Genomic DNA, 55,758 nt, shown 5'->3' with positions numbered 1-55,758 from the left:
TATGCTAACGAAAATAATTCAGGCCTTCAAGCAGCCAGCTGAACCCGGATCCCGATGGATTAATCGGCAAAATCGGCTTCAGCAACAAATAGATCAGACTCAGGTAACACAGAATATGTCCAATACAGAGCTGCGCCATGACTGGCGCCGTGAAGAGGTTGAAGCCCTCTTTGCCCTGCCTATGAATGATTTGTTGTTTCGTGCCCACAGCGTGCACAGAACCCATTTCAATCCCAATGAAGTTCAGGTCAGCCGTCTGTTGTCAATCAAGACGGGTGCCTGTCCGGAAGACTGCAAATATTGCCCCCAGAGCGCCCGCTACGACACAGGATTGGAAAAAGAGCGTCTGCTGGAGATGGAAAAGGTACTGACAGAGGCCAGAAGTGCCAAGGCCGCCGGTGCGACCCGCTTCTGCATGGGAGCCGCCTGGCGTAACCCGCATGAACGCGATATGCCTTATCTCAAGCAGATGGTGCAGGAGGTTAAATCCCTGGGGATGGAAACCTGTATGACCCTGGGTATGCTCAGCGAAAACCAGGCCAACGAGCTGGCCGAAGCCGGGCTGGATTACTACAACCATAACCTGGATACCTCGCCGGAATACTATGGTGACATCATCACCACCCGCACCTATCAGCAGCGGTTGGACACCCTGGCCAATGTACGCGCCGCCGGTATGAAGGTGTGCTCCGGCGGGATTGTCGGTATGGGCGAGCAGGCCACCGACAGGGCGGGGTTGCTGCAGCAGTTGGCTAATCTGGAACAACATCCCGACTCTGTGCCTATCAATATGTTGGTCAAGGTGGCCGGTACGCCGCTGGACAGCCTGGACGACCTGGATCCACTGGAGTTTGTGCGCACCATAGCCGTGGCCAGAATCATGATGCCTTTGTCGCGGGTACGCTTGTCGGCCGGGCGTGAAAATATGACAGATGAGCTGCAAGCCATGTGTTTCTTTGCCGGGGCCAACTCGATTTTTTATGGGTGCAAGCTGTTGACCACCGCCAACCCGGAAGAAAATGACGATATGAGCCTGTTCCGCCGTCTGGGATTGACCCCGGAGCAGGGTAAGGCTGCCACGGTCGAGGAAGAGGGCGCCGAAATAGCCCGCGCCGCGGCCAAGGCAGAGGCTATCAATAACAAGGCTCAGGGACAGTTTTACGACGCCGGAGCCCTGTAACTTGACCTCATTGCTGGACAAAATGGCCCGCCGCCGTGAAGAGCTTATGCGCGGCGGCTTGCTCAGGCAAAGACGCTGCTTTGCAGCAGCGTCCGGCCGTGAGCGACTATTGCATCCTGTTGCCCAAGCCCAAGCCACAGGCAAACCATTGTTGGATTTTGCCGCCAATGATTATCTGGGCCTGGCCCGTCATCCCAAGGTCATCTCTGCGCTTGCCAAGGGGGCAGAGATCTATGGCTGCGGCAGCGGCGCTTCACCTCTGGTTTCGGGTTACAGCGAGGCGCATCTCAAGCTGGAACAAGGTCTGTGCCGGGCACTCGGCGCAGAAGCGGCGTTATTGTTCAGCTGTGGTTTTGCCGCCAACACTGCGCTGATGAAAACCCTGTTTAGCGCTGAAGATACAGTGATTGCCGACAAATTGGTGCATGCCTCCATGATAGATGGCCTGCGCGACTCAAAGGCCAAAATACGGCGTTTTGCCCATAACGATATGGCGGCCGCCACAGCGCTTTTGGCCCGGCATCCCGGCAGCGCTGTACTCACTGAAACCGTGTTCAGCATGGATGGCGACAGGGCGCCGCTCGGTAAATTGAGCCACTTGTGCCAAGCGCACGGCAGCCCACTCATTCTCGATGATGCCCACGGCTTTGGCCTATTTGAGTCATCATCCCTGCCTGTATTTGCCCGTTTGGTGACCTTTGGCAAGGCGCTCGGTGGTCAGGGCGCGGCGATTGTGGGCTCGCAGGAATTGATAGACTATCTGGTGGCCAATGCCCGTGAATACATCTATTCCACCGCGCTGTCACCCGCCTGCTGTATGGGCGTGCTCGAGGCTCTGGAGCTGATCCAGCAAGAGCCCTTGCTCGAGCGCCTCAACGCCAATATCGCTTTGTTTCGCCGCAGCTGCCAAGTGGCGGGGATCTCCTTGATGCCATCTGAGTCGCCAATTCAACCTCTGTTGGTGGGTGAGAGTGACAGATGTATGGCACTGGCAGCAAGGCTTCTGGAACGCGGCTTCCTGGTGGGGGCGATTCGGCCCCCCACAGTCCCCAAAGGCAGTGCCAGATTGCGTATTACCCTGAGCGCCGAGCACAGGGAGCAGGATATACTGGCCTTGGCCTCGGCATTGGCGGAGCTGATGGCATGAGCAACATGAGTCATGAGCCTCTGGCCAGTCACTCAGGCCTGGTGCAATCCGTGCCGCTCGGGGATGTTGCCGGGCGCTTTTCCAAGGCGGCAACTGCTTATGAGCGCCACAATAGGGTGCAGCGTCTGACGGCCGAAGCCTTGCTTGACTGGGACGATTGCCCACACTCAGGAAAACTGCTGGATATAGGTGCAGGTCCGGGCACGGCTTTTGCCACGCTCTGGCCCCAAAGCGTGACTGCCCTGGATATCGCCAGCGGAATGCTCAAGCAGCTAAAGGGAAATTTCCCCGATTATCAGGCTGTTTGTGGCAATGCCGAGCAGCTTCCCTTTGGCGACAACAGCTTTGATGCGGTTTATTCCAATCTGGCGCTGCAGTGGTGCGGCGATATTCCGGCCGCCTTGGCAGAGATTTTTCGGGTCATGCGCCCAGGCGGTTCGGCGCGCCTAGCCATAGTGGCCCGGGGCAGTTTGCCCGAATTACAGACGCTGGGGCTGCGAGTCAAGGCATTTGCAGCCGAACATAAGTTGGAGCAAGCGCTGGCGCAGCATCCCTGGCAGAGCTTGCACACGCAAAGCCGCACCTTTCAGTGCCACTTTGCCAATCTCAGGGAATTGCTTTACTCCATCAAGGGGGTCGGCGCTTCAGTTGGCGCCGATAAAAACTCAGGTGCCGGGCTCAAGGGAAAGAGTTTTTGGCATACACTTAACGGGCAGGCCGAGGTCCTTAGAACGGACAAGGGAATGCCGCTGACATACAGGATAGTAATGGTTCAGGCCCGAAAATAACCATTGATGTTTTGGCTGTAGGGGTAGTTCAGCGATGATTTTTTTTGTAACAGGTACAGATACCGACAGTGGCAAGACTCAGGTCGGGGCCGCGCTGCTGCATAAGGCACGAGTCGAGCATGGCTTGAAAACCTTGGGGGTAAAACCCCTGGCCTCGGGTTGCCACAACACCCCTTACGGGCTGAGAAACCCGGACGCCCTGGCCTTGATGGATGAATCCACTCTGAAACTGCAGTACGACAAGGTGAATCCTTTCAGTTTTGAGCCGGCGATTGCCCCTCATATTGCTGCCGCCGATCTCGGCCTGGATATCAGCCCCGAGGCGGTACTGGCAGCGCTGGATTTTACCCAATATGCCATGGCCGATTTCTGCCTGATAGAAGGGGCCGGTGGTTGGCGTTTGCCTTTGGGGGAGGGGCGTTTCTTATCGGAAGCGGTGCAGGGACTGGCTCTGCCCGTGATTCTGGTGGTGGGAATGAAGCTTGGCTGCCTTAATCATGCCGTGTTGACCCAGGAAGTGATCCGCGCCGATGGGCTTGAAATCGCCGGTTGGGTGGCCAATCGCGCCGAAGCTGATATGAGTCGCTTCGATGAAAACCTGGCCAGCCTTAAAGACTTGATGCAGGCGCCGCTGTTGGGAGTGGTGCCGCATCTGGCTCATCCCAGTGCCGAGGCCATGTCTCAGCACCTGGATTTGAGCCCTCTGCTGGCCAAAGTGCCCGGTTGAGCCCTGGAGTTAAAAAGCAGCAAGGCAACGTAGGGCCGAGGTTTTTTAGCTCAATAGATTGGAAAGAACACTGCCTACAGGCACGGGGATTTCCTGCTCTACACCGCTGAACAGATAAGCTTCCTTATCTCCCAAAAGACTCAGTTTATTGTCCTGCAGCAACAGGGCGCTGCCTTCCTGGATGGCCAGTACCGGCGTCTTGGGATCGACACAGGTAAACTCAAGCAAGCGCTGGGCCCGGGTTTCACCATTGTGACCCGGCGCCTTGTAGTTGCTGTAATGCGGATTGATCTGCAGTGGCAGCAGGCCAAGGGCACTGAATGATGGCGGCTCTATAATAGGCATATCATTGGTGGTACGTATGCTGAGACCGGCAATATTTGAACCTGCACTCCAGCCGATATAGGGTTTGCCGGCAGCGACTTCCTCTTTGATCAGATGCAGCAGATCGTAGCGGTACAACTCATGCAACAGGTGGAAGGTATTGCCACCACCAACCAGAATGCCGTCAGCATCGCGAATAGCCTGCTTGGGATCGCCATGTTGATGGATAGAGGAGATATCCAGCCTCAATGGTGCCAGGCCATTAACCACGGCTTCCAGATAGTTGTCATAGCTCATGCTGACACCGGCATAAGGGATAAATATCCACTTGCGGGCCTTTTCTGTCATAGGCTCAATATAGGGCAGGGCATGTTCCAGGTAAGGGGTGTCGCCAGCGCGGGAGCTGCTGAGCAGCAGGGTATTTATCGTCATAATCGTCGCTGTCCTTCAGATTGATTTGCGTTGCTTGATGGTAACAAAAAGCCTTTACACTCAACAATCACCGCCGGTGTTTTTGGTCGCTTTAAAAAGCCGCACTCGGGCAATTGATTAAGTTTGATTTAATCAAGCCTGCCTAGACTGCTTCCTCTGCGTAACCGGGGCGTTTGGGCGAGAAAGCTAAACAATAATTTACCTTTTCCCACTTGAATTCCCGCCAAGTGGACATATTATGTCTGCAATGACGCAATTCCGGTACAAGGGTACCTTACAGGAGCTGATATGAAGCGTGTATTTCTATTGATTTTGACTAACCTTGCCATCCTGTTGGTGGCATCGATCGTCATGTCTATTTTGGGTGTCAATACTCAAACCATGGGTGGCTTGCTGGTGTTTGCGGCGATCTTCGGTTTTGGTGGCGCCTTTATCAGCTTGGCGATTTCCAAGTGGATGGCCAAGAAGACTATGGGCTGTGAGGTGATCACTCAGCCCCGAGATAACACAGAGCGTTGGTTGCTCGAGACCGTAGCCCGTCAGGCACAGCAGGCCGGGATCAAGATGCCGGAAGTGGCCATCTACCAATCGCCTGAACTGAACGCCTTTGCTACAGGCCCAAGCAAAAACAATTCTCTGGTGGCAGTGAGTACAGGTCTGCTTTACGGCATGAGTGCCGATGAAGTGGAAGCCGTACTGGCGCACGAAGTCAGCCATGTGGCCAACGGTGACATGGTGACTCTGACCCTGATCCAGGGCGTGGTGAACACCTTTGTTATCTTTGCTGCCCGTGTGGTTGCCGGTATCATCAACAACTTTGTTGCCAGCAACGATGAAGAGGGTGAAGGCCTGGGCACCATAGCTTATATGGCTGTGGTATTTGTGCTGGATATGCTGTTTGGTATTCTGGCGTCCATGGTGGTGGCTTACTTCTCCCGCATCCGTGAGTTCCGCGCCGATGAAGGTGCCGCTCGCCTTGCCGGCAAGAACAAGATGATTGCGGCGCTTGAACGTCTGCGCACCGGGCCGGAAACCGGTGCCATGCCGGCCAATATGTCGGCCTTCGGTATCAATGGCAAGCGCTCAATGACCGAACTCTTTATGAGTCACCCACCGCTTGAAAAGCGTATCGAAGCGCTGAGAAACCGCGGATAATTTAGCAGTACTTTCTCTTAAGGAGGCCGGTTGGCCTCCTTTTTTATGCTGTTGAAACGCTTATTGATACAGATGCTCATGTGTAAATTAAATGTAAAATTCCGTAATTAACCGATGGTTACATGATTCAGCGCACATTTTGCTTTTGCGCAAGTTGTTAAAGTGGCGGCGACTCAGAATTAGTTTGCCAATTGGCAAAAGCTTGGCTAAGTTAATCCAAGTCGTGCTATTTACTGATAGTGAGACAAAGGTCATACCTGACATAAGAACCTTTGCTCGACTGTCATCATCGGAGGATATTATTGTGAGCAAGAAACTCTTGAGTGTGTTGTTCGGTGCCGGTTTGGCCGCACTGGCCATGTCACCATCTGCTTTTGCAGAAGATCAGAAGCTGTCAGATTTCCACGCGGATATGGGGGGCTGTGAAAGCTGCCATGCCGATGGTTCACCTTCAGCTGACGGCGCCTATGAATTTGAACAGTGTCAGAGCTGTCACGGTTCGCTGGCAGAAATGGATGCGGTACACAAGCCACACGATGGTGCCTTGATGTGTGCTGATTGCCATGCTCCCCACGACATGAACGTAGGTCAAAAGCCTACCTGCGATAGCTGCCACGATGATGGCCGTACTTCAGATAGCGTACTGAAGTAAGAAGCGCATATCACACGAATGACAACGCCGGCTTGATGCCGGCGTTATTGTTTCTGAACATTCATTCAGAATGGAGTGTTGTTTTTCTGTTAATTGGATGCTCTACTTACCATAGAAGAAATATGGTAGAGGGAAAGGAATGGGACGCCTGGTTTTAAGTATTGTTGGAGCGCTTTTTCTGGTTACAGCCATAACCGGTTGTGCCCATAGAGCCCAAATCACACCAACTTTACCGCTAGCTAACTCAGATATATTTATCACGGGTACATATGCTCATCTAGTTCCAAGTGAACATGATTTCTTGCGGCTTTCCAATTCTCAAAAGCAGTCATTTCAGGACTTCTTATCCAATCCTGATATAGCCAAATTACCTAACTATTTGAAGTTATCTTTATATATTAATGGTCTAATGCAGGGTTTTAACTATGAGGGGAAGAATTTAATGGCTGCTGAGGCTATACGTCAAAGGCAAGGAAACTGCATGACGTTAGCTATGTTGACTTTTGCTTTGGCTAAAGAACTTAATGTTCCGGTTGGTTTTCAATTGGTTCATACCCCACCTATATTATTGGATGTGAGTCAGGGTGTTGCACTTTACTCTAATCATGTACGCTCATTTCTGTATGAGTCAACACCCGTCTATGGTCATTATGGAAGTCAGGGGCATCACGTTGTTGTTGACTACTTTCCTGATGGCAATGACAGGAGTGGGGCTTTTATTGATGAATCTACCTTCATAGGCATGTTTTATAGGAACTTAGCTGTGGATGCCTTACAAGCCCAAAAAACTGAGAAGGCATTTCTTTTGATTCAGGAAGGTTTAAAATTCTCTCCGGATTACGTCCCTTTAATCAATCTTATGGCAGTGATGCACAGAAGAGCTGGAGATTGGTTAGGTGCAGAGCGTTTTTATCGTTATGGATTAGCTCTGGATCAAGAAGAAATAACCCTTCTAACTAATTATCGAATATTGCTTGAGCGTGAGGGACGTATATCTGAGGCTAATGTTATAACTGAGCGTTTGCGACGTTTATCTTCTCCCCAACCTTATGACAACTACCTCTTGGGAATAGATGCTTTAGCACAAAATCAGTACGAGTTGGCTGAAGATCTTCTCGAGCGTTTTATAAGAGACAATGAGTACTTTCACCGGGCTTACCTGGCTTTGGCACGAAGCCAATTGGCTCAGGGAAAAACATCACTGGCAAAGCGGAATTTACAAAAGGCTCTAAATGCAGCCAGTGATAATAGCTATCGGAACATATATGCCGCCAAGCTGGCGGCATTAAAATCAAAATAGTCAGTCTTTATCCACCGGCGTTGTTGGCAGATATTTATTGCCGGAAAACATAGCAGAAATAATACCGGGCTGACGCTTACGCTCGGCGTGGATCACCGCGGCTATGTGCAGCAATACCAAGAGAAGCAACAGATATACGCTGTAGACATGTACTTTCCCTGCCAAGCCCTTGGCGCCCTTAATCGCTGCAGCCTTGTCTGGATTAACGCCTGTGTCATCATAGGGTTTGAGGCTGGCAGGCTCAACACCATCGGCGGCGATATATTCCTGAACCATGCCGCCCAGCGGTGGATAGAAGATGTCAGTACCGGCTCGCACCAAACCTGTCACCATGATCAGCGTCAGCAAACCCAATAAGGCGATGACCGCCAGTTTGCCCGCCGGATTATGGCCGAGATATTGTGGGTTTTCGCCTTTCTTGAGTGCTGCACGATAGCCTGCCAATTCCCCTTTTTTGGGGAGTAGTTTACCTAGACGCGCCTTGATAGGGCCGAATAATCCCCACAGTAATCTGAATGCCAGGTTGATGGCAAAGGCATAACCTATCCAGACGTGCAGTGTCTTCAGGCCGATTTTGGCGTCGAGACCACTGATCCCGAAGTCAGATTTGAACATCATTACCCCGCCGATGATCACCAGCAGCAGCACCAAAAGCAGGTTTATCCAATGAAAAAGGCGAGTGGGAAGATCCCATGCCTTATAGCGAGACAGGCGCACTTCGCCCGCAGTATTTGTTTCCATGTTTGATCCCCCAGATCTGTTTTACCCCTTTATGTTAACGCCTGTAGCGGCGCTTGTTCAGTTAACTCTTATTCATTTTGAGTTTTTGGTAAGGAATCTGTACTTCCATTTCAAGCAGTTGTCTGCTTTGATACTCATGTTGCAGCAATGTAAATTTTTATTTTTTAGCTGAGGGCAGCCTATGTTCAATGTGATGCACTGGCTGGTGGTTTCCAGATCCGCGCTGTTGACCGAGCTGATGGATAGCCGTTGGCCGCAGGAGTTTCTGGTACGCTTGTCCTGCTTATCTCCCGATAGATGGCACACAGATGCCTTGGGAACTGATGTCGACATGTTGTTGCTGGATTTGGCCACTGTGGAACCGGCCTTGGGCTATAAGATTCTTAAACAGGCCACCAGGAATCGCGGTTGCAAAGTGGTGTTACTGCATTATCCCAGAAGGGTGGAGTATGAATGCCTGTTGTTGCCGTCTGTGGTCAAGGCGGTTTTCTATCCCGAGGCGACCTTGGCACAGTTGGGCCGTGGCCTGGATATTGTGCAGAAGGGTGGCTGCGACATTCCTTTTGAGTTGCAATCTCGGCTGGCCAAGGGAGAGCTTAGTGGCGATGTACTGACTTTCAGGGAGCGGGAGGTGCTGCAGGCGCTACTGGCCGGGCTCAGTAATCAACAGATTGCCACTTCCCTTTATGTCAGTGAAAGTACGGTCAAGACCCATCTCTATCGGGTGTTTCGCAAACTGAATTTAAGCAACCGAGCCCAGGTGATGGCCTGGGCCCAGCGTCACTTGATGGCCGATGTGGCCGAGAGTCAAGGCTCAGGCAGTTAGGGAAGGTGCGAATAAGTCCTCGCGGCACTCTGGCTTACACAGCAATTGGCGTTCAAGGCATCTGACTGAAGGCATGCCGGGGCCTGTCGAAGTCGGATAACGTAGAGAGCCGGTTGCTGTGAAAGCCCCAAAGGGCGTGGCTTACAGGCTTGCCTGCTGTGTTATGCTTCTTGCAAAGGACTAGGGCCATTTGCTGCGAACCACGCCTTGCATCCAGGCCTGTAAGCCTACGCAGAGCACGCATGGGACTTGTTCGCACCTTCCTTAACCCAGCCAGGCCTTGGCTTTGGCTGGATCGGTGAGCTTGAGTGACACAGTATCTATTGCCGCCGGGTTGATAGGCAGTTGGCCTGTCATCAGTTCATCACGGCGGAAGAAGTGCAGCTCCAGACTATCGCCGGGCTCATATTGTTGCAGTTCATTTTCAAATTGAGCGCCGACCTGCAGACCATTGGCGGCAATCAGCAGATCCTGAGCCGCGAGCCCGGCGCTGTGAGCCGCGCTGCCATTGGTCACACTCACAATCCTTAACCCCAGGACTTCAGCCTTGTAGCGGGCTCCGAAGCCGATTTTTTGCCCCTCAACATCCCCGCCGCCCTGATCCTGAGCGCCTTGGGCACTGCGAAGTTGCATCTCGATTCCGAATTGCGCCAGCAGGGGCGCCAGTGGCAACTCTTGGGTATTATCCACAAAGGCAAATTCTGCGCTGGCATCCCGGCCAAGCAGCTCCTCGTAGAGGCGGCGATGGGAGTCATCTTCAGTGCCTATACCCTGACTGCCAAAGGCCTGCCACAGCTTCTGCATCAGGTTATCCAGTGTGTATTCTCCCTGGGTTTCCAGTCTCAGAGTCAAGTCCAGATACAGGGCAAACAAAGCTCCCTTGGTGTAATAGCTGACGATGGCGTTGGCGGCGTTTTCATCCTGTTTGTAGAACTTGGTCCAGGCATTGAAGCTCGAATCTGTCAGGCTCTGCAACTGCCTGCCCGGCATGCGATACACCCGGGTCATGGTCTGGGATAGCATCTCCAGATATTGCTCATTGGAAACCCTGTTGGCTCTGAGTGTCATCAGGTCATCATAGTAGGAAGTGATACCTTCATAAGCCCACAGCTGACGGGTGTAGCTCTCAGCCTCCAGCGCATAGGGAATGAAGCTGGCAGGCTTAATGCGTTTGACGTTCCAGCTGTGGAAGTATTCGTGACTGCAGAGCGACAGATAAGTGCGGTAATCCTTGTTGACCGGCATCTCCATACTCAGCGGCAGATCCTTACGGGAGCAGTGCAGGGCGGTGGAGGCTCTGTGTTCCAGTCCTCCAAAGCCATTGCCTAATACCTGGGTCATAAACAGGTAGCGCTCAAACGGCGCTTCACCGAAGAGGCGGATCTGGCTCTCGCAAATAGCCTTGAGATCGTCAAGCAGTCTGGGCATGTGGCAGCGGTGACGCCCGGTCAGTATCACATCATGGCGCACGCCACAGGCCTCAAAGCTGCCGTGGGTAAAGGTGCCCATCTCCACCGGATGGTCGATAAGCTCATCATAGTTGGCGGCGCTGAAACGGCCGAACTGCCACTCTTCACCCTCGATTCGACTCAGGGTTGTTGCCAGCTGCCAGTTGGCTTCCTCCTCCGGGGGCAGAATTTCCAGCTCCAGCGGCTCAAGCTCTTTGCCGGCCACCGCCAAAAAGACGCTGCTGCCGTTGAAAAAGCCGTGGGTCTGATCCAGGTGGGCGCTGCGCACCGACATATCCCAGGCATAAACCGAGTAGCGCAATTGCAGCGATTCGGCATTGGAATCTATCAGCCAGCGCTGCTTGTCAAGCTGAGTAATGCTGAGCGGACGCTCCAGCTCATCAAAGGCTTTAATATCTATGATATTGCGACAAAAATCGCGAACCATGTAGCTGCCCGGGATCCAGGATGGCAACCAAAGTTCCTGTTTCGGAGCCGGTGCCTGAATGGTGATTTTGACCTCGAACAGGTGAGCGTGGGGATCTATGGGGCAAATCTGATAACTGATCATCTGATATCCGTATGAATCGTTGGCGAGTGCCGGGAGCCAAATTGAGTGCTATCCGGCTGAGCATGGCGACAATGCTGCCAAAAAAGCCAGGCTGCGGCAATTGCTGCCGAGTTTTAAATGGCTTGAGGTTCAAATCGCCGTGGCCAATTACATCTCCGGGCCGAATGGTATTATACTGCCAAGAACACAGAGGTTTGGCCCTTGGGCCGAGCCTGAACCGATACACCGGAGAGTGGCAAAATGGCCGAAGAAACCATATTCAGCAAAATTATCCGCCGTGAAATTCCCACGGACATTCTGTATCAGGACGAACTGGTAACCGCCTTTCGGGATATCAATCCCAAGGCGCCCACCCATGTACTGATAGTGCCCAATCATCTGATCCCCACAGTCAATGACGCCAAGGCCTCGGATGAGCAGGCCATAGGCCGTATGGTGACTGTGGCTGCCAAGCTAGCCGCCGAGGCCGGGATCGCCGAGGACGGTTATCGTTTAATCATTAACTGTAATGAACATGGCGGCCAGGAAGTGTTTCATATCCACATGCATCTGCTTGGCGGTAAAGCCTTGGGGCCTATGGTGAGTTCAGCGTCATGAAAGTGAATCCGGAGTTTTTCCCGCTGACGACTCTGGCTACCCGTTTCGTCAACCAGTTGGCCCAGTGCCGCCGTCTCGGGCTCAAGGTGCATGAGGCCAGTGAGCACCATGTACTGATAGAGTTGCCTTACAGCACCGAGCTGGTGGGTTACCCTGAAACCGGAGTTATTCATGGTGGGGTTATCACCACATTGATGGATACTGCCAGTGGTTGCGCCGTGGTTTGTGCCATCAAGGACAAATATGGTTCGCTGGAGATCTCGCCAACTCTGGATCTGCGGGTCGACTATATGAAGCCTGCCGAGCCCCACAAGCCGGTGTATGGTTTTGCCGAGTGTTATAAGTTGTCATCCAGCGTCGCGTTCACCCGGGCCATCGCCTATCAGGACAGCATAGACGACCCCATCGCCCATGCGGTTGGCTCCTTTATGCGGATAAGTCCTGAAATGATAGGGGATACTTTCCGCAAGGCACTGATGGGTGAGGAAACAAAATGACAGATCCCAAGGCATCCATGGATGTAAAAAGCATAGTTGCTAAAGTGACAGAAACCAATGATTTCAGTCACTTGCTTGAGCATGTTCCCTATGCTCGCTTTATCGGCATGCAGGTGGACAGGTTTGGCGATGAACTGGTGTTTCGTCTGCCGGCCAAAGATGACAACATAGGTAACCCGGTACTGCCGGCCATTCACGGTGGCGTGATAGCCGGGTTTATGGAGATGTCGGCCATCATCCAGCTTATGGTGTTTATGCAAACCAGTAAGGTGCCCAAGGTGGTTGATTTTTCCATCGACTACTTACGCGCCGGTTATCATAAGGACAGTTTCGCCGAGTGCCGAATAACCCGTCAGGGGCGGCGAGTGGCCAATGTCAATATCGACTGCTGGCAAACCAACCGCAAACAGTTGATTGCAACGGCCAGGGCGCACTTTTTGATTGATTGAGAATAAGGGATTGGCAGATGAAAAAAGTCTTGGTAATAGCAGCAACCCTGCTGGCTCTGGCAGGCTGCGCCAACCATACGGCCGGGGTGTATGCCAGCTCGACCGGTGAAAGCCGCGCAGACAACAGCAGCTTTGCCCGCTCTGTGAGTGTGGGTGATCTTATGGCCAGAGGCGAGGGCGGCTTGCTCAGAGGCACAGCCACCATCAGCAGCAAGGTCGCTACCGATATGCGCATTCATTACAAGTTCACCTGGTATGATGCCAGCGGCTATACCCTGGATGATGAAGGTGTGTCCTGGAAGTCGGTCAAGCTGCATGGTAAACAGCAGTTGCAGGTGAGCGCCGTGGCGCCGAATCCGACCGCCAGCCGTTTTGAGATCTATGTGCGCGAGGCCTTTTCAAACTAATAGTTGAAACCTCGGCACCACTGCCGCCCGAGCCAATACTCCCGTTGAATGCTCAACACGGGAGTATTGGAATGGGCGGTTTTTTTATGCCCTCGGGTACAATTTGGCAACCTGGCTCACTTTTGTTGGTAACTCGTGTATACTGGCCCGCGCCAAGGGGTGTTTACCGCATTGCGGTTGACTGAGATGTCGTATGACGAACCCTTAGAACCTGATCCGGCTAGTACCGGCGTAGGAATGGGCCACAATTCGTGCACTTTCAACTCGCTTTCTTATTGCCGGATCTCAAACTGTGAATATTTGAGGTCCTATGTCCAAGTTTACCGTACCTACTCTGCTTGCCAGCACCATTCAGATGTTGCTGTGGGCACCCGTTCATGCCGCCGATAATCCCGGTGTTGAAAATCAAGATGAGCAACAAGCCATGGAAGTGATAGTCGTCAGCGGCGACTTTCGTGGCCTGACGCTGGAGAAGATGCCCTCCAGCGTGACTGTTATCGACGAGCAGCGCATTGAAGATCAAGGCGCCGAGCATTTCGAAGACATGCTGGGTAACGTCGCCAACTTCAACTGGTCAGGTGCCAGCTCCCGGCCAAGATACTTCCAGATCCGCGGCGTAGGTGAGCAGGAGCAATACCAGGGAGCGCCCAACTCCTCTGTGGGCTTTATTATCGATGATATCGATCTCTCCGGGCTGGGCAGCGTTTCCAGCCTGTACGACCTGCAGCAGTTTGAAGTGCTGCGCGGCCCCCAGGGTACCCGCTATGGCGCCAATGCCCTGGCCGGTCTTATCTATCTCAAGAGCAATGATCCCACAGACGTGTTCGAGCACGGCGCCGAAGTCTCGCTCGGTAATGATAATCTGCAAACCTTCAGCGGCTTCAGTTCCGGCCCAGTGACTGATTCCGGCAAGTTGCTCTATCGTGTGGCGCTGCAGCAACACAAGCAGAACGGTTATCGTGACAACCTGTATCTGGGCCGTGACGATACCAATGAGCGTGATGAATTCAGCGGCCGTATCAAGCTGCGCTGGTACGCCACCGACAAGTTGCAGGCGGACTTCACTCTACTGCACGCCGATTTTGACAATGGTTATGATGCCTGGACCCTGGACAATAACGGCTTCGATACCATTACCGATGCGCCGGGCGTCGACAAGCAGCGCACCACGGGCTCCAGTCTCAAGCTGAATTATACCGGCTTTGAGGCTTTTGAGCTGGTGTCCCTGTCAAGCTATGCCGCAACAGATCATCACCACGGTTACGACGGTGACTGGGCCAACCCGGATTACTGGGCCGGGAAAGAGTGCGGCGGCGCACCCTGTGAGTACGATTACACCTGGGATAAACGCGGCGAGCGCCGTACTCTGTCACAGGAGTTCAGATTCAGCTCCAACGAGGCCGGGCGGATTTTCGGCGGCAGCACAGACTGGCTGGCCGGGCTCTATTTTATGGATCTCGATGAGGACAATGATCTCTACTCTGAATACAACAGCTGGCCGGATGAAGTGCTGACTTCCCGCTACAGCGCCAGTAACTATGCGGTGTTTGCCCAGTTGGACTCAGATCTGGGAGCGGGTTACAGCCTGTCTATCGGTGCTCGTCTCGAGCGACGTGAGAGTGACTACAGCGACAGCAATGGTGATGCCTTTAGCCCATCGGAAAACATGTGGGGCGGCCATATTGCCCTGTCCAAGGCACTGGCTGAACACCATGAAGCCTATGTTCGGATAGCCAGGGGCTACAAGGCCGGTGGTTTCAATATGACGTTGCCCCAGGAGCTGGCCGACAAGAAAGAGTTCGATACCGAAATCCTCTACAACTATGAACTGGGGCTGAAATCCAGTTGGGCCGATGGCTTGCTGGATACTCGTCTGGCACTGTTCTTTATGGACAGGGAAGATCAGCAGGTAGCGGCCTCGCTGCAGGATCCTGTCGATCCCCAGCGCTTTATTCTGTTCACCGAAAACGCCGGCAGCTCCAATAACTATGGCGCCGAGCTGGAAGCCAACTGGTATCCCACAGATTCACTGCAGTTCTACACCAGTCTTGGGTATCTGCAGACAGAATACGGTGATTACCTGTATCAGGATAAATATGGCAACCCTGTGGATCTCAGCGGCCGGGAACTGGCCCACTCGCCGAGATGGACCTATAGTCTCGGCATGACCTGGCGCAATGACATGGGCTGGTTTGCCAACCTCAACAGCAGTGGCAAGAGTGCGTTCTACTATTCAGACAGCAATGACTCCCGCTCTGAAGACTATCAAGTGGTCAACGCCAAGCTGGGCTATGAGGCAGACAAGTGGTCGGTTTACCTCTGGGGCCGCAACCTGTTTGATGAAAAATACGGCGTGCGCGGTTTCTACTTCGGCAATGAGCCGGATCAGGACTGGGCCGAGAAACAATATATCCGCTACGGGGACCCACGCCAGATTGGTGTGACCTTCAAGGTCAAATTTATCTGATGGCATAAGCCGTTGTCGGCCGGGGCGTGTTGCAGCGCCCCGGTTCATTACAGGAGATGTAAAATGAAGTTAACTGCCGAAATCAGCATGTATCCGCTCCACGATGAGTATCTGGAGCCTATTCAATGGTTTATCAAGCGCCTGGACAGTTATGCCAACATAGAGAGAACCACCAATGCCATGGCGACTCAGGTGTGCGGTGATTATGCCGAGGTGATGGCCATGCTGGCCACTGAGATGCAGGCAGCGCACGAGAAATTTGGCAAGGCGGTGTTTGTCTGTAAATTTATCGGCGGTGAGCTGAACTTGGGCCACAGGGAATAACCCATGAGTGAATTCTGGCACTGGCTCGCCGAGGCCGGCTCTCAGGCCCAGGGCATGGGCGCCTGGGAAGCGGTAGCCGTGGTATTGGCCTTGGCCTATCTGCTGCTGGCCATGAAAGCCAATATCTGGTGTTGGGCGGCAGCCTTTGCCAGCACCGCCATCTACACTGTGCTGTTCTGGAAAGTCGCTCTGCTGATGGAGTCAGTGCTCAACGTCTATTACATGGCGATGGCGCTGTACGGATACTGGCTCTGGCGCCGGGGTGGGGAAAACCATCAAGGAGTGGCCGTGACCTCCTGGCCCTGGCAGCGGCACCTGGTACTGATTTTGTTGACTGGGTTGGTGTCTCTGTTTGTCGGTCATATGATGGCGACTTTCACTCAGGCAGCCTTTCCCTACCTGGATGCGGCAACCAGCTGTTTTGCTGTGATGACGACTTTTCTGGTGGCGCGCAAGGTGCTGGAAAACTGGCTCTATTGGGTGGTTATCGATCTGGTGTCCATCTATCTCTATTTAAGCAAGGGCTTGATGTTGACCTCACTCTTGTTTGTGCTCTACGTGGGGATGGCGGTAGCCGGATACTTTATCTGGCGCGCCAGAGCCCAGGAGTCCCGCGGTCGCGACTCCTCACAGCTTGAAAGCGGCGCCGCATGAAAGGCAAACCGCTGACAGAACTTGAGGCCAGTCTGGGCGAAGGTTTGAGCTGTGAGCTCAACGCCGCCCTCAAGCGGCTACAGTTGTGGCCGCTTGAGGGGGCCAAGCCGCTCACCCTTGGGCTAAGCAACCAAAACTGGCTCTTGCAGGCCGGTAGCGAGTCATTGGTGCTGAGAGCCAATTCCCCGGGCTCAGACCGTATCTGCGATAGAAACAACGAACTGGCATGTTGGCGGGTTGCCGAGAAGGCGAACCTGGCACCAGGACTGATTTGGGTCAGCGCTGACAAGGGGTTATATCTGAGCCGCTTTATCGAACAAGCGCCGCAAGCCAACTGGCAGCAGTTACTCGCGTCCAAAGGTGCGGCCGAGATCGCAAGCGCGGCTCAAAAAGCCTATGTTAGCTCAAAAAGCCTCTCTGGCCTGCCTGAGCGTAAACATGATTCTAAACATGAGCCTAGACATGAGCCTAAACATGAATTTGGCTCAGGCGCTGTATTGGGAGCCAAGCAAGGCAAATCACCTCAGGCCTTACTGCTGGAGTTGCTGCTGGGGCTGAGGGCCTTGCCGGCCCCCAAGCTCGAAATCAGTGTTGCCGAGCAGTGGCGCATCTATCTGGAGCGGCTCGATGGCATGGCACTGAGCCGGGTGCAGCCTTCAAGCTGGCAACAGCGGCTCATGCAACTTCACTCGGCCCAAGGGTTATTCGAGCAGTGCAACACTCGGCTGGAGGCCTGTCTGCTGAGGCCTCAGTATTGTCACAGGGATCTCAATCCTCATAACCTGTTGCTGGCCGAGGATGGACTCAAGTGCGTCGATTTCGAATACGCCTGCGCTTCCCATCCGCTGTTTGAGTTGGCCGGGGTGCTGTCATCCCATCAACTGAGCGCCGAGGGGCAACAGTGGCTCATCTATCACTATCTTGAGCAGCATCCGCATTTAACCGGCGATACCCACCTGGCGGTGGCTGCAGCCGTCGATGTCTACTGGCTGTTTGCCTGCTGCTGGGCCTTGCAGATGGCCTGGGACAATCAGCAGCAGTCTTATCTCGACTGGTTTGATGACTTCTGGCATCTTGTAAAGCATCAATGAGTCAGGCAGGGAAGCTGTCGCCTGGCCTAAGCCAACTTAAAGTATTTAATGGATGAAACGCATTGTTATTGCCCTGGCGTTGCTTATTGCGCTCAGTGCCTGCTCCACCAAGGTCAGCTATTATTTCCTCGATTGGGCCATAGAGTGGCAGCTGGAAGATTATGTCACTCTCGACCGGCAACAGGAGCAGGCGTTTGACGCCATTCTCGACCCTTTTCTCGCCTGGCATCGCAGCCAGGAGTTACCCAGATACAGTGCCCAGTTAAAAACGCTGCAAACCGAGCTTGCCGATGGCACTTTAACGCCACAGAGTTGGCGCCATCATGTGGATATGGCAAGAGATCACTGGTTTCGGCTGTTTGCCCAGGTGTTTGACGATCTTTTGCCCCTTATCGCTTCTTTGAGTGACAAGCAGGTCGCCCAGGTGATTGCCAAACTGGAGGCCGATGAGCAGGAGCTGGTGGATGAATACAAGGACAAGAACCAGGAACAACTGATTAAAGATGCGGATGAACGGCTGGAGGAGCTGTTTGCCGATTGGCTGGGGCGTTTGAGTGAGCAGCAAAAGGCCCTGATCCATGAGCACAACAGCCGCCGACTGGCGACCTTGGATATGTGGCTCGAGTATCGTCACGAGTGGCTCCGGCAGTTCAAACAAGCCTTGCTGCAACGCAGTGATTCTGACTTGTTGGCGCAGCGCTTGCGGCTGCTGATGACATCGCCCGATGAGCTCAAGTCAGACGTCCACAAGCAGAAATTGGCGCAGAACACGGAAAACTTCGGCATGCTGTTATTGCAACTGCACCAGAGTCTGAGTGAGCGCCAGCAAAAGCACTTCAAGCGTAAGCTGGGCAACTTGATTGACGATCTGGATGAACTGAGTCAGGCATCGCCTTGAGTTGGCACAGCCCTGAGCTTATGAGGCAGACATAGCCCTGAGCTTATGGGATCGTAAAGCGAGTCTTTGAGTTGTAGAACGGGCATGGGGCTTGTTCGCACCTTTCTAAACTAAAGACTGAAATAAAATCGCTTATTGCCGGGTCAACTGCAGCATGACAGGAATACTCCCCGAATAAGGACGCTTTCATGCAAGTCATCATTCAAACCTATGCGGCATTTTTGAAATCACTGCGCCACTTCGATGGCCTGGCACCGTTGGCATTGCGGCTCTATCTGGCGCCGGTGCTGGTGCAGGCCGGTTACAATAAACTCAGCCACTTCAGCGACACAGCGGCCTGGTTCGGTAATCCGGACTGGGGGCTGGGCTTGCCCATGCCTGAGGTGATGGTGGCGCTGGCGGCCGGGACCGAATTTTTTGGTGGCTTGTTGCTTCTGCTCGGGTTGGCCACTCGGCTGGTAGCTATCCCCATGAGTATTACCATGTTGGTGGCGGCCTTCAGTGTGCACTGGTCCAACGGCTGGCTGGCGATTGCCGATCCCTCATCCTGGCTCGCAAACGACAGGGTGATGGCTTCGGTGGAGAAGCTTGAGCGGGCCAAGGGGATACTGCAGCAGCACGGCAATTACGACTGGCTTACCAGTTCGGGTAACCTGGTGATCCTCAACAACGGCATTGAGTTTGCGGCCACCTATTTCATTATGCTGTTGGTATTGCTGTTTATGGGCGGCGGCCGTTACACCAGTGTGGACTATTTTATTGGCCGTAAATGGCTGCCCAAAACCGCTAACCTCGGCTGATTGTTGCTTAAAACAACTCGTCCGACTTTTTTGCCTCTGGCGATCCGGGGCGGATTTGGTATCCTGTGAAGTCATTGATATCTCAGCTGAGGATCGCGCATTGGACGCACTTACTCTTCTTCTTACCCGTCAATCATGTCCACGACTGCAGGCTCCGGCGCCGAATGAGGCGCAACTGAAAATTATCCTGGATGCCGCGGCCAGAGTACCGGATCACGGTGGCCTGGCGCCCTGGGAGTTTATTATTGCTACCGGCGAAGGGCTCAATCGCCTGGCGGATATTTTTGTGGCGGCCGCAACAGCAGATGGTGCCGACGAGGGCTTTATCAACAAGGCTGCCGGTATGCCGCTCAGGGCGCCTATGGTGATAACCGTGGTTGCCAAGACCAAAGATCATCCCAAGGTCCCTGAGTTGGAGCAGCAATTGGCAGCCGGCTGCGCCGTGATGGCGATGCAGCAGGCCGCATTTGCCCAGGGGCTGGGCGGAATATGGCGCACTGGTACCTTTGCCTTTGACTCTACGGTCAATACGGCGTTGGGGCTCGATGGCAGCGATCAGATAGTGGGCTTTCTCTATCTGGGCACTCCTGTGGTTGAAGCGCCGCTCAAAGCCACCAAAGAGGGCAGCGCCTTTGCCCGCTATCTCTGATAGCTGCCGAACACTCAATGGCGGAAAACTTGCCATGGGCTAAGCTCATGGCATCAAGCTATTTTACTCAGTTGCCTACCGCAACCCCCACTTCCAGGCGCTCGAACCAGTCGAGAAACTCAGGTATCTGCTCGCCCCTGAATATCCGCCCGTGCTGCGGACATAAATAGTCCAGCTCCAGCTCTCTCACTCTGGCTATCCAGTCCTGCTTGGCGCGGTTGGAGGGCATCCATCTTTGATGGAAAAAGCGCATCTTCTCGGTGTGACGGCCAAAGTCATCGACAAATAGCCCGGCATTCGTGTCTTCCAGTGCCGCACCTATATCGCCCGACATTAGCACTTTGCCGACAGGGTCGTAGACATGAAAATTGCCGGAAGCGTGCAGATAATGGGCCGGGATAAACTGCACCTCTACGCCATCGAGCGTCAGCTTGCCGCCTTGATCTTTAATGGCCTGGTATTGGATATGCTCCATCCCGAAATGGCGGATGAAACCTTCCCAAATCCAGGGCGCGTGCAGCTGGGCCCGCTCCAGAGTCTGATCCCACAGCCCCAGGGAGGAGATGATATCGGGATCCTGATGGGATGCGAATAGATGGGTGAGCTGCTCTATGGGAATGTGGCAAACCACATTGGCCAGCATGGGGGCAAATAGCTCTATGCCACCCGGGTCCATCAGCAGAGCCTGCTCGGCAGTGACCAACATATATTGATTGGTGTCTATGATGCCGTCGGGTTTGTCCGGATCCCGGCCAAAATAGATCCATTTGTGGCTATGGGTTTCCAACAAGAGTTGGCTCTTCATCCCTGTACTCCCTTATTGTTCAAGTAATTGAATCGCCTTATCTACCTGAGTGCGGATCGCCCCGGCAGCAGCATCGACCCGGTTGGCAACATGGTTGAAAGTGGCCTGGTCGGCGGGCTTTATCCGGCAGGCTTCGATGCGGCACAGCGAGGCCAGCACTTTAGCGGTTTTCAGCTGCTGGCAGAGCTCTTCCAGTTGCAATTCAATATCCAGGCTCAGGCGTTTGCACTGCTGCTCAAGGGCCGTAAAGTGTTGGCTGTTCTTCTCCAGCGCCGGCATGATGCTGTCGCCATAACGGGCTTTACGGGCTTTCTCCCTGGCGCGGGCAAATTGCAGCATCGCCTTGCGGACTCGGGTCTGCTCGCTGGTTAGGCGGCTGATGGTCTGTGCCAGATGATTGATTCTTGCGGCTGAGTGGGTGGTGAAATGCGCCAGTTCGTCGATGGAGTGGGTCAGCGCCTTAAAGCCCAGCGCCATGCTGCCGGCACGAATCGATGCCGCCTGGGCATTGCTGGCGATGATATTAATCTCTTTGCAATGGCCCTGAGTCTTTTCCAGTTCGGCGGCTATGATGGCGGCACGAACATAGAACTGACGCGTTGGTTGACGTTCTGATCCCATAATTCACTGTTTTACAGTCATAATCCTGTTTGAGAGTATAGAAGATAATTAACTTCCCCACAGGCGCGAGCCGATTTTTCCCATCAATGGATTCAAGCTACAACTCAAGCGCTTGAATTTGCACCCTGTTTAGCTTGAAGAGCCTCTTTGATAATATATGCTTAGTGTTGTAACTATATGAATTGAAAGTTTTATTTTGATTGTCAGCCCAAATCGAATGCTCTAGTATCCGCTGCTATCAGAATCGGCCCCCGCTTTATTCAAGTGGGGGCTTTTTAGGTTGTGGCTTTGTCAATAAGCAGGCAATAACAGCCGCAGCATTTCAGAGAGGATACCCATTTGGTTTCGCTGTTAAACGATGAACTATTGGACAGGATTGCCGATGCACTTACGGACAAGGGATACATAGTGCTTGAGGATGTGCTGCCGGAGACGTTGAGTAGCGCATTGCTGGATAAGGTTAACCACTCGCCGGTAGAGAGTTTTCGCTGGGCTGAAATCGGCCGTGGCAATGAGCGTGTTCGCGAACAGGAGATACGTTCAGACAGGATCCGCTGGTTGAATGAAGCACAACAACCGGATGCCGACTATTTGGAATACATGGCCTGCTTGCGTCATGGGCTTAACCGGCGCCTGTTTATGGGGCTATTCGATTATGAAAGCCATTACGCCTTTTATCGCCCTGGTACTTTTTACCGTAAACACCTGGATGCGCTGCGGGGCAGTCGCAACCGGATCTTGACCACGGTATTTTTCCTTAACCCCGACTGGCAACAGGGTGATGGTGGCGAGCTGATGCTCTATGAAGAGGACGACGCTCTGCTTGAGCAGATCCCGCCGAGAATGGGCACTCTGGTGATCTTCCTGAGCGAGCGTTTCCCCCATGAAGTACTGCCAACCCATAAAGATCGTGCCAGCATAGCCGGTTGGTTCCGGGTTGCCGGTAGTTATGAATTGTTGTAACTGGCACGATATTTGGCCGGGGTTAACCCGGCCAACGTTTTACTATTCTGAGCGGTTATATTGTTGGGGTTAATTCTGATGTATCAAACGGAATTGCTTGACATAAATTATGATGGCCGTTCATAAGGCCAGCGATAAACTTTTCCACAATACTAACATCAAAAAATACCGTATTTGACTCTTTCACCCTAAAAACCAAACGTTTATGTAATGGAATAAGCTCGAGTTTTTCCGGGCATATAGCTAGACGAGAAACAATAGGTGGTCGGTGGGGCTTTGGATTTTGAATAATTCTACTACGCTCAGTATCTATAACGTCAATGACATTCTTTATTGATACTATGTACCTTTCTGTAAGAAGTTCATTTTCAATGAGCAAACTTGCTGGATATATCTCCACACCATAAGGGTCAAATGACATTATTAGTTTAGCAACTTCTTTGGATACGAGCTTATCACCTTTTTCAACGATATCAGGAATCTCAGTACTATCTGATATCTCTGGATCCTCCCAAGTTATGGGTGAACGAGAAGAGCAAGGTATATATTCATTGGTGGCATAAAAGTAATTTCTCTCATCAACCTCTTTAAACATACAATCAGACTCGTCGAAGTCCTCGGATAGGGTCCCTAAATTAAAACATTTCTTACTCATCATTCTGCCTTCGACTGCAATTATTCAACTGTCATGACTCTATTACCGTCTCTCTATAGTGATTCAAGGGAAGCACGAATTCAACTTGGAAGTGCGACTCCGTCTATGTGATCAGAAGGTTCTTCAGGAGCACCACCTCAGGTTGCCTCAATTCAATCTATATAGGTAGCAGATGCGTGCTGCTCAACGGTTGATGCCTCAGTCCGTTCAACCATGCGCGTTGCACTTATTGACTGCAGCCCTGGCTGATATTCAGCGGGCCAAAAGGCCGGGTTTTCCCGTCAGATTGACAGAGTTCAGCTGGCTTGCTGCAGAAACCGTTTGTTAACATTTTCTCTGGTTTAATGATTTATTCATGTTAGTCTGGTAATCAAACAAGTGTTAAATCATCATCTTGCATTATTAGGGAGGCAAATCATGGGACTGGAAGCATGCTTGACCGGAGAACATGTGATCCTCGAACCTTTGAGTCAGGATCATCTGCCGGCGTTGTCGCTGGCGGTCGCCGATGGTGAGTTGTGGCGCTTGTGGTACACCAGCGTGCCGCATCCGGATGAGATGAAGGAGTATATCCAGCAGGCTTTGGATAGTGAGCAGCGCGGTGAAGCCTTGGCCTTTGCGGTACGTAGCCGAAGCAGCGGTGCAATTGTCGGTTGTACCCGCATTTGCAACTGGGATCAGGCCAACCGCCGGCTGGAGATAGGGTATACCTGGTATGCCAAGAGCGTGCAGCGCAGCGCCATCAATACCGAAACCAAGCTGTTGTTGCTGGAGTACGCCTTCGAGACCCTGGATGTGATGGCGGTGGAGTTCAGAACCCATTTTCACAACCAGGCTTCGCGGGAAGCCATCACCCGTCTGGGAGCCAAGCAAGATGGCATCTTACGCAATCACAGACTGCTCAAGGACGGCAGTGTCAGGGATACAGTGGTCTACTCCATCATTGACAGCGAATGGCCCGAGGTGAAACAAGGCCTCAAGGACAGGCTGGCATTTTATAGTGATCAGTACAATGCCGAACTCGCACAGTGAGTGAGCGCCACTTAGGACAATAGAATTGAAGGGAAATCATTCATGCTAAAGCAAGTTATTCGGGCACAGTCACAGGATGCCGAGATTATCTCACCGCTGTTTGATGAGTATCGCCGGTTTTATGGATATCCCAGCGAGCCCGAACTGGCGTTAAGCTTTATCAGCCAAAGGCTTAAGCGGGATGAATCCGTGATTTTTTATCTGCCGGACGAGCAAAACCAAGCCTTGGGGTTTGTGCAGCTCTATCCCGGCTTTTCTTCGCTGCAGGCGGCGCCGCTGCTTATCCTCAATGATATTTATGTCACTCAGCATGCCAGGTGTGTCGGCATAGGTCGTGCGCTGCTCGATGCCACGCTGAGTTACGCCAAAGCACAGGGCATTGATGAATTGATCCTCGAAACCCAGCGTAATAATGTCAGGGCTCAAGCTCTCTATGAGTCCATTGGTTTTGTCCGGGACAATGAATTTTTCCACTACAGTCTGACCCTAAAACCTTGAAATTCATCAGGCACTAAAGTAGCTTGCCTTCATTGATATCAAGAGGATCACCAAGATGTCCCATAAAACTGCTTTGTCTGTCTTTGCCGCCATCGGCTTGTTTTCCAGTGCCACAGCACTCGCCGGTTCTGCCGAGGAGGCCTTTAGCGCCGAGTTGCAGCAATGCGCCGCCTATTATCAGATAAGTTCTGAAGCCATAGCAGCAATGAATGCACCGCAGATGGCCGCCGTTGGAGATAGACTGAAACAATCTGCCAAGGATGCCGAGGCTTTGGCCGCCCAGTACAGTTCGGCACAGGATGCCGAGAAGGGCGTGGCTGCGGCCCGTGCCGAAATGCTGGAAACCATGGGTAACAGCAAGAGTTTGGGTGGTTTGATGAGTCAATACAAAGACAGCTGCAAAACCATCTTGGCCGAGCCGCAAAAGCGCCTCGACTACTGGATAATGGCCAACATGTGATGCAATAAAATGCGGCCGCAGCCTGTCTCTTTGTCCATGGGAGGGAGGCACTATGCTTTTGAGTCTGTTATTGGCTGCTTGTATCATCTTGTTCGCGCTGGTGATTGAGTTCTGGCCCAGGATCCGTTCCAAAGCCCGCGAACGCCGGCAAGGGGCAGCTTGGACGCAGGAAAACCATGGCCGCGCCAACAGGCTTGAACAGCAAGACTGCTTTGCGGATCTCAGTTTTGCGCCCTTCTTGCTTACTGCTGCTCTGGCCTTGATAGCCTGCGCATTTGAACTGATGCCGGCAACTTATGTGTTTGGTTTAATACTCTTTATTGTTCTCAACCTACTTCTCTTGATGGTCTGGCATCTCTATGCCAGACTGCTTGGCGGGCAAAAAAGTGGCCAGAGCCTGTTGCCGCCGCTGCTTTACGGCCTCGCGGCCCTGTTTGCCTGGATAGGGGCTATGCCATAAGTCAGCCCATAAGTCAGGCCCTAAGCCCGATTCCAAGGCAAGAATTCATGAGCCCGGCCCGAATTACACCAAGAGGCGTTGCATCGGCCTCAAGCTGTTTGAGGCATCACAGCATTGGTTCTCGGGCGCTGAAATGTCAGCTTACAATTAGCTTGCGGTCCGGCGCTGGAATTTGGCATTAAATAGGGAACTTGCGCCTTTATCCAAGGTTCAAAGCTGCAGACAATAACAAGGAGTGGTTGAGCGCCGGTCGCAATACCCACCAAGAGCAATGATAAAGCTTCAACAACTTTGCAAAACCTATCAGATGGGCGACGCTTGTGTGCGTGCGCTTGATGAAGTCAGTTTCGACATTCAAGCCAATGAATTTGTGGCCATCATGGGGCCATCGGGTTCAGGCAAGTCGACGCTGATGAATATCATCGGCTGCCTGGATAAACCCAGCAGCGGCAGTTACCTGCTCAATGGCGAAGAGGTGGGACAACTGGATGATGATGCCTTGTCTGCGGTGCGTAACCGCCAGATAGGTTTCGTGTTCCAGAGTTTTCACCTCTTGCCGAGACTCACGGCGCTGCAAAATGTAATGCTGCCGCTGAGATACAGTCCAGAAGGGCTGGGCGATGAAACCCACGCTATAGAGTTACTGAGGCGTGTCGGGCTGGGAGAGCGACTGGATCACAGGCCTAACCAACTCTCGGGTGGTCAGCGTCAGCGGGTGGCGATAGCCCGCTCCCTGGTCAATCGCCCGGCCATTTTGCTGGCCGATGAGCCCACCGGGGCGCTGGACAGCAAGACTTCGCTTGAGATCATGGCGCTGTTTACCGAGCTGCATGCCGCAGGGCAAACCATTATTCTGGTGACCCACGAAGAGGAAGTGGCCGCTTACGCCCAGCGGGTTATCCGCATGCGTGATGGTTGCCTGCAGAGTGACAGGAGGGCAGATGCGGCCTGATTCTCTTTTACTTTTGAGCCTGGCGGTCTCGGGCCTGACTTTTTCAAGCTTGGCTGTTTCAGAAATTGCTATACCGGCTACGGCCGCTGCCGGCTCACCCTCTTCTTCATTCGGGGCGACAGGGGTCAAGGTGACGGACGCCAAGTCGCAGCCCGCCGCGCAGCTGCTACTGACAGGTAAAGTCAGTTCCGCCAAGTCGCAGACTTTCAGCGTCCCCAAGGCCGGTGATGCCTGGCGCTATCAAATTCAGTGGATGTTACCCGAGGGCTCTTTGGTGTCCCCCGGGCAAGTGGTGGTGGTGTTTGACAAGAGTCAGGTAGCCAATCAGATAGAACAGTTGGAAGCCAGCATGCTCAGGGTATCGGCGCAGGAGCAGAGCCAGTCCATAGAGCTCAAGTCCAAGGTATTGCAAGCCAGATTTGAGCTGAAAAAGCAGTTACTGGAGCAGGAAAAGGCGCAACTGGTAGCGGCCGTGCCGGCGGATTTTATTGCTGCCAAGGAGTACGCCGACAATCAGTTCAAGCTGTTGCAGATAAACGCCGAGGTGACCAAGGCCAAGCAAGCACTGGCCGAAGCTCTGGATACCGAGAAGGCGACTCTGGCACAGCTGAAGATTGACAAGGAAAAGGCGGCGCTCGAGCTGGCCCAGGCATTCAAGGACTTGGACAGCCTGGAGCTGAAAGCCGAAATCGCCGGCCCCTTGCTGCTTGGACGGGACCCTTGGAGCAACAAAAAATTCGAGGTGGGGGATACGGTGCAAGTGGGGCGACAAATTGCCACTGTGCCAGCCATGGAAGATCTGGAGGTGATCGCCTGGGTCAATGAAGTGGACGTGGATCGCCTGAGAGCCGGGCAAGCCGTCACCATGAGTTTGGATGCGGAAATTGAGCGCGCCTTTCCCGGACAAATAGCCAGTATCGGTCGCCAGGCCATCAATTTACCTGCCTGGGGCCGCAGTAACTGGTTTGAAGTGGGGATCCGTTTCAAGGCGCCTGAGGATATTGCCATGATCCCCGGCATGAGTGTGCTGGTAGAAACCGGAGGCAAACATGAAGCGCTTTAGTTTGGCCTGGCTGGCACTGCTTGCGCTGAGTGCCTGCAGTGATGGGGTGAGCACTCAGGTGGTGCAAGGTCCCCTGAGTCAAAAAATAGAAGTCACCGGTGAGCTGGTGGCGGCCGATACCGTGTCTTTAATGCCGCCTGTGATGCGGCGCATCTGGCAATACCAGGTCAAGCAACTGGCGCCCGAAGGCAGCGAGGTGGAAAGCGGCGAGATGGTGGCTCAGTTGGATACCTCGGAACTGACCCAGAGGCTGTCGGTCAAATCGGCCGAGCTTGAGGCAACGGTGCAGGACTTGCAGACCTCCAAGCTGCGTAATGCCAAGAAGATGGAAGAGCTCAAGTTGCAACTGGCGGAGGCCAAAATGGAGTTGGACAAGGCCGAGCGTAAGTTTGCCCTCTCTGATGACACAGTTGCGGCGCTGGATAAAGAAAAGTACCAACGTGACGCGGTGATTGCCCGTGACAAGGTGGCTCTGGTGCAGCAGCAACTGGTACTTGAGGCCGAGAGCGCCCGGCAACGGGAAGCCATGCTCGACGGAGACAGGCAGAAGTTCGCTGCCGAAGTGGCGGCGCTGAAAAAGGGGATCGCCTCGATGACATTGGTGGCGCCCCGTGCCGGTATGGTGGTTTATGGCAACGATCCTCAGGGCAACAAGCTCAAGGAGGGCCAATCTGTGTTTGCCGGTGATGTGGTGTTGTCTATCCCGGATCTCGACAGCATGCAGGTCAATATGGCGATCCCTGAAGTAGAAGCCCGCAGAGTTAAACTGGGCCAGCAACTCAAGATCCGTCTGGATGCCAATCCTGATAAAGTATTTACAGGAAAAATCAAAGAGTTGGGCGCGGTTTTTCGTAACAAAAGCCAGGAGGTTCCTCTGGTGGTGTTCGATGCGGTTGCCAGCATAGACGAGCCGGATACCGAGCTGATGCGTCCGGGAATGACCGCCAAGATCAGCATAGAAATTGCCGATGACAGCCAGCGTACTCTGGTGGCTCAGGATGCGGTGCATTACGAGGCCGGTCATCCTTATGTGCTGCTGGACGGGCTCTTGGGGGCTCGCAAACAGTCGGTGCGGGTTGGTGCCATGGGTGGCGATCAGGTTGAAATACTCTCCGGTTTGCAGGTGGGCGATGAGGTATTGCTGCCATGAAGAATCATTCGCTAATCGCTTGTGCCTTGATAACGCAGGCCTTAATAGCTTTGGCCTTGAGTGGCTGCCAACCAAGCGGCAACGATGGTGTGCTCACCATGACAGTCAGCCGCGGCGAGTTTCAGGTCAATATCCCCGCCAGCGGTGAGCTGGAAGCGGCGCAGTCCACTCCCGTTGTGGTGCCCACGGGGTTACGTGGGCCTCAGTCCCTGGCCTGGATCCAGAACAACTTTACCCAGGTTAAGGCCGGGGATGTGGTGGCCAGGCTCGATGATACCCGTGAGTCGTTTCGCTTGCAGATGGAAGCCTTCGACTTTGAGCGCCTGGCTCAGGATGCACAGATCCAGACAGAGAAAGATCTCACCTTGAGCCAGAGTTTGACTCTGGGAAGCAAGGTTACAGGTAATGAGCGGGAGTTGGCCGAGCGCTTTTTCAGTGAAGATGAGCGGGTCTACACCAAAATCGACATCATAGATCAGATGCGCAACAAGGAATATCTGGATGCCAAGCTGGATTATTTTCAGTGGGGCGGCACTCAGCACCAGGCGCAGGCCGATGCCGAGCAGGCGCTTATCAAGCTGAAACAGAAAGGCCATCAGGCCAAGATGGACAGGTATCAGGGCAATCTATCACAGATGGAGATCATCGCGCCGCACGATGGGCTGTTTGTCTATCAGGCTGGCTGGGATGGCGCCTTTCCTGTGGTGGGTGACATGATCTGGTCCGGATTCCCCATAGGTATATTGCCGGATACTTCCGTGATGCAGGCAAGGGTCTATGTGCTTGAATCGGAAGCTGTGGGGCTCGCCATCGGCAAGCAGGCCACCGTGACTCTGGATGCCTATCCTGAGAGGCCTTTTAGCGGCACAGTGACCCAGGTCGATGCGCTGGCCAAGCCCAAAGACAGAGATAGCCCGGTAAACTATTTCCAGTTCACCATCAGCCTGGATCAAACTTTGCCGGCCATTATGCAGCCGGGAAGACAAGTGAACGCCAAGGTACAGGTGCTGGATCTCAATGATGTATTGACTGTACCCAATCAGGCCCTGTTTCAAAAAGATGGGCGCTACTGGGTGTTTCTCAAGCAGGGCGGCGGCTTTGTGCGCCGGGATGTGACTCCGGGGCACAGGTCCCTTAACCGCACCGAAATTACCGCCGGGCTCAATCCCGGTGATGTAATAGCCCTGACAACCCCACCCAAGAGGAGTCAGCTATGAGTCCGGTGATAGGGCTATGGCAAGGATTTGCCCAGGCGTTCGATGAGATGCGCCACCATAAGCTGCGTACCGCCTTGACGTTGCTGGGGATGATATTCGGTGTCGGCGCCGTTATAGCCATGCTCAGCGTCGGTGAGGGCGCCGAGCGTGAAGCCTTGAAGATGATTGAATCCATGGGGGTTCGCAATCTGGTGGTCAACAGCCGCAGCAATGACGGCGAGGCGCTGAAATCGATTCGTGAACACAGTGTCGGCCTGAGCCTGCGCGATATCGACAGTGCCAGGGACACCTTGCCTTTTATTCAGGAGTGGGGCGCCGCCAAGGAAGTAAAGGCCTTCAGCCTGTTTTCCGCCGAAGGGCGCAGCGATGCCAGTGTGATGGGAGTGACTCCCAGCTATTTTGGGCTGACGTCGCTCAAGCTCAGTGAAGGGCAGATTTTTACCGAGCAGGATCAAGTTTACTTTCGCCAGGTCGCCGTGTTGGGGCCAGAGGCGGCCCGCAGCCTGTTTCCCAAAGGCGATGCCCTTGGCAAGAACATCAAGGTTAACCATCAATGGTTTACCGTGGTGGGTATCTTGGCCGATGCCAATCGCGGCAAGTCCAAAATCCAGGGCGTCAAGCTTGGGGGCGAGCGCAATCAGGTGTTTATTCCACTGTCGAGCGCCCTGAAAAAGATGCAGTTCAAGGCGCTTGAGGATGAGCTGGACATGATTAAGCTGTCGCTCAGGGAAGAGGTTGAGCCTTCGCTGGCGGCCAAGAGCCTGAATCATCTGTTGCAGCGCCGTCATGGCGGTGAGAAGGACTATGACATAGTGGTGCCGGCCGACCTTCTGGCCCAACATCAGAAGACTCAACAGATCTTCAATATCGTCATGGCCTGTGTCGCCGGGATCTCGCTTCTGGTGGGCGGAATTGGCATTATGAACATTATGCTGGCCACCATTTTGGAGCGCACCGCCGAGATAGGTTTGCTGCGGGCGCTGGGAGCCAGGCGCAAGGATATCGCCCGGCAGTTTTTGATTGAAAGTATCGCCATTTCGGCTACCGGCGGTCTGTTTGGCATAGTCGTAGGGCTGGGACTGGCGCTGCTTATATCAACTGCGGCCGGTTGGCCTGTGGCTTGGTCTCCCTTTGCGATACTGCTGGCGCTTGGGGTTTGTATGAGTATTGGGGTCGGCTTTGGCCTCTATCCGGCGCAGAAGGCGGCCAAACTGGATCCCATTATTGCCTTGCAACGGGACTGACAGAGGGTTCTTTCGCCTCTGTCAGCGGCCTTGGCGCCATGGACGGCGCTCGCAAGGGCAGGCTGAACTGACGTGACAGCTTTTCCAGCACGCCTTCGGCTCGTAACGCTTCCAGAGTGGCTATCAGTTCGGTCTCTTTGATGGCGGCATCGCCCGCGAGCAGAATATGGTGGTCATAATGCTGCACCCTGAGGCCGGATATCATCAATTGCCGGCGTTTATTGGGATACTTGGCCAGGTAGCGCTCCAGCATGGAACGGGTCAGGGGGGCGATATCTGCCCGTCCTTTGAGGATCCCTTGCAATACCTCATGATTACTGCTGACATAACGCACTCTTTTAGGTGGGCCTCCGAGCTCCTGCCAGAGTCCGGGGTAATGATAACCTTCCACCAGTAACATCTGTTTGTTGTTCAATTGGTTAAAAAACTGCTCGTCGCGATTTTTCTCTGCCTTGGCGATATAGATCTCACTGTCTTCAAATGGCAGTGGGATGAAGTGTGGCTGTGGGTTGAGTTTGCTCCAGCCCCACTGTGGGTTTTCAAACAACATCATCTGGAAACGGCCACGACTGAAGGCGGCATATCTGTTGTGTATGCTGGTGGGAACAAACAGAAATCGATATTCGGGGTGTCTGGCGGCAATCGCATCGAGCAGCATGATACTCAAGCCCGAGGGCGGATGCTGATTGTGCAGCCGGATATAGGGCGGAAAATCATAACCGCCCACCAGGATAAGGGGCCTTGAGTCCCGAGACTCGGGCGTCTCAGTGACGGCCTGCACTTGCGTGGGCAGCAACAGACAAGCCTGAAAGAGGCAAGCCAACAGCCACTGCCAAACAGGGGCTTTTCTTGATATCTTCCCGGCATGGAAACGTCCGACACGCAAACCCTACCTCCAACTCTGCTGATCTGTTTGATCTTGTGATTAAATATAGGAACTTAATTCACTCAAGGAAAGCGGGCAGGTCATTTCATGGATGCTTTGCAACAACACAGAGCCCAGGCCAAGCAGCAACTTTATCTATGGCATTCGCAACATCTTGTCTCGGGGGCTGCGTGGCGCAACGCCTTGGGATTACTGCCATCACCTGGGGCCAAGCAGAGCCTGAGCTTTTTCAACCCTCTGCTGCTGGGGAGTGCTGCGCTCTGTTTTGCTTCGGCGCTTATCTGCTTTTTTGCCTACAACTGGGCCGCTTTGCCGCGCATGGGCAAGTTGGCGTTATTGGAAACCGGCTTGCTGGGCTGTTTGTTGCTGGCCTTTGCGTTGAGCCGATGGTTAAAGCCACCCCTTGCCGACAAGGCACTAGGCGCTTTGCCCTGGCTCTTGTTTTTGGCCTGTGTGTTTATCGGCGTCTTGCTGGCCTTTATCGGCCAGAGCTATCAGCAAGGGGCTGACAACTGGCAGTTGTTTGCCGTGTGGGCACTGCTTATTCTGCCCTGGGTGGTGTTTTTGAAACTGGAAGCCGGTTATCTGCTGCTTATCCTGCTGTTGAACCTGGCCCTGTGCTTGTTACTGCAGATAACCTCATTGCCGTTTGCAGACCTGTTTAGCTTGCTGGGGGATGACAGGCTCGCCATCCCTTGGTCACTGTTTGCGCTTAATTGGCTGCTGCATCAATGCCTGCTTCGTTTTGCGCTGACAGACAAGCACGGCATCCCCCTCAGCGAGGTAACAAGCGGGCTGCTGAGTTGGGGCTTTTTGTTGCTGGCGAGTTGTTGGACGCTGTTCGACTCCTTGAGCAAAGAGCAGATTATTGCTGTGGTTCTCTACGGGGTTGTTGCCGCAGCACTGATACGAGGCTATCACACAAGGCGTAAACTCTACGGCATGGCGCTTGGGCTTTTCGGCACGGCAGCGCTGTTTGATCTCTGGTTGCTGCGCTTGCTGTCTGAAGTGCTTGACGGTGATGCCGTGGTACTGTTGTTTGCCCTGATGACGCTTTGCGTGCTGCTCAGTGCCTCAGTCGCCGCCTTGTTGCTAAAGCGCTTGCAGGCTGACTATCTGGCCGCTGCACCAGAGCAACAGACCCAAAAACATAAAGATGCGACAGCCGACACAGAGCCCAGGGAGGATGAGCAAATCGTCCCTAATGCGGGCAGCCTTTTCTGGCAACGGCTGCAGCAGGCAGGCATTGTCTCGGGGGATGTGGCACAAGAGACACCAGAGTTGCAAAGTCCCTGGTATCTCAAGGCAATGCTTATCCTGTTTGGCTGGTTAGCCGGGATCTGTTTGCTGGGTTTCATCGGCACCAGCCTGGCGTTATTGTTGGACGATATTCAGCCTGGGTTGTTGCTGAGCCTGGCGCTGGCGGCATCTGCAGTGACCTTTGGTTTGAGCCGAGGTCAAAGTGGACTGTTTATCTCTCAGTTTGCCTTGAGCTTTGCCGTTGCCGCCTTGGTGCTCTATGGCATCGCCTTTGATGAGCTGCTGTTTGAAGTGGCTTCCTGGCGCTGGTGGTTGATGCTGGCTCTGGCGGCCTCGCTTCACTGGTATCTGCTGCCACCCTATTTGACCCGGTCCAGTTGCGCGCTGCTGGCATTATTGGCCTTGATTGCGCTGTTGCAGACTCTGGCATTATTACCCTTGGTGACGCCGGCACTGCTACTGGGCTTTGTGCTGCTTTGGCGCCATGAGGCCGACTGGGGCAAGGCGCCGCTTCGCTGGCGCTCCCTTGCCATGGCCATGACCTTGGCGCTGCTCTTTTGTCAGACGCCGCAATTGGTTTGGCTGGAAGGTGTCTGGGAGTTAAAGAGTTCCGGCGTGAGCCTTACTATGTTGCAAGGCGCGCAATGGTTACTTGAAGCTTTGCTGCTGTGGCAACTTTGGTGTCTTTTCGGCAATCAAATGAACGCAATCCGGCATCAATTGGATGGGCGTTCGCAGATGCTGTTGCTACTGGGACTGCTGTCGGCCTTGGTTTGGTTTTGGTGGATCCCCGGGCTTATCGCTGGTGCGTTGGTCGCGGTTTTCGGCTTTGTGCTGGCCGAGCGCTTGCTGCTCTGGCTCGGGGTCCTGGCTATGCCGGTTTACTGCGGTTATTACTATTACTCGTTGCAGCAAACTTTGTTGGAAAAATCCTTGCTGCTGATGCTGCTTGGTGTGAGCCTGCTAACGCTCTGGTTTGCGCTGAAGCCTTTGAGCGGCAGGCCTGAGTGGCTGGCGGCGCAGAATGGAGGAGAGCAGTAATGAAACCCAAATTGACGCCCAAAATAATGGGGTTGAGCCTCATCTGGGGGCTGCTTTGTTTGCTGGTCATCAACATTTCCGTGTGGCAGAAAGAGCAGCTCTGGCAGCACGGTGAGCCCATCTTGCTTGAGCTGGCACCTGTGGATCCCCGCTCGCTGATGCAGGGGGATTATATGCAACTCGATTATGAGTTGGCCCGGCAACTGGCCAATGAGCTGCGCGCAAAAGGGCAGTTTCAGGACAATATGCAGGGCTGGCTCAGAGTGAGTCTCGATGAGCAGCAGCGCGCTTCTTTTGTGGCGCTGGAGAGTGACCTTGAGGCTCATTTGTTGCAGCAGCAAAGACGCTTGCCGTTTAAAGTCCGTCAGGGAGAAGTGCAATTGGCGAGCCAGGCTTTTTTCTTTGAAGAGGGCCAGGCCGAGCATTTCAGCCAGGGACGTTATGGCGAGCTGAGATTGGGCGCTGACGGGGAACTGATGTTAGTGGGCCTGCGTGACAGCCAACTTAAGCCGCTTTGAACCTAAGAGTGGTAACGCCATGTTCTTAGAGCACTAGAGTTACTCAGGCGCTTTCAATTTTTGTCTCCAAGCTAACCCCTTGATAGGACTAATTAACTAACACTAAAGTTTGATAAATATTTTACATATTGCAACTTGATTGTAACCTGTGGCCTTTATAGTGGCTGCATCTCCGGATGCGGGGATGTGGAAATAACATTACTTATTGATAAATAAGAAAATCACTATAATCAGGATATATTTCAGGGGTCAATATGTTAACCAAGGCAAGTCTGCTTGCCCTGGCCGTGGGCAGTATTGCTGCCCAGGCTCAGGCGAGCGAGCAAGTGATCATTTCCGAATATGTTGAAGGCTCAGGCAATAACAAGGCCATCGAACTCTTTAACGCCGGCAGCCAAGCTGCCGATCTCAGCCAGTATCAGCTGGATATCTTCTTCAATGGCAGTAGCAGCGCAGGCAGCAGCATTGCCCTGAGCGGCATGCTGGCCGCCGGTGGCACTCATGTATTGGCCGACAATGATGCCGACGCTGCAATCCTGGCATTGGCGCAGCAAACCAGCAGCGCCAGTTTCTTCAACGGTGATGATGCCCTGGTGCTGAGCCGTAATGGTGAGGTGATCGACAGCCTGGGCCAGGTTGGGGTGGATCCCGGCTCCGAGTGGGGCAGTGGTGATGTTTCCACTCAAAACAATACTATAAGGCGTAAGCTGGACAACTTGAGTGCGGATCTCGACCCCTTCGATGCGGTTGACCTCAGTGGTTGGGACGGCTTTGCCATCGATAATATCGACGACCTGGGGGCCTTTGGCGGTAATGCCGGCGAGCCGGGTGAACCGACAGATCCCGGTAATGGCGCCTTGGTTTGCGGCGATGCGGCTACACCCATTCATGCATTGCAGGGTAGCGGCGAGGCCAGTCCATTGGCTGGTGAAACCCTGGAAGTGGAAGCAATAGTCACCAGCAACCAGGAAGCGGGTCTCAAGGGATTGTTCCTGCAGATGGCCGATGCCGAGGCGGATGCCGATCCTTTGACCTCGGAAGGGGTGTTCCTGTACACAGGCAATAGCGCCAGTGGCTATCAGGCAGGCGACCGAATTCGGGTGCGGGCTCAGGTCACTGAATATCAAGGCCTGACCGAACTGACCAATGTCAGTGCCAAGGCCTTGTGTGCCACATCACAACCTCTGCCGAGTGCAGCCAGAGTGAGCCTGCCGGTCAATGACAGCAGTGCACTTGAAGCCTTCGAAGGCATGTTGGTCAGCTTTGAGCAGCATCTTACGGTAAACGAAGTCTACAACCTTGGCCGTTATGGTGAGGTGTTGCTGGGTTCTAGCCGTCACTTTATCGGTACTCAGGTGGCCAATCCCGGCGCCGATGCCTTGGCGGTCACGGCAGCCAATGCCCTGGATTCCATAGTGCTTGACGATGGCCTGACAGCACAAAACCCGGATCCTGTTATCTATCCGGCCCCGGGTCTGAGCGCCGCTAACCCGCTCAGAGTCGGTGATACTGTCACAAACCTCACCGCGGTGATGCATTACGGTTTTGGCATTTACCGTTTGATGCCGGTCGATACCGTCAACTTTGTTGCCGCCAATCCCAGAGCGTCCGAGCCTGAGTTGAATCGTCTCGATGCCTTGACAGTTGCCAGTTTCAACGTGCTCAACTATTTCAACGGCGATGGCCAGGGCGGCGGTTTCCCCACGTCCCGTGGCGCCGATACTCAAGAGGAGTTTGAGCGCCAACGAGCCAAGATAATCGCGGCGATGAAAACTATTAACGCCGATGTCTTCGGTTTGATGGAAATCGAGAACGATGGTTTCGGCAGTAACTCGGCAATTGCCGATCTGGCCCGCGGTCTCAACGACGCCATTGGCACTGACAGCTATCGCTATCTGGCGCCACAGGTTAATCGTATTGGCAACGATGAGATCAGCGTCGGTATTCTGTATCGTCAGGACAGAGTCACCCCGGAAGGGGTTGCGGCGATTCTGGACAGCAGTAATTCGGCGCTGGATGACAATGGTCAGGTGCTGTTCAACGATGGCAAGAACCGTCCCATGCTGACCCAGAAGTTTGGCGTCAACGACAGTGAGGATAGCTTTGTGGTGGCGGTCAACCACCTCAAGTCCAAGGGCAGTGATTGTAATGCGCTGGGCGATCCCGACATGAACGACGGCCAGGGTAACTGTAATCTGACCCGAACCCGCGCAGCCATGGCGATAGGCCAGTTCCTGCAGGCAGAATATCAGGATGACAAGGTGCTGGTGATAGGGGATCTCAACGCCTACGCCAAGGAAGATCCGCTGACGATCCTGGCCAATGCCGGTTACGCCGAGCTGTTTGGCGAGCTTGGTAAGCCTTCAGCATACTCCTATGTGTTCTCCGGTGAGTCGGGACAGCTAGATCATGCACTGGCCAATGAAGCCATGCTGGCCAATGTTCGTGATGTGACCGAGTGGCATATCAATACCGATGAACCCAGGGTGCTGGACTATAACACTGAGTTCAAGACGCCGGAGCAATTGCAAAGTTTCTACAGCAACGATGCCTTCCGCTCATCGGATCATGACCCTGTGATCATCGCCCTGGACTTTGCCGCGGCCAATCAGGCACCGGTTGCCGAGTTCTCTGTGCAGCAAAATGGTGCCGCGGTGGCGCTCTCTAGCACTTCTAGTGATAGCGACGGTGAGTTGGTGAGCCAGGAGTGGGATCTGGGTGATGGTACTCAAGCCTTTGGCGAGCAAGTGAGCCATGAATACCAGCAAAGCGGTGTCTACCTCATCACTCTGACCGTGACTGACGACAAAGGTGCCCAGCACAGTGTCAGCCGTGAGGTAACCGTTGAGATAGCCCCTGAGCCGACCGAGCCTGTGGCGGTTATCCGCCATCTGGATCTCTGGCTGCTGCAGGTGTTTATCTCAGAGAGCTATGATCCTGACGGTTATATCAAAAAGCAGCAGTGGCGCTTCAACGATGGGCGTAGATTCAACGGCCCGGTTGCCATGCGTATTGGCGGCCGTGCCAATGAAGTAACACTGACAGTGACCGACAATGATAAGCAAAAGGCCAGCACCAGCCTGAGCTTCTAATCAAAAATACCCGAAAAGGTAAAACGCCCCCAATAGCTAAGGCAATTGGGGGCGTTTCTTTTGTGCATTTAATCAAGAGCAGCGTTTAACAGCGACTTTGATACTTGCTTGCACCTTGTTTAGAGCTCTATAACATCAAACTCAACGGCCGGATTAACGTCGGCATCATAGTCTATGCCTTCGATACCAAAGCCAAACAGCTTGAGGAATTCGGCCTTGTACTCACGGTAGTCGGTCAGCTCACTGAGGTTTTCTGTGGTGATTTGTGGCCAGAGATCGCGGCAATGCTGCTGGATATCTTCTCTCAGTTCCCAATCATCCAGGCGCAGGCGGTTGGCATCGTCTACTTCTGGCTTGCTGCCATCGGCCTTGTATAGGCGCTCGCTGAACATACGGTAAATCTGTTCCATGCAGCCTTCATGCAGGCCTTCTTCGCGCATCTTCTTGAAGACCATGGCGATATACAGTGGCATTACCGGAATAGCCGAACTGGCCTGAGTGATCACACTCTTGAGCACAGCGACATTGGCACTGCCACCCTTGGCGGCCAGTCTTTGGTTCAGTTCGCCGGCGGCGCGGTCGAGATCCATCTTGGCCTTACCCAGAGCGCCATGCCAGTAGATAGGCCAGGTCAGCTCTGTACCTATATAGCTGTAAGCTACTGTCTTGCAACCATCGGCCAGCACGCCGGCCTTGTCGAGGGCATCTAGCCACAGTTCCCAATCCTGACCCCCCATCACAGTAACAGTATCTTTGATTTCCTGCTCTGTCGCCGGCTCAACAGAGGCTTCAATGATGGTGTCTTTGTTGGTGTCCACCGCGGTAGAGCGATATGACTCGCCGATAGGCTTGAGGGCCGAGCGGATCACTTCGCCGCTGTCTGGCAGTTTGCGTACAGGCGAGGCCAGTGAATAAACCACCATGTCTATCTGGCCCAGATCGGCCTTGATCAGCTCAATCACCTTGGCTTTGGCTTCATGGCTGAAGGCATCACAATTGATGCTCTTGGAATACAGGCCTTCAGCCTTGGCAAACTTGTCAAACGCCGCCGAGTTGTACCAACCGGCTGTGCCGGGTTTGGTCTCAGTGCCGGGCTTTTCAAAAAAGACCCCGATAGTGGCAGCATCGGAACCAAAGGCGGCGGCAATACGGGAGGAGAGACCATAACCACTGGAAGAACCTACCACCAGTACTTTCTTGGGGCCATTGGCTATCTTGCCTTTGGCCTTGGTGGTGTTGATCTGCTCCAGCACGTTGGCTTCACAGCCCAGAGGATGAGTAGTGGTACAAATGAAACCACGAATTTTAGGTTTAATAATCATGTCTTAGCTTCTTCTTCCGAAAACTGTCATTAGGATAAGTATTTCAACTCTAATTGGTACTGATTTTTTCAAAAAGCCTGCCGACGGGGCAGTGGTTGGAGCAGTTTGAACCCTTATCAACGCTTGCGGGCCAGTTGTGCCTGCTCCTGTAATAATCTTTGGGTGTATTCGTGTTGCGGGTCATTGAACAGGGTCTCGGTGGCGGCTTTTTCCACCATCACCCCCTTGTGCAACACCATGATCTTGTCGCTTACATGGCGGATAACATTGAGGTTGTGGGACACAAAAATATAGGAAAGCCCCATCTCTTTTTGCAGCTTGAGCAGCAGGTTGAGGATCTGGGCCCGTACCGAGAGATCCAGCGCCGTCAGCGCTTCATCGGCGATAATGATCCTCGGGTTGAGCATCAAGGCCCGGGCCACCGCAACCCGCTGCTTCTGTCCTTCGGAAATCATGTGGGGGTAAAACTCCACATGTTCCGGCAACAAGCCGACTTTGCGCAAAGTCTCAACCACTTGCTCGCTGCGGGCATGAGCCGAGAGCCGGGTATTGAACCTCAGCGGCTCATTGAGCAGTTCCCCTATGGTTAGCCTGGGGTTGAGTGAGGTGTTGGGATCCTGGAATATCATCCGGATAAGTCTGCAGCGCTGTTTCAGATCATGGCTGTCGAGCGGCTCGCCATTGAACAGAATTTGCCCGCCGCTGCGATACTCGGCACCGACCAAAATACGGGCCAGAGTACTCTTGCCGGAGCCAGCTTCACCGGCAATGGCCAGGGTTTCGCCACTGTTGAGTTCGAACGAAATGGGCGCCAAAGCCTCAGTATATTGGCGGCGAAAGCCCTTGTAGCCGCTGAAGTAGCGTTTGCTCAGGTCCGTGACTTTAAGCAAGGGAGTCGTCATCAATAGGCTCACTCTGATAAGGGAAATGGCAGGCGTAATATCTGTCTTTATGATGGCTCAGTTGCGGTTGCACCACGCATTGTTTGCGGGCTTCCGGGCAGCGAGGCCCCAGGCGGCAGCCTATCGGCAGATGTTGCAGCGCCGGCACTGAGCCCGGCAGGGTCGGCATCAGCGTCTTGTGGGCTGCAGGGCCGGAATAGTCCGGCATATTATCCAGCATCGCCTTGGTATAGGGATGATAAGGCTGCTCAAGTAGCTCTGCGGTAGGGCCGGATTCCATCACCTGGCCGCTGTAGAGCACAGTCAGACGGTTACACCAGTTCGACAGCGTGTCCAGCTCGTGGCTGATCAGCAAGATGGCGACGTTCTGCAACTGATTGAGCTGAGTCAACAGACGAAATATCTGCGCCTGGGTACTGGGTTCCATCGAAGCCGTGGGTTCATCGGCGATCAGCAACTTGGGACGATTGGCGAGCGCCATGGCGATCATCACTTTCTGGCATTCACCTTCGGAGAGTTCCCAGGCATAGCTGGCCAGCACCCGCCGCGGCTCTTTGACCCCCACCTTGTGCAACCATTTTTGTGCTGTAAGACGCCGCTCTTTACCGCGGCGCCAGAAAGGTGTCTGCTTATTCAGCGGCATGGCTTCAATCAATTGGCTGCCCACAGTAAGCGCCGGGTCAAAGCTGCCGGAGGGATCCTGAAATATCATCGACATATCAGAGCCCATAAGGCTGCGCCGCTCCGCCTGATTCATTTCCATCAGGTTGCGGCCATCCCACATCATGCGATCGGCGGTGACAGTCCAGTTGGGGCCGGGGATCCCGAGAATGGCCCGCGCCATGAGAGAGCGGCCCGAGCCGGATTCACCGACCAGACCATGGATTTCACCGGCATTGACTGTCAGGCTGACTTTTTCCAGCGCCTTGACCCGCCCATGGGGCGTGTCCAGTTCTATGGTGAGATTACGAATATCGAGTAACGGCATAATCAGTTTCTGATGGGCGCAAGCGCCGATCTCAGTCCATCGCCGACCAGGTTGACGGCCAACACACTCAGCAGGATAGCGGCTCCCGGAATGGTCACTGTCCAGGGAGCGGTCAGCAGGTTATCCAGGCCCTGGAATACCATGGCACCCCATTCGGATTTGGGCGCCTGGGCACCGAGATTGAGGAAACCCAGCGCGGCGATATCCAAAATGGCCGCCGATATTGCCAGCGTTGTTTGAATAATTACAGTCTCCCAGACATTGGGCATAATCACAAACCAGAATATCTGCAGACCATTGGCGCCATCCAACTTGGCGGCGGTGACATATTCTTTTTGCAACTCTTCATGCACGGCTTGATGTATGGCGCGAACAAACTGAGGCGTGAGCGCGATACCCACGGCCCAGAATACGTTCATCAGCCCGGGGCCCATTACCGCCACCACCAGAATAGCCATCAAGAGTGACGGAATCGACAGCAAGGCATCGAGCAGGTGCCCTAGGATACTGGACTTGAGGCCGCGCATCATCCCCGAGAATGAACCTATGATAAAACCCACCAGGAGTGCGGTGGCAACAATCGCCAGCGCCATGCCGAAGGTGTAACTGGTGCCGTGCAGCAAGCGGGAAAAGATATCCCGGCCGAGATCGTCTGTACCGAGAAAGTGCTCAACCGTGCCGAGATCGTCCCAGGATGGTGGCAGTAACAGGGCGTTGGGATCTTGAAAATCGGCCGGGTAAGGGGCAATCATGGGCCCGAACATTGTCAGGATCAGCAGGCAGAGCACGCCCCAGAGCCCGGCAAGCGCAAAAGGATTGGCGGCAAAGGTACGCCAGAGCTTGAGGCTGGGGGATGGAATATCGTCTTCCTGATAAATCTTAATTTGAGGCATAGAGTTCCTTCCTGCTGAGCGGATTGGTGGCCGTGTGCAGCACTTCAATCAGAATACTCAGAAAGATAATCAGCAGTGCTACCGCCAGTGTGCCGCCCTGGATCACAGTGTAATCCCGTTGGTAGATACCTGATACCAGCCAGGAGCCGACCCCGGGCCAGCTGAAGATCACTTCCACCACTATGGCATAGCTGGCAAATGGCCCCAGCATAAGTCCCAGGTGCTTGAGCAGGGGGATCAAGGCATTGGGCAGGGCGTGGCGCAACACGATTTTACCCGTGGGCAGGCCTCTGGCCTCGGCGGCGCGGATATAGGTCTGGTTCATCACATTCATCATCGCCGAGCGGGTAATACGTACCACCACGGTAAAGGGCAACACAGACAAGGTCAGCGCCGGCAGGATAATGTGCAAGGCGGCATCCTTAAAGGCGGATAAGCGGTATTGCGAGTCGGACAGCAGGGTATCTATCAGCATAAAACCGGTCACAGGCTTGATCTCATAGAGCAGGTTTATCTGCCCGGAAATTGGCAGCCAACCCAGTCTGACCCCGAACCAGAGTGACAGGGACAGCCCGAGCCAGAATACCGGAATCGAGTAACCTGTCAGTGTCACCGCCATTATGGCGTTTTGGGTCAGTTTCTGTTTACTCAGCGAGGCCAACACCCCCAGCGGCACCCCGAAGATGATGGCAAACAAACCGGATACAGTCGCCAGTTCGAAAGACGCCGGCAATACCGCCAACAGCTCTTCTGCCACCGGTCTTTGAGAGGTCACAGAAATGCCGAGATCGCCACTGAGCCTCTGCCCCAGGTAGCCAATAAACTGAGAAAAGGAGCCGCCATCGAGATGATAGTCGGCGATGATTTGTGCCTCTTGGGCATCACTCGGTGCCTGGATCCCGGTCAGGGCATAGATGCGGTCCACCGGAAACAAACTGGTGGCGTAGAAGAGTACACAGATAAGGATGAGTGAGGTGGCGACAAAGAGGTTAAGCCTGCGCAGCAGATAAGCAGCCATCAGTTTTGCTCCTTGGCGGGCGATGTTTTTTTCTCAACAGCCGGTTTGTTGCCGTGGCCTATGTTGGCAAAGGCGATGCCGCCAAAAGGCGTGAGGCTGGTTTCAGTCACGCTGGCATTTTTCAGTGCCATACGTTTGGCATGAGCCAGGCTCACCAACGGCATATCCTGTGCCAGAATCGCCTCGGCCTGGTGGTACAGCAAACTTCGACTTTCTCTGTCGCTCACGCTTCTGGCCTGGTTGAGCAGGGCGTCAAACCTGGGGTTACACCAGCGAGAACGATTGTTGTTGGAGGCGATAGAGCCACAACTGAGCAATGGGGTGAAGAAGTTATCCGGATCGCTGTTGTCGGCGTTCCAGCCGATGAGTACCGAGTCATAATCACTGCGTGCCAGTTTTTGGGTGAACACACTCCAATCGTAGTTGACGATATTGACCTTGACACCTATGGTCGCCAAATCGGCCTGGATCAGCTCGGCGGTCTTCAGCGCATTGGGGTTGTATATTCGTGCCACAGGCATAGCCCAGATATCCAGCTCCAGTTTATCTATGCCGGCTTCATCCAGCAGCGCTCTGGCTTTGTCTGGGGCATATTCATGACTCTTGGCCGAATCGGAATAGGCCCAGGAGGAGGGCGGCAGAATACCGGTTGCCTCGACGGCTGTGTCCTGATAAACGGCCCTTAGCAGGTTTTGCTTGTCGATGGCGTAGGCCAGCGCCCGTCTGACCCTGACATCATTGAACGGCGGCTTTTGGGTATTGAAGGCCCAATAGGCCACATTCATCCCGGGGCGGCTTTCCAAAACCAGGTTGTCGTGCTGCTCAATAACCGGCAATTCACCGGCCTTGGGCAAGGCCGAAACGCTGCAATCGCCGGTGATCAGCTTGGCCAGGCGGGTAGTGCTTCGCGGCGTGATATCGAACACCAGCATTTCAGACTGCGGCATATTGCCCCAGTAACCTGGGTGGCGCCGGTAGCGGATATATTCATTCTTAACGTATTGCACCAGCATAAAGGGGCCTGTTCCTATCGGCTGGTTATCCAACTGCTGTGGGCTGCCTTGGGCAAGAAGCTGATCGGCATACTCTTTGGAGAGGATCACCGCAAAGTCGGTGGCCAGGTTGGAAAGGAATGAGGCATCGGGCTGGGTAAGTTCAAATCTGACTCTATATTCGCCCTGTTTGCTGATGGATTTTATCAGCCCGGCAAAACCTATGCTTTGGAAGAAGGGGTAACCGCCCTGAGCTACCTCATGGAAAGGGTGCTGCTTGTCTATGATGCGATTGAAACTGAACAGCACATCATCTGCATTGAAATGCCGACTGGGGTGAAAGTAGGGCAGATCGTGAAACTGGGTACCCTGGCGCAGTTCAAACTCATAACTGAGGCCGTCTTCGCTTATCTGCCACTCGGTTGCCAGTGCCGGAATGATATCACCGCTCTCGGGATCATAATCCACCAGGCGACTGTAAATCTGGTGCGAGGTGGCATCGATTGTGGTTCCCGAGGTCACCAGCTGCGGGTTGAACGACTCGGGATTGCCCTCGGAGCAGTAAACCAGGCCGGAGGGCACTTTCTGTTGACCACAGCCGCCAAGCAGCATTGTCAGAGCCAGGCCGGTCAGTATGCTCCCGGTCAGCTTCAGGCGCCGGCATGAGCGGAATAAACGCCCTGCCACAAGATCTCCGTAGAGCTTGCTCCTGGAGACTCGCGCCATTGCATCAGAGTCTCGCCCGGGGCGTAACGTCAGCAGATTCATTGCAAAATCGTTAGTTATTCAGATGTTGACCGAACATTTTAGCAGTGCAGCCGTTACCTGGGCAATCGGCTTATGCCTTATCGAGCAAATTGTATTTTTTCAGTATGCCTCTGAGCTGATGGTAGCTAAGTCCCAGTAGCTCTGCGGTTTTCTTTTGATTGAACTGGCTGGCGCTGAGCGCACGTTGAATAAGGTCGGTCTCGAAGTTTTCACAGCACTGTTTGAAGTCCACCGGGAACTGTATCTGGTTTGCCGAAGGTTCAGGGCTATCGTTTGTCGGTGCGGTGGCACTGCCGGGAAGGACTTCATTGCCAACTTCAGCGGTCGCCAGCTGGCGACTATGAGTTTTGACCCGCTTGGTGGGCCGGTAGGGCGAGGCAAAAGGGTCGAGCACTATATTCTCAATCGGTTCGGGGTTATGACCATGGCGATAGACGCTGCGCTCTATGGCGTTTTTCAGCTCCCGAATATTACCCGGCCAGCTGTGATCCATCATGGTCGCCACGGCTTCGGCGGCAAAACCGGTAAACAGCTCCAGTTTGAGCTGACGCGCCATGCCCACGGCAAAGTATTCGGCCAATGGCAAAATATCTTCCCGGCGGCAGCGCAGCGGCGGCAGGGTGATCACATCGAACGCCAAACGGTCGAGCAGATCGGCTCGAAACTCGCCGGCTTCCGCCAGACTGGGTAAGTCTTCATTGGCGGCGCAGATTAGGCGTACATCGGCATTGAGGGTCTTGCTGCCGCCCACCCTTTCATATTCACCATATTCTATGACCCGCAGCAGCTTCTCCTGAATGAGGCCGGACGTATTGGCCAGCTCATCGAGAAACAGGGTGCCGCCGTCGGCGCGCTCGAAGCGGCCTTCATGACGCCCCTTGGCGCCGGTAAATGCGCCGGACTCATGGCCAAACAGTTCACTTTCCAGTAGATTTTCACTCAGAGAGGAACAATTGAGCTTGATAAAACTCTGATCCCAGCGTTGGGAAAGATAGTGCAGACGTTCGGCGATCAGCTCTTTACCCGTCCCCCGCTCACCTATGATAAGCACAGGTTTGGACAGTGGTGCGATTTGGGAAACGTGCTCCAACACCTCCAACAGGGCATTGGATTGACCGATAAGATTGTCTTGCTGATAGGGATTGGCCACGATAACAGTTAGTCTTTAACGCTAATAATTGGTGAAAATCATAATATGCGGGTAGGTTAAATAAATAAAGAGAAAGTTAAAATTTATATTAACCTATTGATTTTAAATGGTGTTTAAAAGTTGGCATGGGATCTGTATTACAAGAACCGAGACCCACAATAAATGTAGAGGACAGGATTATGGGAATTTTCACACGTTTTGCCGACATCATTAATGCCAACATCAGTGCCTTGCTGGACAAGGCGGAAGATCCGGAAAAAATGGTGCGCCTGATCATTCAGGAAATGGAAGATACCCTGGTTGAAGTGCGTTCTACTTCGGCTAAAGTATTGGCAGAGAAGAAAGAGTTGCTCCGCCGTATTGGCAAAGTGCAGCTTCAGGTGCAGGATTGGCAGGAAAAGGCCGAACTGGCACTGACCAAAGACAGGGAAGACCTGGCCAAGGCCGCGCTGGTTGAAAAGCAAAAAGCCGCTACCCTGGCGCAGACTCTGGAGCAAGAGCTCGAGGTAGTTGAAGAGCATATTGCCCGCCTGAAAGAGGAAGTGGGTCAACTGCAGGAAAAGCTGGCCGATGCCAAGGCACGCCAGAAGACTATCATAATGCGCAAGCAAACCGCTTCTTCACGCCTGGAAGTGAAAAAGCAGCTGGATTCCAGCAAAATTGACAACGCCATGCTCAAGTTTGAACAGTATGAGCGTCGCATCGAAGGGCTGGAAGCTGAAGTTGAGTCCTATGATCTGGGTGGCAAAAAGTCCAGTCTGGAAGAGGAATTTGCGGCACTCAAGGCCGAAGACTCTGTCAGCGCCGAGCTGGAAGCCTTGAAGGCCAAGGTGAAAGGCGATAGCGCCAAAACCAAAAAATAATACAGACTCAGAGGTGATTTATGGATATGGACTTACTGCTGGCACCCCTGATTATCTTCATGATCTTTGTGGCGCCAATCTGGTTGATTCTGCATTACCGCAGTAAACGTCAGGTGAGCCAGGGGCTTACCGAGGCAGAGTTCAAACAGCTTAACGACTTGATAGACACAGCTGACAAGATGGGCCAAAGGATTGAAACGCTGGAAGCCATCCTGGATGCCGAGTCCCCGGAATGGAGGCAACGTCATGACTGAATCAGGCAAGCGTACTCTTTACCGCATTCCCCAGCAAAGGAAGATAGCCGGGGTCTGTGCCGGGGTAGCCGAGTACTTTAATCTGGAACCTTGGTTGGTTCGGGTGGTGGCAGCTTCCATTTTCCTGCTCGGTGGCTCAGGCATAGTGGTTATCATCTATCTGCTGCTGTGGATGATACTGGATGTCAAACCTTGGACAGCCAAAGACACCCATAAGGACATTGGGGTCAAGAAAAAGGTCTGGCAAGCCGGGGAGCCCGCCAAACAGGCGCTCAGAGATGTAAGCAATCGCTTTCAATCACTGGAGCATAGGCTCAGGGCACTCGAACAACATGTCACCTCTGAGCAGTTCGAGTTGAAAAGACAGATCAATAACCTATAAATCCTTGTTCAAGGGGCGGTGCTTACCGCCCCGTTTGTTTGTATCAGGAGAATTATGGCAAGCGTCAGGCAAAAGTTCGGCAAACTCAAACACAAAACCCGCGAGTTGGCACAACGCACCACAGACAGGCATCTTAGGTTGGCGGTTACCGGCCTTTCCGGCGCCGGCAAGACGGCCTTCATTACCGCGCTGGTGGATCGACTGCTGCGCGCCGGCACCGAGCTTGATGGCAGTGGCTTACCCCTATTTCAGGTGTGCCGCGACGGACGTTTACTCGGGGTAAGGCGGGAGCTGCAGCCTGATTTGACCATAGCCAGTTTTGACTTTGATGCTGCAATTGCCAGCTTGACCGCAGCCAAGCCCAGTTGGCCGGCATCGACCCGCAGTATCAGTGAGCTGCGGCTGACGCTCAAATATGTGCCTACCAAAGGGATGCTGGCAAAACTGGCCGACAGCGCCAAACTGCATCTCGACATAGTCGATTATCCCGGGGAGTGGCTGCTGGACTTGCCCATGTTGAGCCAGGACTTTAACCGCTGGTCCGAAACCCGCTTTGCCCGGCAATCAACCCTGGAAGCCTCGCCTCTCTATCCTAAGTTTGCTGCGGCGCTGGCGACGCTGGATTTGTACGCCGATGCCGACGAGCAGGCGCTGGCTGCCATTGCCGAAAGTTATCGGTTACTGCTGCTGGATCTGGTGCAACAACAGGGTTTTTATCAAGCCCAGCCGGGGCGAATGTTGCTTCCCGGAGAGCTGGCCGGTACGCCAATTTTGGCTTTTTTCCCCCTGTTACCCGAGCAACTCCAAGATAAGCAGCAACTGACATCTGCCGGACGTCGCAGCAATTATCAGGTGCTCAGGCACAGATATCAGCAATATCTGGCCAAAGTGGTCAAGCCCTTCTATCAGGAGTATTTTGCCGGTTTCGACCGTCAGTTAATTCTGGTGGATTGCTTCAGCGCCCTTAATCGTGGCAAGGCGCAGTTTGAAGATATGGCCGAAGCACTCAATGCCATTTGTGCCAGCTTCCAGTATGGCCAGTCCAATTTGCTGCGACGTCTGTTTGCTCCCCGAATAGATACTCTGCTGTTTGCCGCCAGTAAAGTCGATCAGGTGACCCGGGATCAGCAGGGCAATGTGTTGTCACTGCTCAGCGCCATGTTGGCGCCCAGTCGGCAACAGGCCGGATTTGCCGGCAGTCGGGTGGAAACCATGGCCATCAGCGCCATCAAGGCAACCCGTCACGGTATGGTCAAAGATGCCGATGGCGTGGAGGTGGAAGTGGTCTGTGGCCGGCGCATGAGCGATGGCCAGAAGGTGACCCTGTATCCGGGTGAGGTGCCCAGAGCCTTGCCTGAGCAAGCGTTTTGGCAAAGGCAGGGATTTCATTTCTGTGAGTTTGCGCCGCCCGACAGCCAACCAGAACTAGGCTATGAACATATCCGGCTCGATCACCTGCTGGAGTTTCTTTTGGGCGACAAGTTGAGGTAAGTCGTGGCAAAACACAGTTCAGAAAAGCATGTTGATAATGCTGCCGGCAACGGCAGTCATGCTGATGAAGCGCAAACCACAGAGTTGGCGCCGCAGAGAATTTTCAGTCATCAGCCGGAATCCGCCGTCGAATTGGCCGCGGCCAAGGATTTCCAAGGCGATGGTTTTGTTGAATACCCCACAGAAGCCGAACTGGAGCAAGTGCTGAGTGCACAGCCCAAGGCAGATGAACTCATCTCCCTCAAGCCCAAACGCTGGTCCTGGTTGGCGCGCTTGGCTCTGTTGGGCGTGATGGCGGCGGTCGTAGTGCAGACACTGCTCGGTCTTGTCGATGCCTGGCGCGACAGCCCTTGGCTGTTTGGTTTTTACAGCCTGGTGCTCGCTTTGGTGCTGGCCTGGGTAGGCAAGCTTTGTTTCGGGGAATGGCGCAAACTCAAACGCCTGCGCCAGGTGGAAGATACCCAGCAAACCGGGCAACGCCTGCTCGGCAGTATGCAGATGGGCGAAGCGCGCGATTTTATCTATGGTATTTGCAAGCAGATGCCCAAGGGGCCAGAGCAGGACAGGCTGCAGACGCTGCTGAATCCGGAGCAGAATGATGCCGAGCAGTTGCAGCTGTTTGATCAGGTAGTGCTGACCGAGCGCGACAAGGTTGGTATGAAGCTGGTGCGCCGTTATGCGGCCGAATCGGCCCTATTGCTGGCGGCCAGCCCGCTGGCGGTCCTGGATATGGCGCTGATCCTCTGGCGTAATCAGAAGATGATCCAGGATATCGCTCGCTGTTATGGGGTAGAGCTGGGTTATTGGAGCCGTATTCGGCTGATCCGCGGGATCCTGGTTAATATTCTCTATGCCGGCACCACAGAGCTTGCCACCGACTTGGGTACCCAATTGCTGTCGGTAGAGATGTCCGGCAAGCTTTCGGCGCGGCTTGGTCAGGGGCTGGGGGGCGGTTTGTTGACGGCGAGACTTGGCTATCAGGCGATGGCGCTTTGTCGGCCGCTGGCATTTTCCAGTGCCAGCAAGCCCAAACTGTCGCGGATCCACAAAGAACTCCTGTTGGAGCTGAAGGATTTTTCCGCCTCAGTGCTGGCCAGAAAAACCGAACGTAACAAAGATTTTACAACCAAGGAGTAATGATTTTTGCTTGCCGATTTGGGCAAGTCTTGCTGACTCAGTATGTTGGTGCCAGGACAACTGAATCATCCCGGGCGAGAAGCCGAATAACAATATAAGGGATGGTCGGACTGACATGGGGAGTTAAGCATGCAACACAAGCAGCCAAAAGCACTGCATTCAGCCACACTGGCTATTCATGGTGGCCACACGGGCGAGCCTTCCGGGGCATTGGTGTCGCCTTTATATCAGAGTGCCACCTTCTGTTTTGATACCGCCCAAAGCGGTGGTCGCCGCTTTGCCGGTGAAGAAGAGGGCTATATCTATACCCGCTTGGGTAACCCGACGGTTGCCGAGCTTGAGCGGCGTCTGGCGCTGCTTGAAGGCGCTGAAGCCGCTGCTGCTGCCGCGTCCGGCATGGGCGCTGTATCGGCGGCCTTGCTGGCATACTTGAGCTGTGGCGACCATCTGCTGGCTTCCTCAGCCGTCTATGGTTGCACTTTTTCATTGATGACAGAGCAGTTTGCCCGCTTCGGTATTGAGGTTTCTCTGGTGGATTTTGCCGATCTCGCGGCCGTCGAGGCGGCTGTTCGCCCCAACACCCGGGTGATTTTCTGCGAAACGCCGGTGAACCCGCATCTGGCCGTGTATGATCTCCGCGCCATAGCCGCTATCGCCAAGCGCCATCAACTGACCAGCATAGTGGACAACACCTTTATGACACCGCTGCTGCAGCAGCCACTGCAGTTGGGAATCGATCTTGTGGTTCACAGCGCCACCAAGTATCTCAATGGTCATGGCGATGTTATTGCCGGTATCATCTGTGGCTCACAAGCGGCGATAACGGCCATCAAGCAACAACAGCTAAAAGATATTGGTGCCGTGCTATCACCTTTCGATGCCTGGTTGATTTTGCGAGGCCTGAAAACCCTCTCGGTACGACTCGAACGTCATTGCGATAACGCCGAGCGCCTGGCGCAGTATCTCAAATCCCATCAAGCCGTGGCCAAGGTACATTATCCCGGGTTGGTTTCCCATGCGGGCCATCAGTTTATCGGCTCGCAGATGCGCAGGGCCGGTGGGGTGTTGGCGTTTGAGCTGAAGGCCGATTTGGAGCAGTCCATGGCTTTTGTCAATCGACTGGGATTGTTCAAAATTGCCGTGAGTCTGGGGGATTGTGAGTCGCTTATTCAGCACCCGGCGTCCATGACCCATTCACCCTATACCCAAGAGGCGCGTCTTAAAGCCGGCATAGGCGACAGCCTGCTGCGAATATCGGCCGGGCTTGAAGATGTGGATGACCTGATAGCCGATCTGGAGCAGGCACTGACAGTGATCAGTTAAAAGAGACAAGGCGAGCATGGCTCGCCTTGTTTTTCGGCCTTAAGAGAATCAAATGCCCCAGAAGGTGTGGGCTATGATATAGAGCACCAACATACTGATGAAGTTGATGATAATACCGGCACGCATCATTTCAGACTGCTTTATGTAGCCTGAGCCGTAGACTATGGCGTTGGGTGGCGTGGCCACCGGCAACATAAAGGCGCAGGATGCCGAAATACCTATGAGCACCGACAACATTACGGGCGATAGCCCCAATGCTTCGGCGATAGCGGCAAACACAGGTACCAGCAAGGCGGCACTGGCGGTGTTACTGGCAAACTCGGTCAGCATTACCACAAAGAAAATGACCGCAAACACGAACAGCGACATATGGGTACTGCCGAAGATGTCTGTCATCCAGTGGGCCAGAAAGACGCTGGTACCAGTGGCTTTCAGTACGGCACTCAGGGTCAGACCGCCGCCGAACAGTATCAGCACACCCCAGTCGGTGGTTTTTTCTATTTTCTTCCAACCAACCAAGCCAAGCCCTGCCAGCAAAACCACTGCAGAAAGAGCGACTATGGTGTCAAACTGGCTGATACCGCCAAGGGCAGCCGATAGAGGCTGACTGAAGATCCAGCAGCAAACTGTGGCCAGGAAAATAAGCAGAGTCAGTTTTCCCTGGAAACTCAGTTTTTGATCTTCGATATCCAGTTTACATTCCACCGACAGATCCGGTTTGAAATACAGATAAAGGGCGATAAGCATGGTTGGCAACATCAAAGCCACGGTCAAGAGGCCAAACTCCAGCCAGTCGCTGAAGCTCAAGCCGGCCTGGGCAGCGGCGATGGCGTTTGGCGGACTACCTACCAGAGTGCCTATGCCACCAATGTTGGCCGAGTAAGCGATACCCAGCAGCATAAAGACATAGGTGTTGTGCTGGCTCTCTTTATCCAGTTGCTGCAAGATCCCCAGTGCCAGAGGCAACATCATGGCCGCTGTGGCCGTGTTGCTGATCCACATAGACAGCAATGCGGTTACCCCAAACAACATCATACAGGCGATGCTGAGTTTACCTTTGGAAGCCAGCAGCACCTTTTGGGCGATAAGGGTATCGATTTTTTGATGGTGCAGGGCAGCAGCCAATACAAAGCCACCAAAAAACAAATAGATAATTGGATTGGCAAAGTTGCTCATGGCAGCTTTGGTTTCAAACACACCGAAAAATACCGCCAGAACCGGAATGAGTATCGCCGTGATACTCAGATGAATGGCTTCAGTAAGCCAGAGCACAGCGGCAAATACCAAGATAGACAGACCGGTATTTACCCCGGGTTCAAAAGGTAAAAAGCTGTGCAATAGAAAAAGCAGCAGGATATCTGCAGCCAAGATCAACATGTTACGTTGTTGGGTGCTCTTCTCTGTCTGCGAAGGGGGTAAGCTTTCCGTTTGTTCTAAAGACATTCTCAACTTCCTCGTCTTGTTTTTATGGCAAGCAATTTAGGGCATAGCTCACATTTGGCAAAGGGCTTTCTTGGGTAAGTTAGCTACCATGCCCACTACATTTGCATGAGGAATCTATCACGAAAGCGGTAAATATGAGAGTTGTATCACCATAAATTGATCGCCTTTGAGCGTTTTTTTGTTTCAAACGGTTAACTAAGGAGCACAGCCTTTATTTTGTTGAAAGAGAATGAAAGTTTAAAACGGTGACATTGGTCACATTAACTTATTGTACTAATGTCTAGTTGCAATAATTTGGCAATATTCGTGCGCTGGTCTACATTTCTTTAAGGCCAAGGAAAGGGATACCGGCCTTAACAAATGACAGGAGTCTTATATGAAAACACCATTCTATGCTTTGCTACTTGCAGCTACCCTGAGTTCTCCCCTATACGCCGGAGAGCCCACTAAAGACAAAACCCCACAAACGCCGCAAGCCAGCCAAGCGCAGGTTCATAAAATCAACATTAATACCGCTTCGGAATCTGAGCTGCAGTTACTGAAAGGGATAGGTGAGGCCAAGGCCAAAGCGATTGTTGAATATCGCAGCAGCCAAGGTAAATTCAAATCCATTGATGAGTTGACCCAAGTCACGGGTATCGGCGCTAAACTGGTCGAGCAGAATAAACATCTATTGGTACTTTGAAGGGCAGAGATAAACACAAGTTTTTGTTTATCTTATGTTCACTTGAATGCCACAGAGGGCAAACCTTAGTAATTTCCCTTGATCCCGGCGGGGCCATGATGGATAATCCCCGGCGTTGCAGCAAGGCTGCAAATCTGTGGTGACCCCAGGGTCCCCCCGCAATGATAACTTGTGAACCCGGCCAGGCCCGGAAGGGAGCAACCGTAGCAAGTGACTCATGTGCCGGGGTGTGGCTCTGGGGGAACCTCCAATTCCAAACCTTTTCAAATGGTTAGCTTGAGATAAACCTTGGTGATACACAAGGTGGTACACTTTGAGCTCGGCCAGAACATCATCCAGTCCTTATCTCTTCCAGTCCCGGCATGGTATTTGGTATGCCCGTGTTGTCGTTCCTGAAGACCGTAGAGATGCCATAGGGAAACGTGAACTTCGCAAGACACTTGCCACTAAAGACAAGCGCGAGGCTGTCCTGAGGTCTTGGGATGTGCTCAAGGCTCTGCATGCCTTGGCTAAAGGCAAAGCATCGGCGACACAATCCCCATCAGCCAGCTTGGAGTCTTCTCAAGGTCGTGCTGTGGTATCGGCCCCAGTCCCTCCTGAGATTCCCCCCGTATCCCCCCAGTTACCTAAGTTGAGTCAGATAGCGGATGAATACAGCCGGGAAAAGGTCTTGGGTGGTGCATGGTCGAAACATACTGAGAGCGTTAACCGCAAGACATTCAGAGACATGATTACCTTGCTGGGCGACCTTAGGATTGACCAGTTCACCAAGGAGCTGGCTCAGAGGTATAAGCAGCACTACAGTGCCAAGACTGACCTGTCTGTCGCGACAATCAACAAGTATCTGACTAGGGTCACCGCCTTGTTACAGTGGGCCTCAGCTCACTATGGGACACCCAATCCCATGGCAGGAATGAGCATTCGTGTGTCGGCAAAGGTGAAGGTGTCTAAAGAGCGGGAGGCGCTGACTCCATTCCAAATCAAGCAGCTATTTCAAGCACTGCCCATAGGTAACGCTAAAAGGTACGCCTACAGGTACTGGGTGCCTCGGCTTGCGGCGTACACTGGGGCCAGAGTCGGGGAGTTGGCTCAGTTGTATCTGGATGATTTCACGGTAATTGATGGTCATCCGTGCATCCTTATCCGAGCCAATCACCCAGACCAATCAATTAAGACCCCAAGCAGCGAGAGGGCCATCCCCATTCACCCTAAGCTGATAGCTCTGGGCTTCCTGCACTTTGTTGAGAGACAGCGAAGCCTAGGTCATCAGCGCCTGTTCCCTGAGTTGCCTAAACAGGAGGCTCGGGGTTACTCCCATGCTGTTTCTAAGTGGTTCCACAACTTCAAAAGGAAACTGGACTGGGGTGAGCGAGAGACCTTGCACGGTATACGCCATGCGGTGGCAACCCAGTTGAAACGCAAGGAGTTTAGCTCTGATTTGGTCGCTGGGTTATTGGGGCATTCCCATGGCTCAATTACCTTCGACCGCTACGGGAAGGAGTACAAGGTAAACAACCTACTCAGAGTGGTTGAGGCTCTGGATTGGGAATGAGGGCTGGTGCATCGTCATAAGGATGTATCCAAGGACTTTAATCATGCTTGGAACCGCTTGATGCCAAAGGCTGGGTGTGTGTAGCGGCAAGGTGTTACTTGAGTCAGCTCAGAGTAAAACTTATCCATCAGCTCCTTGAGGTTCTTGACCTCTACCTGAGTGCTGGGGACAGCTCCATACTGAGTCTCGATGTAGATAGCCTCAGTGTTCACCTCGTAATACTCCAACACCTTGCGGAACATGGCGGCAGAGAGGTTGCGACCATACATACACTTGGCGTCTGTGATAAGCAGATAGCCAGGCTTGCAGCCACGAGAGGCAAACTTGTGCTCAATCTCGGCGAGACGTTCACCCTGTTCTATCTGGGTCTGCTTCACGCCTAACAAAGCGGCCTCTTGGTCAGCTTGCTGCTGGGCGATAGCAGCAATCATCTGCGCTGGGGTCATGTTGGGCAATTGGCGTTGCTTGGTCTCCAGCTCCAGCCAGCGGTCGATTACGGCGGCTCTGCGAACTACGTCATAGCCACAGACCAGAATCTCGCACTCGCGGCGAGG

The 55,758-nt window shown here is 53.6% G+C and carries 56 protein-coding genes, 1 other RNA gene, 1 pseudogene and 1 riboswitch (1 of these 59 running past the window's edge); of the genes and pseudogenes, 42 read left to right on the top strand and 16 right to left on the bottom strand.

Annotated features, from left to right (window positions below; translation table 11 throughout):
• The first annotated feature begins 115 nt into the window (after window positions 1-115).
• Genes bioB through bioD form a run of 4 tightly spaced genes read left to right on the top strand, consistent with a single transcriptional unit; the run spans window position 116 to window position 3,842 of the window.
• Complete coding sequence (gene bioB / locus ACF8D4_RS10225; RefSeq protein WP_044735865.1) at window positions 116-1,180, top strand: biotin synthase BioB; 1,065 nt, start codon at window positions 116-118, stop codon at window positions 1,178-1,180.
• Between the two features lies 1 nt (window position 1,181).
• Window positions 1,182-2,327, top strand: a complete 1,146-nt coding sequence (locus tag ACF8D4_RS10220; RefSeq protein WP_392464338.1) for an aminotransferase class I/II-fold pyridoxal phosphate-dependent enzyme — start codon at window positions 1,182-1,184, stop codon at window positions 2,325-2,327.
• Complete coding sequence (locus ACF8D4_RS10215) at window positions 2,324-3,115, top strand: methyltransferase domain-containing protein (RefSeq protein WP_392464337.1); 792 nt, start codon at window positions 2,324-2,326, stop codon at window positions 3,113-3,115. The genes ACF8D4_RS10220 and ACF8D4_RS10215 overlap by 4 nt, the downstream gene beginning before the upstream one ends.
• Window positions 3,116-3,152: 37 nt before the next feature.
• Window positions 3,153-3,842: a dethiobiotin synthase gene (gene bioD / locus ACF8D4_RS10210; protein WP_025890091.1), complete on the top strand. Its 690-nt coding sequence runs from the start codon at window positions 3,153-3,155 to the stop codon at window positions 3,840-3,842.
• Window positions 3,843-3,887: 45 nt separating this feature from the next.
• On the opposite strand, the gene pepE is transcribed toward bioD, so the two are convergent.
• Window positions 3,888-4,598, bottom strand: a complete 711-nt coding sequence (pepE, locus tag ACF8D4_RS10205) for a dipeptidase PepE (RefSeq protein ID WP_392464335.1) — start codon at window positions 4,596-4,598, stop codon at window positions 3,888-3,890.
• 288 nt (window positions 4,599-4,886) lie between these two features.
• On the opposite strand from pepE, the gene htpX reads away from it, so the two are divergent.
• The 3 genes from htpX to ACF8D4_RS10190 all read left to right on the top strand — a co-directional run bounded on the left by htpX (window position 4,887) and on the right by ACF8D4_RS10190 (window position 7,705).
• Complete coding sequence (gene htpX, locus ACF8D4_RS10200; RefSeq protein ID WP_025011003.1) at window positions 4,887-5,753, top strand: protease HtpX; 867 nt, start codon at window positions 4,887-4,889, stop codon at window positions 5,751-5,753.
• 304 nt (window positions 5,754-6,057) lie between these two features.
• Window positions 6,058-6,405 (top strand): cytochrome c3 family protein, encoded by a 348-nt coding sequence (locus ACF8D4_RS10195; RefSeq protein ID WP_025011002.1) that lies wholly within the window; start codon window positions 6,058-6,060, stop codon window positions 6,403-6,405.
• 139 nt (window positions 6,406-6,544) lie between these two features.
• A complete protein-coding gene (locus tag ACF8D4_RS10190) occupies window positions 6,545-7,705 on the top strand; it encodes a lipopolysaccharide assembly protein LapB (RefSeq protein ID WP_144190722.1) in 1,161 nt (386 codons plus the stop codon).
• Here the strand turns inward: ACF8D4_RS10190 and ACF8D4_RS10185 are convergent, their stop codons facing one another.
• Window positions 7,706-8,446, bottom strand: a complete 741-nt coding sequence (locus tag ACF8D4_RS10185; RefSeq protein ID WP_025011001.1) for a cytochrome b/b6 domain-containing protein — start codon at window positions 8,444-8,446, stop codon at window positions 7,706-7,708.
• Window positions 8,447-8,627: 181 nt separating this feature from the next.
• On the opposite strand from ACF8D4_RS10185, the gene ACF8D4_RS10180 reads away from it, so the two are divergent.
• A complete protein-coding gene (locus ACF8D4_RS10180) occupies window positions 8,628-9,272 on the top strand; it encodes a helix-turn-helix transcriptional regulator (RefSeq protein ID WP_025011000.1) in 645 nt (214 codons plus the stop codon).
• A gap of 264 nt (window positions 9,273-9,536) precedes the next feature.
• Here ACF8D4_RS10180 and ACF8D4_RS10175 read toward each other — a convergent pair whose 3' ends face one another.
• Entirely contained in the window at window positions 9,537-11,291 is a 1,755-nt protein-coding gene (locus ACF8D4_RS10175) for a M61 family metallopeptidase (RefSeq protein WP_144190723.1), read from the bottom strand.
• Between the two features lie 240 nt (window positions 11,292-11,531).
• Here ACF8D4_RS10175 and hinT point away from each other — a divergent pair, with 240 nt between their 5' ends.
• The 11 genes from hinT to ACF8D4_RS10120 all read left to right on the top strand — a co-directional run bounded on the left by hinT (window position 11,532) and on the right by ACF8D4_RS10120 (window position 20,124).
• On the top strand, window positions 11,532-11,888 hold the full coding sequence (hinT, locus tag ACF8D4_RS10170) for a purine nucleoside phosphoramidase (protein ID WP_025010998.1): 357 nt from the start codon (window positions 11,532-11,534) through the stop codon (window positions 11,886-11,888).
• Window positions 11,885-12,385, top strand: a complete 501-nt coding sequence (locus tag ACF8D4_RS10165) for a PaaI family thioesterase (protein WP_028780462.1) — start codon at window positions 11,885-11,887, stop codon at window positions 12,383-12,385. The genes hinT and ACF8D4_RS10165 overlap by 4 nt, the downstream gene beginning before the upstream one ends.
• Window positions 12,382-12,834: a PaaI family thioesterase gene (locus ACF8D4_RS10160; RefSeq protein ID WP_025010997.1), complete on the top strand. Its 453-nt coding sequence runs from the start codon at window positions 12,382-12,384 to the stop codon at window positions 12,832-12,834. Before ACF8D4_RS10165 ends, ACF8D4_RS10160 begins: the two co-directional genes overlap by 4 nt.
• A 17-nt stretch (window positions 12,835-12,851) precedes the next feature.
• Window positions 12,852-13,241, top strand: a complete 390-nt coding sequence (locus ACF8D4_RS10155; protein ID WP_392468681.1) for a YcfL family protein — start codon at window positions 12,852-12,854, stop codon at window positions 13,239-13,241.
• Between the two features lie 145 nt (window positions 13,242-13,386).
• Window positions 13,387-13,496, top strand: a riboswitch (TPP riboswitch).
• A gap of 55 nt (window positions 13,497-13,551) precedes the next feature.
• On the top strand, window positions 13,552-15,708 hold the full coding sequence (locus ACF8D4_RS10150) for a TonB-dependent receptor (RefSeq protein ID WP_208159961.1): 2,157 nt from the start codon (window positions 13,552-13,554) through the stop codon (window positions 15,706-15,708).
• 63 nt (window positions 15,709-15,771) lie between these two features.
• Complete coding sequence (locus ACF8D4_RS10145) at window positions 15,772-16,032, top strand: hypothetical protein (RefSeq protein ID WP_025011199.1); 261 nt, start codon at window positions 15,772-15,774, stop codon at window positions 16,030-16,032.
• A gap of 3 nt (window positions 16,033-16,035) precedes the next feature.
• A complete protein-coding gene (gene pnuC / locus ACF8D4_RS10140; protein WP_025011200.1) occupies window positions 16,036-16,686 on the top strand; it encodes a nicotinamide riboside transporter PnuC in 651 nt (216 codons plus the stop codon).
• Window positions 16,683-17,777: a phosphotransferase gene (locus ACF8D4_RS10135; RefSeq protein WP_392464327.1), complete on the top strand. Its 1,095-nt coding sequence runs from the start codon at window positions 16,683-16,685 to the stop codon at window positions 17,775-17,777. Before pnuC ends, ACF8D4_RS10135 begins: the two co-directional genes overlap by 4 nt.
• A 52-nt stretch (window positions 17,778-17,829) precedes the next feature.
• Window positions 17,830-18,675: a DUF6279 family lipoprotein gene (locus tag ACF8D4_RS10130; protein WP_101059886.1), complete on the top strand. Its 846-nt coding sequence runs from the start codon at window positions 17,830-17,832 to the stop codon at window positions 18,673-18,675.
• A 188-nt stretch (window positions 18,676-18,863) separates the two neighbouring features.
• Window positions 18,864-19,475, top strand: a complete 612-nt coding sequence (locus tag ACF8D4_RS10125) for a DoxX family protein (protein WP_093983140.1) — start codon at window positions 18,864-18,866, stop codon at window positions 19,473-19,475.
• Between the two features lie 100 nt (window positions 19,476-19,575).
• Window positions 19,576-20,124, top strand: coding sequence for an NAD(P)H nitroreductase (locus tag ACF8D4_RS10120; protein ID WP_062793391.1), 549 nt, complete (start codon window positions 19,576-19,578; stop codon window positions 20,122-20,124).
• 67 nt (window positions 20,125-20,191) lie between these two features.
• Here ACF8D4_RS10120 and ACF8D4_RS10115 read toward each other — a convergent pair whose 3' ends face one another.
• Together ACF8D4_RS10115 and ACF8D4_RS10110 are read right to left on the bottom strand one after the other, a co-directional pair.
• Window positions 20,192-20,929, bottom strand: a complete 738-nt coding sequence (locus ACF8D4_RS10115; RefSeq protein WP_045282669.1) for an MBL fold metallo-hydrolase — start codon at window positions 20,927-20,929, stop codon at window positions 20,192-20,194.
• Window positions 20,930-20,941: 12 nt separating this feature from the next.
• Window positions 20,942-21,550: a hypothetical protein gene (locus tag ACF8D4_RS10110; protein ID WP_025011204.1), complete on the bottom strand. Its 609-nt coding sequence runs from the start codon at window positions 21,548-21,550 to the stop codon at window positions 20,942-20,944.
• Between the two features lie 339 nt (window positions 21,551-21,889).
• Here ACF8D4_RS10110 and ACF8D4_RS10105 point away from each other — a divergent pair, with 339 nt between their 5' ends.
• Window positions 21,890-22,513, top strand: coding sequence for a 2OG-Fe(II) oxygenase (locus tag ACF8D4_RS10105; protein WP_025011205.1), 624 nt, complete (start codon window positions 21,890-21,892; stop codon window positions 22,511-22,513).
• Window positions 22,514-22,568: 55 nt separating this feature from the next.
• On the opposite strand, the gene ACF8D4_RS10100 is transcribed toward ACF8D4_RS10105, so the two are convergent.
• Window positions 22,569-23,108 carry a hypothetical protein gene (locus ACF8D4_RS10100; RefSeq protein WP_144133725.1) on the bottom strand — a complete coding sequence of 180 codons (540 nt, stop codon included), beginning with the start codon at window positions 23,106-23,108 and terminating at the stop codon, window positions 22,569-22,571.
• Window positions 23,109-23,585: 477 nt separating this feature from the next.
• Here ACF8D4_RS10100 and ACF8D4_RS10095 point away from each other — a divergent pair, with 477 nt between their 5' ends.
• The 9 genes from ACF8D4_RS10095 to ACF8D4_RS10055 all read left to right on the top strand — a co-directional run bounded on the left by ACF8D4_RS10095 (window position 23,586) and on the right by ACF8D4_RS10055 (window position 31,244).
• Window positions 23,586-24,200, top strand: a complete 615-nt coding sequence (locus ACF8D4_RS10095) for a GNAT family N-acetyltransferase (protein WP_025011207.1) — start codon at window positions 23,586-23,588, stop codon at window positions 24,198-24,200.
• Window positions 24,201-24,242: 42 nt separating this feature from the next.
• Window positions 24,243-24,698 carry a GNAT family N-acetyltransferase gene (locus ACF8D4_RS10090; RefSeq protein WP_025887133.1) on the top strand — a complete coding sequence of 152 codons (456 nt, stop codon included), beginning with the start codon at window positions 24,243-24,245 and terminating at the stop codon, window positions 24,696-24,698.
• A gap of 55 nt (window positions 24,699-24,753) precedes the next feature.
• Window positions 24,754-25,158, top strand: a complete 405-nt coding sequence (locus ACF8D4_RS10085) for a hypothetical protein (protein WP_123116517.1) — start codon at window positions 24,754-24,756, stop codon at window positions 25,156-25,158.
• A 52-nt stretch (window positions 25,159-25,210) separates the two neighbouring features.
• The gene (locus ACF8D4_RS10080) at window positions 25,211-25,618 is read left to right on the top strand and encodes a hypothetical protein (protein WP_144133726.1); all 408 of its coding nucleotides are present in this window, start codon (window positions 25,211-25,213) and stop codon (window positions 25,616-25,618) included.
• Between the two features lie 271 nt (window positions 25,619-25,889).
• Window positions 25,890-26,570: an ABC transporter ATP-binding protein gene (locus tag ACF8D4_RS10075; protein WP_144133727.1), complete on the top strand. Its 681-nt coding sequence runs from the start codon at window positions 25,890-25,892 to the stop codon at window positions 26,568-26,570.
• Window positions 26,571-26,700: 130 nt separating this feature from the next.
• The gene (locus ACF8D4_RS10070) at window positions 26,701-27,633 is read left to right on the top strand and encodes an HlyD family efflux transporter periplasmic adaptor subunit (RefSeq protein WP_313955061.1); all 933 of its coding nucleotides are present in this window, start codon (window positions 26,701-26,703) and stop codon (window positions 27,631-27,633) included.
• Window positions 27,620-28,783 (top strand): efflux RND transporter periplasmic adaptor subunit, encoded by a 1,164-nt coding sequence (locus ACF8D4_RS10065; protein ID WP_028780452.1) that lies wholly within the window; start codon window positions 27,620-27,622, stop codon window positions 28,781-28,783. Before ACF8D4_RS10070 ends, ACF8D4_RS10065 begins: the two co-directional genes overlap by 14 nt.
• Entirely contained in the window at window positions 28,780-30,000 is a 1,221-nt protein-coding gene (locus ACF8D4_RS10060; protein WP_025011213.1) for an efflux RND transporter periplasmic adaptor subunit, read from the top strand. The genes ACF8D4_RS10065 and ACF8D4_RS10060 overlap by 4 nt, the downstream gene beginning before the upstream one ends.
• On the top strand, window positions 29,997-31,244 hold the full coding sequence (locus tag ACF8D4_RS10055; protein ID WP_044734749.1) for an ABC transporter permease: 1,248 nt from the start codon (window positions 29,997-29,999) through the stop codon (window positions 31,242-31,244). Before ACF8D4_RS10060 ends, ACF8D4_RS10055 begins: the two co-directional genes overlap by 4 nt.
• Here the strand turns inward: ACF8D4_RS10055 and ACF8D4_RS10050 are convergent.
• Window positions 31,222-32,040 carry an ABC transporter substrate-binding protein gene (locus ACF8D4_RS10050; protein WP_181317072.1) on the bottom strand — a complete coding sequence of 273 codons (819 nt, stop codon included), beginning with the start codon at window positions 32,038-32,040 and terminating at the stop codon, window positions 31,222-31,224. The genes ACF8D4_RS10055 and ACF8D4_RS10050 overlap by 23 nt on opposite strands.
• Window positions 32,041-32,217: 177 nt before the next feature.
• Between ACF8D4_RS10050 and ACF8D4_RS10045 the strand changes: the two genes are divergently transcribed.
• The 3 genes from ACF8D4_RS10045 (at window position 32,218) to ACF8D4_RS10035 (ending at window position 38,041) form a co-directional block, all read left to right on the top strand.
• Window positions 32,218-34,431 carry a DUF4401 domain-containing protein gene (locus ACF8D4_RS10045; RefSeq protein ID WP_392464323.1) on the top strand — a complete coding sequence of 738 codons (2,214 nt, stop codon included), beginning with the start codon at window positions 32,218-32,220 and terminating at the stop codon, window positions 34,429-34,431.
• Window positions 34,431-34,949 (top strand): GDYXXLXY domain-containing protein, encoded by a 519-nt coding sequence (locus tag ACF8D4_RS10040; RefSeq protein WP_392464321.1) that lies wholly within the window; start codon window positions 34,431-34,433, stop codon window positions 34,947-34,949. Before ACF8D4_RS10045 ends, ACF8D4_RS10040 begins: the two co-directional genes overlap by 1 nt.
• Before the next feature lie 254 nt (window positions 34,950-35,203).
• Window positions 35,204-38,041, top strand: a complete 2,838-nt coding sequence (locus tag ACF8D4_RS10035) for an ExeM/NucH family extracellular endonuclease (RefSeq protein ID WP_392468678.1) — start codon at window positions 35,204-35,206, stop codon at window positions 38,039-38,041.
• Between the two features lie 119 nt (window positions 38,042-38,160).
• On the opposite strand, the gene fabV is transcribed toward ACF8D4_RS10035, so the two are convergent.
• The 7 genes from fabV to pspF form a co-directional block, all read right to left on the bottom strand.
• Window positions 38,161-39,363 (bottom strand): enoyl-ACP reductase FabV, encoded by a 1,203-nt coding sequence (fabV, locus tag ACF8D4_RS10030; protein ID WP_025887141.1) that lies wholly within the window; start codon window positions 39,361-39,363, stop codon window positions 38,161-38,163.
• 116 nt (window positions 39,364-39,479) lie between these two features.
• Window positions 39,480-40,265: an ATP-binding cassette domain-containing protein gene (locus ACF8D4_RS10025; protein ID WP_025011219.1), complete on the bottom strand. Its 786-nt coding sequence runs from the start codon at window positions 40,263-40,265 to the stop codon at window positions 39,480-39,482.
• Complete coding sequence (locus ACF8D4_RS10020; protein ID WP_025011220.1) at window positions 40,246-41,253, bottom strand: oligopeptide/dipeptide ABC transporter ATP-binding protein; 1,008 nt, start codon at window positions 41,251-41,253, stop codon at window positions 40,246-40,248. Before ACF8D4_RS10020 ends, ACF8D4_RS10025 begins: the two co-directional genes overlap by 20 nt.
• Before the next feature lie 2 nt (window positions 41,254-41,255).
• Window positions 41,256-42,146, bottom strand: coding sequence for an ABC transporter permease subunit (locus tag ACF8D4_RS10015; RefSeq protein WP_028780445.1), 891 nt, complete (start codon window positions 42,144-42,146; stop codon window positions 41,256-41,258).
• Entirely contained in the window at window positions 42,133-43,164 is a 1,032-nt protein-coding gene (locus ACF8D4_RS10010) for an ABC transporter permease subunit (protein WP_025011221.1), read from the bottom strand. The genes ACF8D4_RS10015 and ACF8D4_RS10010 overlap by 14 nt, the downstream gene beginning before the upstream one ends.
• Window positions 43,164-44,768, bottom strand: a complete 1,605-nt coding sequence (locus ACF8D4_RS10005; RefSeq protein ID WP_240539491.1) for an ABC transporter substrate-binding protein — start codon at window positions 44,766-44,768, stop codon at window positions 43,164-43,166. The genes ACF8D4_RS10010 and ACF8D4_RS10005 overlap by 1 nt, the downstream gene beginning before the upstream one ends.
• A 226-nt stretch (window positions 44,769-44,994) precedes the next feature.
• Window positions 44,995-46,074, bottom strand: a complete 1,080-nt coding sequence (gene pspF, locus ACF8D4_RS10000) for a phage shock protein operon transcriptional activator (RefSeq protein WP_144132301.1) — start codon at window positions 46,072-46,074, stop codon at window positions 44,995-44,997.
• A gap of 179 nt (window positions 46,075-46,253) precedes the next feature.
• On the opposite strand from pspF, the gene pspA reads away from it, so the two are divergent.
• The 6 genes from pspA (at window position 46,254) to ACF8D4_RS09970 (ending at window position 51,524) form a co-directional block, all read left to right on the top strand.
• Entirely contained in the window at window positions 46,254-46,937 is a 684-nt protein-coding gene (pspA, locus tag ACF8D4_RS09995; RefSeq protein WP_025887146.1) for a phage shock protein PspA, read from the top strand.
• A 20-nt stretch (window positions 46,938-46,957) separates the two neighbouring features.
• Window positions 46,958-47,191, top strand: coding sequence for an envelope stress response membrane protein PspB (gene pspB, locus ACF8D4_RS09990; RefSeq protein WP_025011223.1), 234 nt, complete (start codon window positions 46,958-46,960; stop codon window positions 47,189-47,191).
• Entirely contained in the window at window positions 47,184-47,573 is a 390-nt protein-coding gene (gene pspC / locus ACF8D4_RS09985; protein ID WP_025887147.1) for an envelope stress response membrane protein PspC, read from the top strand. The genes pspB and pspC overlap by 8 nt, the downstream gene beginning before the upstream one ends.
• A 54-nt stretch (window positions 47,574-47,627) precedes the next feature.
• The gene (locus tag ACF8D4_RS09980; RefSeq protein ID WP_392468672.1) at window positions 47,628-49,064 is read left to right on the top strand and encodes a YcjX family protein; all 1,437 of its coding nucleotides are present in this window, start codon (window positions 47,628-47,630) and stop codon (window positions 49,062-49,064) included.
• A 3-nt stretch (window positions 49,065-49,067) separates the two neighbouring features.
• The gene (locus ACF8D4_RS09975) at window positions 49,068-50,201 is read left to right on the top strand and encodes a TIGR01620 family protein (RefSeq protein ID WP_052658073.1); all 1,134 of its coding nucleotides are present in this window, start codon (window positions 49,068-49,070) and stop codon (window positions 50,199-50,201) included.
• Between the two features lie 129 nt (window positions 50,202-50,330).
• Window positions 50,331-51,524 (top strand): PLP-dependent aspartate aminotransferase family protein, encoded by a 1,194-nt coding sequence (locus tag ACF8D4_RS09970; protein ID WP_123116509.1) that lies wholly within the window; start codon window positions 50,331-50,333, stop codon window positions 51,522-51,524.
• Between the two features lie 48 nt (window positions 51,525-51,572).
• On the opposite strand, the gene ACF8D4_RS09965 is transcribed toward ACF8D4_RS09970, so the two are convergent.
• Window positions 51,573-52,967: a DASS family sodium-coupled anion symporter gene (locus ACF8D4_RS09965; RefSeq protein WP_025887150.1), complete on the bottom strand. Its 1,395-nt coding sequence runs from the start codon at window positions 52,965-52,967 to the stop codon at window positions 51,573-51,575.
• A gap of 376 nt (window positions 52,968-53,343) precedes the next feature.
• Between ACF8D4_RS09965 and ACF8D4_RS09960 the strand changes: the two genes are divergently transcribed.
• From ACF8D4_RS09960 to ACF8D4_RS09945, 4 genes and pseudogenes are all read left to right on the top strand, one after another.
• Window positions 53,344-53,652, top strand: coding sequence for a helix-hairpin-helix domain-containing protein (locus tag ACF8D4_RS09960; RefSeq protein ID WP_025887151.1), 309 nt, complete (start codon window positions 53,344-53,346; stop codon window positions 53,650-53,652).
• A gap of 145 nt (window positions 53,653-53,797) precedes the next feature.
• An RNA gene (gene ffs, locus ACF8D4_RS09955) (signal recognition particle sRNA small type) lies at window positions 53,798-53,894 on the top strand.
• 71 nt (window positions 53,895-53,965) lie between these two features.
• A pseudogene (locus ACF8D4_RS09950) lies at window positions 53,966-54,145 on the top strand (DUF6538 domain-containing protein); the annotation flags it as partial.
• A gap of 138 nt (window positions 54,146-54,283) precedes the next feature.
• Window positions 54,284-55,204, top strand: a complete 921-nt coding sequence (locus ACF8D4_RS09945; protein WP_146146529.1) for a site-specific integrase — start codon at window positions 54,284-54,286, stop codon at window positions 55,202-55,204.
• A 41-nt stretch (window positions 55,205-55,245) separates the two neighbouring features.
• Here ACF8D4_RS09945 and ACF8D4_RS09940 read toward each other — a convergent pair whose 3' ends face one another.
• Window positions 55,246-55,758, bottom strand: partial view of a Rha family transcriptional regulator gene (locus ACF8D4_RS09940; protein ID WP_107352932.1) — the 3' portion only. The gene runs 207 nt beyond the window's last position; the window shows 513 of its 720 coding nt (coding positions 208-720); its start codon lies off the right edge, out of view; it ends in the stop codon at window positions 55,246-55,248.

It is taken from the genome of Shewanella sp. YQ_9 (assembly GCF_043103185.1).
GTDB classification, from domain to species: domain Bacteria; phylum Pseudomonadota; class Gammaproteobacteria; order Enterobacterales; family Shewanellaceae; genus Shewanella; species Shewanella algae.
This window is presented reverse-complemented; position numbering and strand designations above follow the sequence as displayed.

What these genes read in the sequence shown, in the direction of transcription:
- ACF8D4_RS10010 (WP_025011221.1), bottom strand. Translation starts at nt 43,164, where the DNA reads ATGGCTGCTTATCTGCTGCGCAGGCTTAACCTCTTTGTCGCCACCTCA.
- ACF8D4_RS10215 (WP_392464337.1), top strand. Translation starts at nt 2,324, where the DNA reads ATGAGCAACATGAGTCATGAGCCTCTGGCCAGTCACTCAGGCCTGGTG.
- ACF8D4_RS10035 (WP_392468678.1), top strand. Translation starts at nt 35,204, where the DNA reads ATGTTAACCAAGGCAAGTCTGCTTGCCCTGGCCGTGGGCAGTATTGCT.
- ACF8D4_RS10080 (WP_144133726.1), top strand. Translation starts at nt 25,211, where the DNA reads ATGCTTTTGAGTCTGTTATTGGCTGCTTGTATCATCTTGTTCGCGCTG.
- ACF8D4_RS10095 (WP_025011207.1), top strand. Translation starts at nt 23,586, where the DNA reads ATGGGACTGGAAGCATGCTTGACCGGAGAACATGTGATCCTCGAACCT.
- ACF8D4_RS10110 (WP_025011204.1), bottom strand. Translation starts at nt 21,550, where the DNA reads ATGGGATCAGAACGTCAACCAACGCGTCAGTTCTATGTTCGTGCCGCC.
- htpX (WP_025011003.1), top strand. Translation starts at nt 4,887, where the DNA reads ATGAAGCGTGTATTTCTATTGATTTTGACTAACCTTGCCATCCTGTTG.
- ACF8D4_RS10155 (WP_392468681.1), top strand. Translation starts at nt 12,852, where the DNA reads ATGAAAAAAGTCTTGGTAATAGCAGCAACCCTGCTGGCTCTGGCAGGC.
- ACF8D4_RS10020 (WP_025011220.1), bottom strand. Translation starts at nt 41,253, where the DNA reads ATGCCGTTACTCGATATTCGTAATCTCACCATAGAACTGGACACGCCC.
- ACF8D4_RS10190 (WP_144190722.1), top strand. Translation starts at nt 6,545, where the DNA reads ATGGGACGCCTGGTTTTAAGTATTGTTGGAGCGCTTTTTCTGGTTACA.
- ACF8D4_RS10040 (WP_392464321.1), top strand. Translation starts at nt 34,431, where the DNA reads ATGAAACCCAAATTGACGCCCAAAATAATGGGGTTGAGCCTCATCTGG.
- ACF8D4_RS10180 (WP_025011000.1), top strand. Translation starts at nt 8,628, where the DNA reads ATGTTCAATGTGATGCACTGGCTGGTGGTTTCCAGATCCGCGCTGTTG.
- hinT (WP_025010998.1), top strand. Translation starts at nt 11,532, where the DNA reads ATGGCCGAAGAAACCATATTCAGCAAAATTATCCGCCGTGAAATTCCC.
- ACF8D4_RS09970 (WP_123116509.1), top strand. Translation starts at nt 50,331, where the DNA reads ATGCAACACAAGCAGCCAAAAGCACTGCATTCAGCCACACTGGCTATT.
- ACF8D4_RS10145 (WP_025011199.1), top strand. Translation starts at nt 15,772, where the DNA reads ATGAAGTTAACTGCCGAAATCAGCATGTATCCGCTCCACGATGAGTAT.
- ACF8D4_RS10100 (WP_144133725.1), bottom strand. Translation starts at nt 23,108, where the DNA reads ATGTTTAAAGAGGTTGATGAGAGAAATTACTTTTATGCCACCAATGAA.
- ACF8D4_RS10075 (WP_144133727.1), top strand. Translation starts at nt 25,890, where the DNA reads ATGATAAAGCTTCAACAACTTTGCAAAACCTATCAGATGGGCGACGCT.
- pspA (WP_025887146.1), top strand. Translation starts at nt 46,254, where the DNA reads ATGGGAATTTTCACACGTTTTGCCGACATCATTAATGCCAACATCAGT.
- ACF8D4_RS10160 (WP_025010997.1), top strand. Translation starts at nt 12,382, where the DNA reads ATGACAGATCCCAAGGCATCCATGGATGTAAAAAGCATAGTTGCTAAA.
- pepE (WP_392464335.1), bottom strand. Translation starts at nt 4,598, where the DNA reads ATGACGATAAATACCCTGCTGCTCAGCAGCTCCCGCGCTGGCGACACC.
- ACF8D4_RS09965 (WP_025887150.1), bottom strand. Translation starts at nt 52,967, where the DNA reads ATGTCTTTAGAACAAACGGAAAGCTTACCCCCTTCGCAGACAGAGAAG.
- ACF8D4_RS10130 (WP_101059886.1), top strand. Translation starts at nt 17,830, where the DNA reads ATGAAACGCATTGTTATTGCCCTGGCGTTGCTTATTGCGCTCAGTGCC.
- ACF8D4_RS09960 (WP_025887151.1), top strand. Translation starts at nt 53,344, where the DNA reads ATGAAAACACCATTCTATGCTTTGCTACTTGCAGCTACCCTGAGTTCT.
- ACF8D4_RS10025 (WP_025011219.1), bottom strand. Translation starts at nt 40,265, where the DNA reads ATGACGACTCCCTTGCTTAAAGTCACGGACCTGAGCAAACGCTACTTC.
- pspB (WP_025011223.1), top strand. Translation starts at nt 46,958, where the DNA reads ATGGATATGGACTTACTGCTGGCACCCCTGATTATCTTCATGATCTTT.
- ACF8D4_RS09980 (WP_392468672.1), top strand. Translation starts at nt 47,628, where the DNA reads ATGGCAAGCGTCAGGCAAAAGTTCGGCAAACTCAAACACAAAACCCGC.
- ACF8D4_RS10185 (WP_025011001.1), bottom strand. Translation starts at nt 8,446, where the DNA reads ATGGAAACAAATACTGCGGGCGAAGTGCGCCTGTCTCGCTATAAGGCA.
- ACF8D4_RS10005 (WP_240539491.1), bottom strand. Translation starts at nt 44,768, where the DNA reads ATGCTGCTTGGCGGCTGTGGTCAACAGAAAGTGCCCTCCGGCCTGGTT.
- ACF8D4_RS10115 (WP_045282669.1), bottom strand. Translation starts at nt 20,929, where the DNA reads ATGAAGAGCCAACTCTTGTTGGAAACCCATAGCCACAAATGGATCTAT.
- ACF8D4_RS10060 (WP_025011213.1), top strand. Translation starts at nt 28,780, where the DNA reads ATGAAGAATCATTCGCTAATCGCTTGTGCCTTGATAACGCAGGCCTTA.
- ACF8D4_RS10165 (WP_028780462.1), top strand. Translation starts at nt 11,885, where the DNA reads ATGAAAGTGAATCCGGAGTTTTTCCCGCTGACGACTCTGGCTACCCGT.
- ACF8D4_RS10135 (WP_392464327.1), top strand. Translation starts at nt 16,683, where the DNA reads ATGAAAGGCAAACCGCTGACAGAACTTGAGGCCAGTCTGGGCGAAGGT.
- fabV (WP_025887141.1), bottom strand. Translation starts at nt 39,363, where the DNA reads ATGATTATTAAACCTAAAATTCGTGGTTTCATTTGTACCACTACTCAT.
- ACF8D4_RS10175 (WP_144190723.1), bottom strand. Translation starts at nt 11,291, where the DNA reads ATGATCAGTTATCAGATTTGCCCCATAGATCCCCACGCTCACCTGTTC.
- ACF8D4_RS10055 (WP_044734749.1), top strand. Translation starts at nt 29,997, where the DNA reads ATGAGTCCGGTGATAGGGCTATGGCAAGGATTTGCCCAGGCGTTCGAT.
- ACF8D4_RS10090 (WP_025887133.1), top strand. Translation starts at nt 24,243, where the DNA reads ATGCTAAAGCAAGTTATTCGGGCACAGTCACAGGATGCCGAGATTATC.
- ACF8D4_RS10045 (WP_392464323.1), top strand. Translation starts at nt 32,218, where the DNA reads ATGGATGCTTTGCAACAACACAGAGCCCAGGCCAAGCAGCAACTTTAT.
- ACF8D4_RS10085 (WP_123116517.1), top strand. Translation starts at nt 24,754, where the DNA reads ATGTCCCATAAAACTGCTTTGTCTGTCTTTGCCGCCATCGGCTTGTTT.
- ACF8D4_RS10065 (WP_028780452.1), top strand. Translation starts at nt 27,620, where the DNA reads ATGAAGCGCTTTAGTTTGGCCTGGCTGGCACTGCTTGCGCTGAGTGCC.
- pnuC (WP_025011200.1), top strand. Translation starts at nt 16,036, where the DNA reads ATGAGTGAATTCTGGCACTGGCTCGCCGAGGCCGGCTCTCAGGCCCAG.
- ACF8D4_RS10150 (WP_208159961.1), top strand. Translation starts at nt 13,552, where the DNA reads ATGTCCAAGTTTACCGTACCTACTCTGCTTGCCAGCACCATTCAGATG.
- bioB (WP_044735865.1), top strand. Translation starts at nt 116, where the DNA reads ATGTCCAATACAGAGCTGCGCCATGACTGGCGCCGTGAAGAGGTTGAA.
- ACF8D4_RS10125 (WP_093983140.1), top strand. Translation starts at nt 18,864, where the DNA reads ATGCAAGTCATCATTCAAACCTATGCGGCATTTTTGAAATCACTGCGC.
- ACF8D4_RS10015 (WP_028780445.1), bottom strand. Translation starts at nt 42,146, where the DNA reads ATGCCTCAAATTAAGATTTATCAGGAAGACGATATTCCATCCCCCAGC.
- pspC (WP_025887147.1), top strand. Translation starts at nt 47,184, where the DNA reads ATGACTGAATCAGGCAAGCGTACTCTTTACCGCATTCCCCAGCAAAGG.